This window comes from Terribacillus saccharophilus (assembly GCF_000725365.1).
Taxonomy (GTDB): Bacteria; Bacillota; Bacilli; order Bacillales; family Amphibacillaceae; genus Terribacillus; species Terribacillus saccharophilus.
Genome location: NZ_CP008876.1, coordinates 588,478 through 646,148, shown reverse-complemented (window position 1 = coordinate 646,148; position 57,671 = coordinate 588,478). Strand labels below are relative to the sequence as shown.

Below are 57,671 nucleotides of genomic sequence, written 5' to 3'. Positions count from 1 at the left end.
TGCAGGCTATGATCCCGAAGATGATCCTAATAGTCCACTCACAGAGTTGAACATTTCCCGAGACTTAATTGATTACACAAATAAACATAACGAACATGACATTTCACTTTGGGGAAATTCAGGTGTCTTCCATATATTCATAGATGGGGAAAACCGAATCACTCCTGAAAATGGTTTTAATGTGAACCCTGTCGGCTCAGGTGGCAATTACATCGCTTTTCCAATGCTGTCCGAAATCGGATTTTCAGTGGATAAGAAACAGCAGGCAAGATTCACTAATTTGAACGTAACGAACTATCGCAAACCATCCAATACACTATTCGAAGAAAATACAGAAGCAAAGAATTATAAAGGCATATTCGCCAAATCAAAAGGCGTAACTGTTAAATCTGGTGCTTACAACGTAACTGGTGGCAACAAAGGCGTCTTTGCTGTTGCAGACCCGAGTGATCATTCTACACCACTGCTAAGAACTGAGTTCAAAACAGATAAACAGAAAATCCAAGATGCCAGACTATATGCAACAGCTCGTGGAATATATGAACTCTATCTGAACGGAGAACGCGTCGGGGAAGATTACTTCAATCCAGGTCTGACACAATACAACCAGACACAAATGTACCAAACTTACGATGTAACAGATCAGCTTAAGTCCGGCAAAGCCAATGCCTTCGGAGCCATGTTAGGAGAGGGATGGTGGAGCGGCGCGAGCACCTTCACGACTGAAAACTGGAACTATTTCGGCGATCGTAATTCCCTTTTGGCAAAGCTCGTCATCACCTATGAAGATGGTACGACCGATACTATCACTACGAATCCTGACTGGGAGTACACGACAGACGGTCCGCTCGTATACGGCAGCTTCTTCCAAGGTGAAGTTTATGATGCAAATAAGGAAATGAAGAATTGGAGTAAAGCTAACTTCAAGCCTAAGGATTGGAAACAGGCTGTGGAAGTACCTTTAGATGACACGACAACCGCAGGAAATCTGGATTATAGTGATATGCAGATTACAGGACAAGTCGGGGAAAACGCTCAGATTGTCGAGACATTGACAGCAAAAAGCATGGAAGAAGTCCGACCAGGTGTATATGTGTATGATATGGGCCAGAATATGGTCGGTGTACCGCAAATCAAGTTGAAGAAACAGAAAGCTGATGAAGAGATTACCCTGCGTTATGCCGAAATGCTTTATCCAGACAGCGAAGACTCTGGTGAGAATACCGGTATGCTCATGCTGGAAAATCTACGGGCAGCATTGGTTCAAGATACGTATGTAACGAAAAAGGGTAACCAGACTATCCAGCCTCGTTTCACTTTCCATGGTTATCGCTATATTGAGATTACCGGTGTAGAAAAAGCTCCTGCACTCAAAGATGTGAAAGGATTGGTGATCAGCTCTATTCACGATATTGACTCGAGCTACGAGACTTCCAATACAACTGTGAATAAGCTATGGGAAAACATTACTTGGAGTATGCGGGGTAACTTCCTCTCCATCCCGACAGACACACCGGCCCGTAATGAACGAATGGGATGGAATGGCGATATTTCCGTCTTCTCGGAAACTGCAACATATATGGATAATGTGAATCAGTTCCTGCGTAGGCACAATTTGGCTAACCGTGATTTGCAGCGTGCTGACGGGCGTTATTCCGATGTAACACCAATTGGACCTGGCTTTGGCGGCATCCTGTGGGGAAGCGCCGGACTAACTGTGCCATGGCAGGCTTACCAGCAATATGGAGATAAAACTGTTCTTCAAGAACATTACGCTAGCATGAAACAATATGTTGACTACCTCGATACAAAAGTGAATTCTACAACAGGATTAATCAACGAAGGTCCTTTAGGAGACTGGCTAAGCCCTGAAAACAGTAAGACTGAAAATGTTTTCCTGTGGGCAGCGTATCATGTGTATGATTTGGAACTCATGGCAAAGACAGCAGAGATTCTTGGTAATGATGACGATGCCGCACATTACTGGGAGCGTTATGAAGAACGCAAACAATTCTTCAACGAAAAGTTCATCGATCCGGAAACGAAAAAGACATTGAAATCTGACGGCACTGTTTCTGATAGTCAAGCTTCCTATAGCGTACCTTTGGCTCTCAACGTATTAAACGAAACCAATGCAGCAGCTGCTGCTGATCATCTAGTAGCTGCAGTTCAGAGAAAGAATACGGATGACTTAGGGAAGGAGCGTCCAGAGTATTCCCTAATGACAGGATTCATTGGAACAGCCGCAATCAGCCAAGCACTTTCTGACCATGGTCACGATGACATCGCTTATCGCCTGTTGCAGCAGACCTCCTATCCATCCTGGCTGTATTCGGTGGAAAACGGTGCAACGACAATTTGGGAACGACTTAACTCTTATACAGAAGAAGACGGGTTTGGCGGCAATAACAGCATGAATTCGTTCAACCACTATTCGTTTGGTGCCGTTGGAGCATGGATGTACAAAGAATCATTAGGAATCAAACGCGACCCAGATCACCCTGGCTTCAAGCACTTCCTGCTCGAGCCAACTCCGGATCCGGATCAGGTGATGACATGGGCCAAGGGACATGTCGATTCCATGTATGGTCGTATCGAAAGCAGCTGGAAAGTTGAAGATAAAGCCTTCAGCTACGATGCTGTCATTCCGGCGAATACATCAGCAACCATCACAATTCCGGCGAAAGATACGAAATCAGTTCGAATTAACGAAAAACCGATTCATAAGGCAGCTGGTGTAACCTTCAAGGAACATAAAAACGGAGAAGTTTCCTTCGAAGCAGAGTCAGGCAGCTATACATTTGAATCAGTTCTGCCATAACTGACGGAAGGCTCCCGATTGGGAGCCTTCTTTATATGTGCTATCGTTTTAGCTTTATAAATATGGATTGAAATGCTCTCCTAGTCATTAGTCCTCGCCCTTTCGCATCAGCTTAAGCATACGGAAACTAAAGGACACTGTCATTGCGATACTGCAGATAGCAATGATGAACAGTACGAAGCAAATAATAGCAGCTACCCTATTATCTATAATATTGTTTATCAAGTAAGTGATGATAGTCAGAATAGTTGTTACCAAAGCCATTTTTGGGATAAATGAAGTAGCTCGCCTTAGTTTATCCTGCTTCGTATCCACATCCGTATAGATTGGCGGTACATCTGTGGAAGCCTCAAATATATACATTCCATAAGAACTGCATACACGTGTCCAGCCAGCATGCTCGAACATTTCCAAATACTCTTGTTCCTCTGCTTCATCCAGGCTGCGGTAATCGATCATGTATTGTACCTGCTTCGGTTCTCCGCGGACAAGTCGGTAGCCCATGAAAGCAAAATCCTGTAAATGCCAGCCCTTGGCTGCCTGTTTGGCAAGTTTCCGCATATCCTCTTTTTCCGAAAAAGCCAGTCCGCCTGAAGATATATACTTTCTTTGTCTCATTGTCCCTTCCTCCCCTTCGTCTGCAATACAATTGTCGCAAGATCCACCATTCTGCTCCGTCTCTCGACTTCTTCTTTTAACTTTGCAATACCAGCAGCAGTCGTAACATAGGTTTTCCGCCGCGGCTCGCTGTCAGGTTCAGCTTCTATTAAGCCGGCATCCAGTAATTTCTTAATGATGGTATAAAGTGTCGCAGGACCTATTTTAAATGTCCCTTCTGTTTCTTCTTCTACATATTGCATAATGGCATACCCATGTCTCGCTTCTACTAATGCAACTAGAATATAGAAAACCGGATCTGTCAGTTCATCCAATGATTTTCCTTTAGGCATATTCGTTCTCCTTTATATCCGTTTATGATATATCACTTATGGATATAGTATTATAAATGTAAACCAGTGGCAACAGGTATAAAAAAAATTATAAAAAAAAGCAGAGCATATGAGCTCTGCTTTTCTATTTATCTTGATTTAGATGTAAATAGCTTCGGAATATCCGATACAAACCTTAATGGCATGCCATTGACAGGGTGTTTGAAGTTCAGCTTGCGTGCATGGAGGCAAAGGCGTTTGATGGAACGATCCTCAGCTCCGTACTTTTTGTCTCCTGCAATCGGATGCCCGATGTCTTGCATGTGGACACGAATCTGGTTTTTTCGTCCGGTTTCCAAGCTGATTTCCATCAACGTAAAGTCCTTGTTTCCTTGAAGGACCTGGTAGTGCGTCACTGCCTTCAATCCGTCATTCTCGTACTTACTGGAATACATCTTATGTGTACTTGTTTCCTTCAGCCAAGAAGTAATAGTTCCTTCTGACTTGGAGACGTCGCCTTCAACGAGCGCAACATAAGCTCTTTCCTTCGTTGTTTGCCATGATTCCTGCATTATCTTTTTAATTTTCTCTGATCTAGCGAACACCATCACACCGGATGTATCGCGATCAAGCCGGTGGACGACAAATATCTTATTATCACTATGCTGCGCTTTTACATAATCAGATAGCTGTCGGTAAGCTGTATTCTCTTTTTCATTATTGGAAGCGATTGATAATAGTCCAGAAGCCTTCTCGATAACAATGAGGGTATCATCTTCATACATAATCGTGATGCCCTGCAGCGGTGCTGCTTCTGTTATGATATCTGTTCGGATTGTCACTTCTTGTCCTGGCAGCAGTTTGTCATTAAATTGCGTGGAAACACGCCCATTAATAGAAACCTGACCGCGTGCCAAGATAGACTTTACTGAGTTACGGCTTTTGCCTACAACTTTCAAAAGGAAAGACAATAGTTCTTCTTCTTCTGTTACGTTATATACTTTCGGCTTCGCAGGCTGGAACCCACGAGAGCGCGGACGTTTATTTTTCATAGTTAAATCCTTTCTATGCCATTCGTTATGGCGTCATTGGTGCATCCTTTCATCTTAATTGTTCTCGATTGGAAATACAAGCACTGCTCTTGAAGATAAAGGAATTTTATACAGTTTCCTATACATTTTGCCCAAAAAAATATAAGATTAACAGTATTGAACAGCAGGAGTGAAGGACAATGAACATTGACGGATTGGAGTCGTTTCTTTCAGTTGTCTCCAATAAAAGTATATCCAAAGCATCAAAAGCATTACATATTACACAGCCTACATTGAGTACACGAATACGAAAACTGGAGGAAGAACTCGACTTCGTCTTGTTGAAGCGAAGTTGGGACGGAATCGAACTGACTGAAGAAGGTTATTTTTTCCTTCCCTATGCGATTGAGCTTCTCGGGGAACTGCAGGATGCATCGTTTGCACTTACTGGTGTTAACAAAATCAGCTATCAGCTGCTGAGCAGTATTACAGCAGGAAAAGATGAATTGCGGATTGGAATCAACATTTGGCTTGCACCGGTATTCAACCACATTATCATCCCCTACATGCAGGAACACTTCCCGCACATTCCATTTAAATTCATTACAAGACCGACGAATGTCTTGAAGAAGCTTTTGGAATATGACAGCATCCAGTTTTCCATCCATTATGAAAACAGAGCAAAGACTCCGTTTCTATGCGAGCCGCTGCTCCAGGACGAATTGGTCTTCCTCTGCCATAAGGACGATGCAACGATATTAGACGGCAAGCTTGCAAATTCAAATAAGCTTGATAAGAAATTAATCGTTTTCGAGCATGCTGCATTGACGAATAATCTGGATAAAATCAGCTCTCTTTTAGGATTAGTGCAGGCCAAAGACTATCAAATGGTAGATGACGTACAGAACATGCTTGCTTTTGTAGAAAGCGGTCATGGATTTACAGTACTGCCACGATCAATTCTGTATCATATAAGTGAGCAGAGAATGACCAATATTGTTACCCTGCCAATAGACGACCTGAATTACACAGCTTCCGTATCACTTGAATACCGGGAAAACAGCCAATTTCAGGAGCCTATCAGCGGATTGACAAAGAAATTGAAACAGTTCGTCCAAGGCATGTATAAGGAAAAAGAGCTAAGCGAATGATTCGCTTAGCTCTTCTCTTTTAATAACAGTATTGCGGCCGGAACGTTTCGCTTCGTAAAGAGCTTCATCCGCTTGACCAATGAAATATGATAACTGCATACCATCTGATATAGCAGCACTATATATACCTATACTTACAGTCACTCTATCTGCTACTGGTGAAAATGCGTGGTCAATCCGAAGTTCCTGCACTGCCAAGCGAATCGCTTCAGCCAGTTCGTCCAATTTCTCAGACGGCTGATCAAAAACAGCAAGCACGAATTCTTCTCCTCCATACCTGGCCCATCCAGCTGTCGGAATCATTGTGGTCTGATAGATACTTTGCGCCACAAGACGCAGCACCTCATCTCCTCGCAAATGCCCATAATGATCGTTATAGCTTTTAAAGGCATCCACATCCAGCAATAATAGAGAAAGTCTCCTCTTTGATTCAGCAGTAATTGCAGAATTGATATAATCCTGGAACCCCCGTCTATTTGGTACACCAGTCAGCTCATCCAGCATCGCTTGTTTCTTCAGCTGCTCGTTCATTACTTCATTCTGGGCAATTTGTGCTTCCAATTCCCCATTCATCTCAGTCAGTAAAAGCTTATTGTAAAAGTTTACTGCGAACCCCTTGTACAGCAACTGTGATGCCAGCCAGCAAAAGAAGATGAATACTGTAAGATTCGTATAATGACCAGACAGCATGCTAGCTGACTGCTGGTAAAATGGCAAGCCGACATAAAGAAAAATAACGTTCGGAAGAGCAAACAAGAGATAATGCTTTCCATTTGCCAGAAACAATGTCGATACACACATATAATTAACCACGAATGCCATGACGTGGCCGTAATGCAGCTGGTCCAGCAGTGTAACCATTGTCCCCCAAGCCAGGAACAGAAATACAAAGAAATGCACCATAAACATTCTGTATCCGGTAGGTATTTTCTTTTTTCCCATTATGTATATACAAAGTAAGTAGATAGCTGCTGCACTGAACAGTCCAAGATACAGCCCTACATATAAATCAATTCCTCCCGGAAGCTGCCTCACAATCAAAATAGCTTCAAAGATCAATATGATAATAGCGAACAGCTTCGTCCTTTTCCAATTCTCCTCTAAGACAACTTTCTTAAGCTTCTGCTTGTTTTCCTTAGGGACAGACGGCAGTGTAAAGGCATGTAATATACCCATCCTTCTCCTCGTTTCTCCATTGAATGAGCTTATTATACAGAAAATAAGACTTTTAGCCTAGCAGATTTTTCTCTTTAATTGATTAGTATGTTGACAATTTTCTGAATTTAGTTTAGTTTTTATTAATATTCTTACATAGAAAATGGAGGAGGATGTACATGTGGAGTGAGATCAGTAGCAACCCAGTCATGATCACCCTTTTATTGATTGCTGTGTTAGGTTTAGGAGAACTCATCTCCATCTGGACAAAAGCACGCATTCCAATGCTGCTGGCAGCTTTGCTGATATACGTTGGACTTCTTTGGGCAGGAATCATACCAAATGGACTAATGTCTGATTCAGTCATTACGGCTTTCGGATCCCTAATTGTTGCTCCATTCATTGTCCACCTTGGTACACTTGTTCCTTTCTCCTTGATAAAAGGACAGCTGAAACCTATCCTGATCGCTTTGATTGGTTCCCTTACTGCAGTAGCACTAGTATTAGCAATTGTTCCGATATTCTTTGATTATGAGACTGCAGTAGCTGGTGCTGGTCCGGTCGTCGGCGGAATTGTAGCATATCTTGTTACGAGTGAAAAACTGACCGAGTTAGGATTATCCAGCCTTGTTATCATCCCAGCGCTAGTATTGAGCATTCATAAACTATTCGGCATCCCCCTTGCTTCCTTCTTCTTAAAAAGGCATGCCCTTGTTGTGAAACAGCAAGTACAAGCCCGCCTGCACAGCGGTGCAGCTTTGGAAAAAGAGGAAGTTACAGAAGAACGGCCGAATAAAGTAGTCAAAGCCCAGAACGAACGCAAATTACTTTTGCCGGAAAAATATCAGACTTCCCTTATTTTCATTCTTCAGCTTTATTTGGGCAGCGGTATCGCTGTTATCCTTGATGCTGTCACCGGCGTCAACTACACCATCTTCTGTTTGATCATCGGGGTAATTGGTGCCTATATCGGCTTCTATCCTGCCAAGACAATGGAAAAAGCAAATGCAACCGGAATTGCTATGATTGCTGTCATTTTCATCGTTATTTCTTCAATGGATGATGTAACACCAGCTGCTTTGGCCAGCTATATTCCAGAAATTCTATTGATTTGTTTGCTTGGTACAGCAGGTGTAACACTAGGAGGATTGCTCGCTTCCAAGTTGCTTGGTGTCGGTAAGTATCTTGGTATGCCTGTTGCATTGACGGCACTTTTCGGTTTCCCTGCAGATTACATCCTCTGTGAGGAAATAAGCCGCGAGGTGGGAGAAACGGAAGAAGAACGCGAAGCTATCATGAATGAAATTGTAACGCCAATGCTTATGGGCGGTTTCACAACTGTAACGACTTGCTCGATCTTGATCGCCACAGTTCTGATTGGAACATTGAATTAAGAAATAAAGGAGAATTATATGAATACATCTGCATTAAAAGATTATATACAAACAAATAAACAAGACTTCTTGGACCAGCTATTCACCTTGCTGCGTCAGCGAAGCATCAGTACGCAGAATGACGGAATAGAGGAATGTGCTGAACTATTGAAAGGGATGATGGAGGAACTCGGAATCCATACAAAAATCATCCCAACAGCCGGACATCCTGTCGTCTATGGAGAATTGATTCAGAATCCGGAAGCTTTCACTTTGCTTATCTATGGGCACTATGATGTACAGCCTCCTGAGCCTTATGATGCGTGGGAATCTCCCCCATTCGAACCCCAAATCCGCAACGGCAAAATCTATGCTCGCGGTGTAGGCGATAACAAAGGACAGCTAATGGCGCAGTTGTTCGGGGTCAAAAGCTACTTAAATACAGTCGGTGAGCTGCCGATCAACATCAAATTCGTTTTTGAAGGCGAAGAAGAAAAAGGCAGTACTAATCTTGCAGCTTTTGTGGAGGAGCATAAAGATCTGCTGCAGGCGGACCTTGTCTACACTTCTGATGGTCCGTCCCATAACAGCTCTTCTCCACTTGTGCTGCTAGGGGTACGCGGGATGCTGTCCATTCAATTCGACGCGAAAGGTGCAGATCGGGATAACCATTCAGGCAACACCGGGAATATCGTTCCTAACCCTGCCTGGAAACTGATCGAGCTGATGCATACAATGCGAGATGCTGATGGCCATGTCAAAATTGAGGGTTTTTATGATGCTATCCAACCTTTCACTGCTTACGAGGAACAACTGCTCACCAAGCTTCCTTTTGACAAAAAGTCATTAGGTGAAAAAATTGGCTACCCTGCTTTATCCATGGATGGTCCATCCTACTACCAGAAGATGACTGGCGAGCCTACTTTCAATATTTTCGGGATGGAAAGCGGCTATACAGGAGAAGGAACGAAAACAATCATTCCTTCCACAGCCCAGCTAAAAATGGACATCCGACTCGTCGTCGACCAAGATCCAAACGATATCTTTGAAAAGATTCAAAAACATGTACAAACTTATGCACCTGATGTAAAGGTTACATACTTGGGCAGCATGCAGCCGTCTCGCACAAAAGCGGAGCTGCCTATTGTTCAAAAGGTCATCAGCGCCGTCGAGAATGCCTACCAAACAGACCCGCTTATCCAGCCGAGTATGGGCGGCTCCCTTCCGGATTATGTGTGGACGGGGATTTTAGGCTTACCATCTATCATCGTTCCTTATGCGAACTTTGATCAGCACAACCATTCGCCGAACGAGAACCTGGATGTGGATTATTTCCTGAACGGAATCAATTGTACAGCTCATGTAATCCATACATTAGGCGCTTCTAAATAACAAGCAAATAAATGAAGCCATGCCTGATAAAGGCATGGCTTTTAAAATATTTACAACCATATGTGAGAATTCCCTGCCTTGTCTAATAAGAATTAACCTTTCTCCTGCATTAAAATGAAAGCGCTTTAAAAAATAAAGGAGAGGAATGATCACATTGAAAAAATGTCTGCTTCTGCTGCTCGTCTTGCTTCTGACATTCGCTGTTCCCTTCTCTGCCGATGCCAAGAAACTGCCTAAGAGACAAATGGAATATTTGGAACGTGGCGCTGTTGCTGTCCAGACTGAGGATGGTATTTTCTTAAGCTGGAGATTCCTAGGGAACGATACGAAAAAAACTTCCTTTCATGTTTATCGTGATGGTAAGAAAATCACTCGGAAACCTGTGAAACATAGCACCAATTTCTTGGACAAAGATGGTAACGCAAATAGTGTCTATCGTGTAGAAGCAATCGGGAAAGGTGTTGATCAGGATAAAATTAAAGTATGGCGTGACAATCAGCTAAACATCCCTCTCCAAAAGCCAGCTGATGGTACAACACCGGATGGGAAGACCTATACTTATAATGCTAATGATGCCAGTGTCGGTGATCTGGATGGTGACGGAGAATGGGAAATCATTTTGAAATGGGATCCATCCAATGCACAGGATAATTCCCGCTCTGGCTATACAGGCAATGTTTTAATTGATGCTTATGAAATGGATGGAACTCATAAATGGCGAATTGACCTTGGTCATAATATCCGTGCAGGGGCCCATTACACACAAATGCTCGTTTATGATTTTGATGGTAACGGAAAATCAGAGCTTGTCGTCAAAACGGCTGACGGAACAAAAGACTCAAAAGGAAAAGTTATCGGCGATCCTGACGCAGATCATCGCAATGCATCAGGTTATATACTCGAAGGCCCAGAATATTTGACTGTATTTGAAGGCAACACAGGTAAGATCAAGCAAACAGTCGATTATGAACCAGCCCGGGGTGATATTTGCGATTGGGGTGACTGTTACGGGAACCGAGGTGACCGCTTCCTTGCCGGAGTCGCCTATCTGGATGGCAAAACACCGAGTATCATTGAAGCTAGAGGTTATTATGAAAAAACAGTAATTGCCGCATATACCTATAAAGACGGAAAACTGAAAAAGCAATGGATGTTCAATAGTGAAACTCCTGGAAACGAAGCTTATGCACAGCAGGGTAATCACAACTTGAGTATCGGTGACGTGGACGAAGACGGAAAAGACGAAATCATTTATGGTGCTATGGCATTGGACGATGATGGAACTGGTCTTTATTCGACAGGTCTTGGGCACGGAGATGCGATGCACCTTAGTGATTTGGACCCAAGTCGTCCAGGGCTTGAAGTATTCCAAGTTCATGAACCTTATCCGAATGAAGCTGGTATCGAATTCCGCGATGCCCGTACAGGCGAACTAATCTGGGGAATTCCAACAAACATAGATGTAGGACGCGGACTTGCATCTGATATTGATCCTCGCTATCCAGGAGCCGAGATGTGGGCAATTGACGGCGCTTGGAACAGCCCGACAGGCGGCCTTTACGCAGCATCTGGTGAGCAGATATCAACGAATATCCCTCCTGCCAATTTTGCTATCTGGTGGGACGGCGACCTGACACGTGAAATTCTTGATCATACTTTCGATGAAAGCATCCAGACTGGCACAGGCTTAATCGGAAAATGGAACCCAGAAACAGAAAAGTTGGATACATTACTTGATGCAAAAGGAACTTACTCCAACAATGGAACAAAAGGGAATCCTGCGCTTCAGGCTGATTTAATCGGCGACTGGCGTGAGGAAGCTATCTGGCGCACAGAGGACAGCAGTGCTCTCGTTCTTTATACAACAACAGACATAACGGAAGCAAAACTTCCTACCTTGATGCATGACCCTGTTTATCGATTGGGCGTTGCTTGGCAGAATGTTGCTTATAACCAGCCGCCCCACACAAGTTATTTCTTGGGAAATGATATGAAAAAGCCAGAAATGCCAAGAATTGAAGTAAAGAAAGCTAAATGATTACTGTTTTCAGAGTACAGGAAAATCTCCTGTACTCTTTCATTTGTCTTGCTAATAAGAACGCACTCTAGGCAACAGCATAAGATAAGATATAACTGCATCTAAGGAGAAGAATAAATGTACTATAAAAATCAGCATTATCACTGGCACCCAAGTCCAAACGATTGGCGTAACTATCAGTGGCAGCAACACAACGTTAATCAACAGCCAATACATGATCACGGAAATTCACCCTATGTTGTTGATATCGAACAAGCTACGGAGCATAATCGTTTCTTCCGGACAGCTATCTGGACAGGAAAACATCTACAAGTGACTTTAATGAGTATCCGTCCAGGAGAAGATATTGGATTGGAGAGGCACCCGAATGTTGATCAATTTCTTCGCATTGAATCCGGGCGAGGACTAGTCCAAATGGGTCCTAGAAAAGACAACTTATATTATCAGCAATATGTTCAAGACGATTTTGCCATCTTCGTCCCTGCCGGAACATGGCACAACATTATAAATACCGGTCAAAACCCTTTGAAGTTATACACAATTTATGCACCGCCTGAGCATCCATTTGGCACAGTTCATCGAACCAAACAAGATGCCATGGCTGCAGAGTAGAATAAATAAGACCCACAGCATACTAGCTGTGGGTCCTTATTTATTAGCTATATGGATATTGTCTGCGATCGTGCTGGATGCTAATCCATTTTGTCGTTGTGAATGCATCAAGACTCCACTCGCCATTCAGTCGACCAAGACCGGAGTTCTTAACGCCGCCAAATGCGACTGTAGGTTCATCATTGATCGTACCATCGTTGATATGAATCATACCAGTATCCATTTGTTTCGCAAGCTCAGCACCGCGCTCCACGTCTCTTGTGTGGATAGCACCGCTTAAGCCATAATCACTGTTATTTGCATAAGCCAACACTTCTTCATCACTTTTCACTTTCAGAATACTAACAACGGGTGCAAACAGTTCTTCGTTTGCAAGTGTCATATCTGGTGTCACATCACCAAATACTACTGGTTCAACAATGTTGCCTTCCACTTTACCTTTGATTAAAGGTGTTGCACCTTCTTCGATACCTTTTTCAATCAACGCTACAGTTGTTTTTACTTGCTGTTCGTTGATAAGAGGTCCGATGATTGTGCTTGGATCTTTCGGGTCACCGCAAGTAAGCGTGGAAACCTTCGCCAAATATTTTTCAACGAATTCATCATATACATCTTCATGTACGATAAGACGGTTAGCAGACATACAGATCTGACCTTGGTGAGTGAAACGGCTGAATACAGCTGCACTGACTGCAAGTTCCATATCCGCATCCTCTAAAACTACCAATGCACTATTACCGCCAAGCTCCAGATGTGCTTCTTTCAAATTCTTACCGGCTACCATTCCGATATGTTTACCGACTTTAGTAGATCCTGTGAAGGAAACGGCACGCGGAATTCGGTGCTCTACAAAGTTATCACCAATTTCACTGATTTCAGTCACAATGACATTCAGCAAGCCCTTTGGAAGACCCGCTTCCTCGAATAGCTTCGCAATCATCGTACCGCCAGTAATTGCTGTATGTTCATGCGGTTTCAATACCACACCATTTCCAGCTGCTAAAGCAGTAGCGACAGATTTCATAGATAGGAAGAACGGGAAGTTGAATGGGCTGATAATCCCCACAACTCCAACCGGTACACGATAAACACGGTTTTCCTTGCCATCAATCGGGGACGGCAAAATTTGGCCGTTCATGCGGAATGGGAATGTAGATGCTTCCTTGATGATATTTGTAACAAGACCGATTTCGAACTCAGCTTTCAGTCTTGTACCGCCAATCTCCTCAATGATAGTCTCAACAAATGCTTCGTGGTTTGCTTCAAGGTAAGCAACCGCTTTTTCGAAGACAGCGCGCTGTGCTACCGGGTTTGTTTTCGCCCATTCTTTCTGAACTCGGGCAGATGCTTCATACGCTTCATTCAAATCATCCAAGTTGGCAGCTTGATAAGTAGCGATAAGCTCACCGTTATATGGATTGCGGTTCTCCATTTTCACGCTGCTCTGTCCTTCACGCCATTCTCCGTTAATATACTGACTGTTTACGTGTTTGAAATTCTCCATGTCGGTCACCTCTATTAGTCTTTGATTGAGATATTCTCTTTTGCTAGATTTGCTAAAGTTTGTACATTAGCATTAATTTCTTCCATCGTTGCTGTCAGCTCTTCAATAGCAGCTGATTGAGTATCTGATTCTGCATTCGCTTCTTGAATGGAATTGCTCAACTTGCTGATAACAGTTTTAATTTTCTCGGTAATCTGATGAATCTCACTAACCTGATCCTTGGATCCAGTTGCCATCTTACGGATTTCATCTGCAACCACACTGAATCCGCGCCCTTGTTCTCCAGCTCGCGCAGCTTCAATAGCAGCATTTAGACCAAGCAAGTTGCTCTGATCCGCAATACCTTTGACGACGTTGGATACTTCTTCGATCGTATCTACGCTTTCCGTTACCTCTGAAGCTTTTTTGGATATGTAATTCATGCCTTCAGCCAAACCCGAGATAGATTGCGCCATATCCTGGATAGTAGCAGTTACGTCGCCAATAACATCTGAAAGATTAGTAGCAATAGAAGACAATTGATTCGCACTTTCAATGCTCAAACCGACTCCGACTCCGCCTACTACATTACCTGCTTCATCGTGAAGCGGGATGGCCCGAGCGATAATACTGACACCAAAAAGCTCCTCCGGTACGACTGCATATTGATTTTTGTTTTGGCGGATAGCTGCAGTTACGATATCCCCGTCCATTAATGGATCTCCAGGTGTAACATTCAATGAAAAGGTCTTAGCTGGGAAATTGATAACTAACTTCTCTGTGTTGTAGATACCAATTGTGACATCTTCATTGATTAGATCCTGCAAGAACGGCCCTATCTTCACAAAGGCGTCCAACATCGGATGCAATGCTTGTTCCGTCTGCTCATGTACTTGCATACTCATCACATCAAGCCCCTATTCGTAAAATTTCACTCTATTACTATATATCGGTAAACTTCCAGATTTGTAAAGTAATTTGGTAAAAATGGAATATAATTAGATGACATTTTCAAGGTATTATTCACTACGTAAGGCGACAAGATAGAGAGATATTTGGAGTTTTATAGACTTTATGACCTATCTCATTAGGAGAGGTGATTAGCTTAGAAATCTGCGTTCATATGGGCAGACAGCAAACAATGAATGTAGGAGCTTTGCGGATAAAGGTTTATTGGCTTTTGCCTTATGGGAATTATTTGTGGACTCATTTGATCTGTATCAGACGAGATTGTATCTTGTGTGTCATTATTTATAAAGTTATTCAGCAAAGTTTCCAGCCAAGATTCTTCAGCTACTGGCATCTCAACTGGTTTTGCATTTTGGAAATCTTCTGTCGTATATGTTCCGTTAGTCTCTTGATAGACTTGATCTGAACTGCAAATAAAAATGTCTGTACTTTTGTTTTTTATAGATACGGATGAGTTGGGGTCTGGTGAGGCTTTAACCGTATGACAAGATAGGAAGATACAACAGCATATAAGAGCTATCGTAATAGAAGATGACTTGCTCTTCATTTTTAATAACACCCCTTTTCACTGGATAACATTAGCATAGCAGAACAGCTGGCGAACACAGCGTAAATTTCAGTTTAAAAAAAGCCAGCTGATTGAGTTTCCCCCATCAGCCAGCTTCTTTATCTTCTCATCATTCCTCTTTTACGAGCTCTTATGATACGCCAATATCCAATCTGGAAAAGTACTATCCCAATGACGATAATTGCTATACCAGTAATTATTGCAATCATATCATCAACTCGCCAGAACAATATTAACAGAATACCGACGATTTCTACCAATACCCCAGCTATAAGCAGCCATTTGTTCATCTATTTACCCTCTCCTTTACATGAGGTCCCGAGGGTTAATGATAGCAAGAGTTTGATGATCCTGCCACTTTCCATTGATTTTGACATTCTGCTTGGCGATACCTTCCTTATGGAACCCTGCCTTTAATAACACTTTGATTGAACCGATATTATGCGGCATGACACCTGCCTCTAACCGATGAAAATTCAATTCATCAAAAGCAAAACCCACTACCTGACGTACCACCTCAGTCATATATCCTTTTCCGTTCTGTTCCTTATCAAGAAAATACCCGATCCAACTGCTCTGAAGATTATAGCGCACAACTTCCGACAGCATGATAATACCGATAATATCTCCATCTAAAAGAATCACATAATAATATCCTGTATCTTCAGCAGCTGAAGCAATAGCTCTATCAATACGCTCCCGTTGGCCATCTAATGTATAAAAGTGTTCATCCCGCTTACCCGTATAAAGCTGAAAGAACTCCTTGTTTCGCAGTTCCAGCGATAAAAGATCCGCTGCATCTTGCTCTTTGATTAATCTTACTTTAATCACTACTGCTTCTCCCTTCTCAATACCAAATCCCAGTTCTCCCCTACTTCGCGGAATCCTAATGTCCGATAAAGTGAGCTTGCTCGATAATTTTGTTTAGTCACGACCAAGTAAAGTTTTTTGTAGCCTTGTCGAACTAATGCCTGCTCACTAGACTGTATTAAAGCAGTGGCAACGCCCTTTCCCTGCCATTCCGGAGCTGTGACTACATAAGCAAGCAAAGGAACAGAACGGAAGAGCGTTACCATCGTTACACCCCTTACGCTTCCAGAAGTTTTAGAGTAATACGAGCAAGAAGACAGAAATTGCCCGTACCTTCCATCAATCACAGCCTGTATTTCATCAAGATAAGCATTTGCGCTGTTGTATTCCGCATCTATCGTCTCCTTAAAGCCCTCGTGAAACAGAGTAGCTATTGTTGATGTGCTTCGTACATCAAAAGGATGCAGACCAGTCAGCAACTTTTCCGTAAACACGATGTCTTTGCACATAATCACCCGCCGCATATCTTTAAACCCGCTTTTTTATGTAATGTGATATGCATTCTCTTACCTCCATCTGAGATAAACGTAATTAACTAAGATTAAAGCTCTTGCAGGCTATCATGATTTTGATTGTTTCAAGATTGCTACAGTCTTAAGTCCCATCAAGAAAGCCCATATACTGTATACGATCAGAACTCCGCCTTCCAACCATTTTATATGACTTAAATCTATGCTAGTCATAAACACAATAAAGGTGAGCAATATAATAACATCAATATAGTCGTATCGTTTCATACTTGTTACCTCCTCTTACTAATACTCATTTTTCCGCCCAAAGCGAAGTACGTATGCAGTCAGCGAAAGTACAATAGCCGCACAGATGAGCAGATCTGGTATCCACAGTATATATCCATCCAAATTGGGCCGAATTCCGATCAAATAGATGCATGCAAACACCCAAAATCCTAGTTCCTTCAACACTTGGATCGTCCGCAACTTGCAACTCCTCCTAAAAGATTGTACCTGCTACTACGGAAATAATATGGAAATAGTTTCAATAATTACTCTATTCCGATAAGCTATTCCGTTTGTGCACCATATGAGATACTAATAGAGCAAGAAAGGAGATATTCCATGTACGCTTATTTCAATTTTGCTGACGCAAATGGACAAACACAGCATCGGCGTTTCACAGATCAGCAGACACTGCTTACTGCATACACAATAGATGATGTCATCCCCTGCCTGGAGCAGGTGCAAGCATATACAGAACAAGGATTTTACGCTGCCGGCTACCTTTCCTATGAAGCTGCTGGTGCATTCGATCCAAGCTATGTCACTGCAGCAGGATCAAAGCTGCCTCTATTGCAATTCGCTATTTACAAGACCTTTCGTGAAGAACAGCCAAAATCAATTGATACAGCACCGCACAAGCTGAACTGGCAGCCAGCAATTTCAAAAACAGCATATAATCAAGCTATCCAGACTATTAAAGAGGAGATTGCTGCTGGCAATACATATCAGACGAATTATACGATGCGTCTTCGCACAGCCTTTACTGGTGATCCTGCTGCTCTTTTCCGCCAAATGCAGCGAGCACAGCATGCCGATTATACTGCCTATTTGGCTTGGGAAGATACTGCAATTCTATCCGCTTCTCCTGAATTATTTTTCCGCTGGGATGGAAAACGTATCATTACAAAACCGATGAAAGGGACAATCAAGCGTGGACTTACATACACACAGGACCTTGAACAGAGGGAAACACTAGCCGCCTCTGTCAAAGACCGTGCCGAGAATGTCATGATTGTCGATCTGCTGCGCAACGACATCAGCAGAATTGCCAAGCTTGGTAGTGTGCATGTTCCGGCTTTATATACAATTGAAAAGTACCCTACCGTTTACCAGATGACTTCAACTGTCGAAGCTGAAACAGTCCCAGGCATAACGATCACCGATATCATGCGTGCTCTCTTTCCATGCGGATCGATTACAGGCGCTCCTAAAGCGAGCACAATGAAAGTAATTACGAACCTCGAACCCGAACCGCGCGAGGTGTACTGTGGTGCCATCGGCTTTATCGAACCAGGCGGCGAAGCTGTCTTCAATGTGCCAATCCGTACAGCAATTGTCGACAAGGTCGAAAAGCGGGCAACCTACAGCGTTGGCGGAGGTATCACTTGGGATTCCACTTCTAAGGGTGAGTATGGGGAAGCAATCGCCAAATCCTCTGTACTGCAGGAGCAGCTTCCAGATTTCAAGCTTCTGGAAACGATCGCATATTTAAATGGTGAATTTATACTAGAATACAAACATATTCGTCGATTGTTGCAGTCAGCAGATTATTTCAGCATTCCTATTAAAGAAGCAGCTGTCCGCAAGCTTCTTCATCAGCACCAAAAGGAGCATCCCGGTCAATCACATCGGATACGTCTTCTTGCTGATCAAAGCGGAGTGCTTAAGCTGCTTTATGGTGAATTAGCAGCATCGATAGTAACCAAGCAGAAATTCGCTTTAGCTGCCACACCAATCGACAGAACTAATCGATATTATTATCACAAGACTACTTATCGTAAAGTATATGAAGATTATAAAATAGAGAAGCCTGACTTGTTCGATACGCTGCTTTGGAATGAAGCTGGCGAGCTGACCGAATTTACAATTGGCAATCTTGTCATCGAACAGGATGACAAACTGCTTACGCCTCCTGTTGCCAGCGGTCTACTACCAGGTACATTGCGAGAGGAATTAATGGAAAAAGGTACGATTCAAGAAGCTGTCTTGACGAAAGCTGATCTCCAAGCTGCTTCTAGCATCTGGCTGATCAATAGCGTTCGAGGCTGGGTAGAAATGGAGCCCGTCCATTAAGGACGGGCTGTCTTTCTCGCCTTCAAAATAATAAAGGATGGCCGGCGCAGTTCATGCTCTATCCGCGGCAGCTGAGCAATTGCCGCTTCATTTGGCATTGGCTCCGATACCTCTTCTAGACTAAATCCATTCCGTATAAGTCCGTTGCATAGTGCAGCAATCGACCGATGGTAGTATACTACTCCATTTACATACCATTTTACTTCACGCCTGCCTAGCTCCTGGTAGTTGTCCACCGCGAAATGAATCCGGTTCCCTTCTTCATCCAAAATCCACTTGTTTCCTTCTTTTCTGGCAGTTACAATTGGATGTTCGGTAGAGAATAAGAGGATACCGTCTTCCTTCAGAGCAGCATGGATAGACTGGATGACCGCATCGTAATCTGCAACATAATGCATTACAAGTGAACTGACAGCAATGTCATAGCTCTCTTTTTTCAGCACTGCATCCTCTAATGCTGTTTGAATATATTCGATTGAGGGATGATTATTTCTGGTTCTTGCTTCCTGTAACATTTTGCTGGATGGATCTAATGCAGTTACACTCGCTGCTCCCTGCTCTGCACAATACATAGCCAAGTCTCCCATGCCACAGCCGATATCTAATACATGTTTGCCGTTTAAGTCGGGCAGCATTCGTTTTATCTCTGGCTGCTCCAACAGTTCATTGTAATTCACGGGATCTTCCCGCAGAGCTTTGTAATTCTCAAAAAATGCTTCATTGTCATAAATATTTTGCTTCATAATTACGCCTCCTAATTTATAATCGAATACAATTCTATTTTGGCATCAAATAAAAAAAAGACTAGACTTATTATTCTGATTTTTGTATCATTTAGATTGAGGCATATCTTCTTTAAAAGAGTAAAAAAAAAGATCACCATAGTGACCTTATCAAGATTTCTCTTTCAGCTTATCCCGTTCTTTTTTCATCTGTTTCTTCAGCTGCTTGAACAGCTTTTCCCGTTCTTTCTTCACTGCTTTTTTCACTGCACGTGAGACAAGCTTCTCCAGTTCCTCCGCAGTTACATTCAATTTCTCTGTTTCTGACTTTTTCTCATTAGTCTTGGTATGCCCGGTCAGCTGCTGGATTGCATCCGCAAAGGTCATCTTTTCTCCAAGTAATTTCTTTAATTCTTCAAATGTAGCGATATCCAGTTCTGTATATATTCGCTGTCCTTTTTCATTCCGCTGAAAAGGATAATGAGCACTTTCCAATGCTATCGCCCATCTTCGAAGCGTCGAGGTTGTCACATCCAATGAAGCTGCCAAATCTTTTGCCGTATACTGCATTTCTTGCTCAGACAAATCCATCTCCCCTTGCTATATGTATAACTGGAAACACTTTCCTAAAGTATACTATAGGAAAGTAAGAATCCAAAGCACATATAGGCTGATCACAATTTAATTTAATAATCCGAAGTATTGCCGGACTGCCCAAGCTTGGTGCTGATGAAATAAGCCGTTCGCTGTTTCTTCTGGGCTTAGCCAAATTAATTCATGATTTTCTTCCACTGGCTCTGTAATTTTAACTCCTAATGAACAGCTGTAGAAACTCCCTATATTTTGTAGGTAGTGCCTAGCGTCTCTGGACTGGAAGTATTGTGTTGCTTGACATAGAAATGTTGGCTTGTTTATCGTATAGCCGGTTTCCTCCAGGACCTCTCTTGCCAGACATTCCACTTCGCTCTCGCCGTTCTCTATTCCTCCTCCAGGTAACATTAGCAAGTGATCGTTTCTTAAACGGATTACACCTATTGTTCTAGATGGGCCGTGCAACATTCCGTATACAGCCCGTCTCTCCATATAGTGTTTTCCTAGTACCTTATTTCCGAACGTACGCATATGCATCCCCCTTTGCTTTTATAAACGAAAGTATACAGTAAAAAAAGAAAAGCCCATAAAGGGCTTTTCTTATGATTTGGATATACGAATTGTTTTTATTTCATATGGAGTAAAGGATAATTCTATACTGCCTTCCTGAGGGCTTTGATCTATGTTTCTTTCCCTCAAATCACATTCCTCCCAGAAGCTATACTCGAACTCAGGTTGTATCGTCACCTGCTGTGTACCACCAGCATATTCATGCAAGCGAATGATGATATCTTCATTATCCTCTGCTTTCTTAATGGCATCCAGCTGCACATTCGGGTTATCGATAGAAAATAGTCTTTCTCCGTCTTTGTCATTTCCTCCGCAGTATACTTGGAAAGGCTGATTCAGCTTCCATGCTTCCTGCACAGTATTTGCCTTTACCCATCCCTCCTCATGAGGGTAAAGGGAATAAGAGAATATATGACGACCTTGATCTTGTTCAATATCCGGTGCGATTGCGGATTTGATCAAGGACAAACGAATTGTATGATCTTTGATGTCATGTCCGTACTTGCAATCGTTAAGCAGACTGACGCCATAATTTTGTTCCGAGAAATCGACCCATTGATGGGCGACAGATTCAAACCTGGCTATATCCCAAGATGTATTCCAATGTGTCGGTCGTTTGACGTTGCCGTATTGGATATCATATGTTGCTTCTGTTGCCCGAATACGGACTGGAAAGGCTGTTTTCAATAATTGCTGACGCTCATGCCAATCTACTTCTGTTTTGAAATCTATTACTTTCCGATTACGATAGAAAATAATGTCTTGATGAATAGTTGAACTGCCATACTGCCAACACGCTTCTATTACAAGCTGCAGTGGACCGGCTTCTTTCAAAGTAAAATCGAGCAGGTTCGTAACTTCTTTCTTTTTCTCCTGATAAAATAGATCAATATCCCATGCATCATAATCTAGCGGCTTATCCTCAAACACCTGAAACACATTTCCGTTCTCCGACTCAGCTAGTACATGACGTTTTGCTTTCCTATCATATAGCGACTGAAGCTGACCGTATTCGTTAAAACTGGCTTCATAAAATGGTGTTACGAGCTCCCGATTCTTCAGCTCGAACCACTCATCTTTTTGCTCTGAAACTTTTTTGTCAGTCTTTAAATGAACCTGTTTACGTCCCGTTCCTGGTACAGCCGGCACTTCTACCAGCCAGCCGTCTTTATGTTTTTGTGCCACCAAAGAATTGCCGCTTTCATCCTCCCATACACCTTCATCCTTTGTCTCTATTTTAACAATACCATCCATTTCCCAGGATGAAGAATTAACAATACTCCACGTTTGCTTCTTATCTGAGACCAAATCAGCTGTGGCATCTTTCTGCAGGACTTGAAGCTTTGCATATCCTTCTTCGTATTCCGCCTTACTATCTTCATATACTTCCCGAATCGAAGATCCCGGAATGATATCGTGGAATTGATTACGCAATACTGTCCGCCATACCTCTTCTAATGTTGAAGATGGATACCTCAAAAAGTCATCTGCCTGAATCGCTTTCCATACATGCAGGAATTCCGTTTCCCGCAGCTCGAGTTCCATCCTGCGGTTCATTTTTTTATTGTAAGCTTGACTAGTATACGTACCGCGGTGATATTCCAAATAAAGCTCTCCATCCCAAATTGGCATGAACTCTGATGTATTTTGGGTCTGTTCATGCAGCGATTCAAAGTAACTTTTAACATCACCTGTCTTGACGTTAGGCAGTCCTGGCATACGATCCAGTCTTCTGCGCATTTCGAGCATGGTTCTGTTTACGCCTCCTCCGCCATCTCCATAGCCATAGGAAAGAAGCAGTTCCTTCGTAAGTGCTTTATTTTTGTAGTTATCCCATGTACCCGTGACGGTATCTGGCAGGATTTGACCGTTATAAGTAGCGAACCATGTATTTTCGCGAGGTGATGAATCTGGTGTCGTGATGAATTGCGTCAGCACCTCACTTCCATCTAATCCTCTCCATGTAAATGTGTCATTTGGCATTCGATTGAATTGGTTCCAGCTGATCTTGGACGTTAGGAAGGTATTGATTCCTGCCTTGCTGAGGATCTGAGGCAATGCCCAAGAATAGCCGAACACATCCGGCAGCCAGAGGTAGTTCACATCTTTTCCGAATTCCTCTTGAATGAACTTAGCGCCCTGTAAAATCTGACGCACCAATGATTCACCCGAAGGCAAGTTACAATCGGCTTCCAGCCACATCGCACCGTCCACTTCCCACTGACCATCAGCAATTCTTTCTTTTATCTGGGCGTACAGCTCCGGGAAGTCTTGTTTTACATAGCTATAGAGCTGCGGCTGTGTTTGCAGAAACTTATAGTCGGGATATTTTTCCATCAGACGCAGAACAGTGGAAAAGGAGCGACCAGCTTTTTCCCTCGTATGTTTCAAGCGCCACAGCCACGCTACATCAATATGGGTGTGACCGATACAGCGAATTGTGATTGGAGAATCGCTGTCCAGATTATCCAATTCTTTTTGAAGATAGTCGTTTGCCTCATAAATAGACTGATAGAATGTATCGTTTCCAGGTGAGCTCCAATCAATTAACCTGACAGTCTGATCTAACAGCGATAATAACTGGACTCGCTCCGCAGCATTCTCATCTAGTACGCGTATCGTTTCCAAAATGGCGAAACCCGTATAATATAAATCATCAGCTTGTTCATCGAAAAGGGCTACTTCAGCCCGCTTTATTTGATGCTCCTGGTCTACTCTTGTACCGCCGCCTTCCAAGCCAGACCAAAGACGAAATGCCAAAAGAATAGAATCTCCATGCCAGTCATCCTCAAAGAAAAGTTCCTGGTGATTGGAATCTACTGCTTGATGCATCACATTATTTACATAGCATTGTGACTCAAAGCCTGAATTGCCTCCGCCGCCAGTCTTGCCAAAATCAAATACTCCTACAACCTGCTTTCCTGCCCACTCTTTAGGAAGAGAGATTTCCTTGGCCAGCCAAAGATAACGATCTCGGCCTTTCCAATGCTCCCCAACATGCAGTTTTTCATTAAATTCACTCAGACCTGGAACTTCAGGTGCCACCTTCTTCTCCTGATCTTCCAACGCTAGAAAATGCTGCAGATCATGCCGATCACGATAACGGTATTTCTCCAATTCTTCTATTCTTCTTTCCAGCTGAAGTTCTTTCAAACTCAACATACTTACACTCCTTTAGCCTTTGGATGCCCCGCCGAGGCTGAAGCCCTTAGACATGTATTTTTGAGCAAAGATATAAAGAATGATAGACGGCATCGTGTACAGCATGGAGAACGCTGCTAATTTGCCGTACTCGATAATGCCGTAGTTTCCGAAAAACTGGTACAGTGTTACGGACGCTGGAAGCTTCTCCTGTGTCTGCAGCAAAATATAAGGAACAAAGAAATTTCCCCAGCTGCCTGTAAATGTGAAGATGGCAATCGTAAAGATTCCTGGCAGCATTAATGGTCCAACTACTTTACGCATACTCGTCAGTACTGAAGCACCATCCACCCATGCCGATTCCTCCAGTTCAATTGGCACCGCATCCATAAAATTCTTCATCATCCAGATTGCATAAGGAAGTCCAGATGCTGCTAGGAAAATCGTCGTGAATATGATGGAATCCTGGATGTTCAGAAAGAGGAACAACTGATAGACAGGAACCATAACTGCCGTGATCGGCAAAGACGTCATGAACAAGATAGTAAGCAGGAATGAACGCTTGTAACGCAGCCTATATCGAGAAAGCGGGTAAGCGGCCAATCCAGCAACAATCACGACAATCGTTGCCTGCCCAAGTGATATGAATAAACCGATAGCAAAGGACCGTATATTACTAGGATCTGAAAGAATAGCCGTAAAGTTATCCAGCGTCCATTTCTCCGGAAGTTTGATTGCTTGAGTTGCCTGCTGATCGAAGGAAGCGAATACGAGCCACAAAAAAGGCAGTAAGAAGCAGATAGCTAAGAAAATCAGCGCCAGATAGTGGATTACTAATTCTTTTTTCGATACCTTCATTCTGCATCCCTCCTCCTTATAGTTTTACTTTCATAAAACGCATGTACAGCAAACTGGCAACCGTACCGATAACGAGCAGAACTAACGAGATGGCTGTTCCATATCCGAATTGGTAGTTAACGAAAGCTTGATTGTACATGAATATCGGAAGAATCTGCGTGGCATTACCTGGTCCTCCGCCTGTCATCGTATAAATCAACGTGAAGACGCCAAGCGTCTGCAGCGTGACGAGCATCATATTAGTGACTATCGAGCCCTTAACAATTGGAAGTGTTACGCGGAAAAATATCTGCCACCGGGACGCCCCATCTATCACGGCAGCTTCTTGTACCGATTTTGGCACATCATCCAATGTCGCCTGAAACACCATCATTGAAAAAGCAGTGCCATGCCAAATGTTTGCGATAATGACACTTACCATCGGGAACGTGAACAACCAGGTGATTGGTTCAAAGCCAATACCTTGCAAAATGCTATTAAACGTACCTGCATCGCTCAAGAAAGCCACCCAGCAAAAAGCTACGACAATCTCCGGCGTCACCCAGCCGGCAATTACGATTACACCTATGAATCGGCGAAAACCGCGAGCCTTTTCCTTCATTAACAATGCAAGGATCAATCCTAATACAACCTGTCCGACTACGGCAGAGAAAAGCAAGAAAATAAGTGTCCGGAACACGCTAATTCGAAATTCTGGATCTTGAAACATATTGGTGAAGTTTTGGAATCCAATAAATTGAATGTTGGCTGCATCGGTCCCTGTAAGTGACAAATTCGTAAAAGCAAAGCCGAAAGTCAGTAACATCGGAGTTATGAAAAATAATAAAAGAAGAATCCAAGATGGAGACAGAAAAAGTATCGCTTTTCTATGCATACATATTCGTCACCTTTCTCCCGCCCAATCAAAGGGAGCTGGGTATTCCAGCACCCTTGATGGGATGGTTTTCTATTCAGCCACCTTCGTGTTTTCTTTGCCTACCACTCGTTCTACTCCAGCTTTATATTGCTGCACCGCATCTTCAGGAGTCAGTTTGCCAGTTGCGATAGCTTCAACTACTGTCTGCAGCTGTGTGGATACTGCTGGATACTTATCATTTGCTGGTCTGAATTGTGCATTTTCCAAGTATGCTTGTGATTCTTTGGCAAATGGACGGTTCACATACTCTTCTACTTCGACAGCATCTGTCCGAGTGTTCAAGTTACCATCTGTCATTGAGCGATTGATGCTGTTGTCCTTTTCCATTAAGAATTGAATGAACTCCCATGCTTCTTCCTTCATATCTGCTTTGGATGGAATTGCCCAAGCCCAGCCTCCACTCATCGTAATTGCCCCTGGCTCTTGGCCATTTTGTGTCGGCATTGGTGCAAACCCTATTTTCTCCTCGACATTTTCGATCGGAGCTGCTCCGTTCTCGGCCCAGTTCCGGGCATTCCAGCTGCCATCCAGTGCTATTGCCAGCTTCTTTTGCGGGAATAATTGTTGGAAAGCCACGTTTCCGGATTGTCCGCTCATGACGACAGAGAAATCAGGACCAACTTTTTCTACGTCGTACACCTGTGAAATAAAGCGGAACGAATCCAGTAAACCAGGACTGTCCACAACCCATTTTTTATCAGTATCGTCATAGAGTGTATCGCCGGTTCCATATAACAGCATCTCCAGTGTCTGCATGGAAACTGCCTCGCCATTGGCTTTTCCGACTTGCATGAAAAGCGGTGTCACTCCGTCTGTCTTTTCTTTAATCGTTATTGCTGCACTAAGTACCTCTTCCCAATTTTTCGGTTCCCATGGTACAGGAAGACCCGCTTCGGCGAATAGTTCCTTGCTGTACCAAAGTCCGCGTGAGTCGGAAGTAGACGGCACTCCATACACCTTGCCATCTTCGGCTGTCACACCGGATTTCAAGTTTTCAATGATGTTATCCCATTCCTCCCAATCTGCAATACGATCATCCAAAGGATCAAGGTAGCCAGCATTCGCATCGGAATTAAGCATGAATGTATCCTCAGATACAACATCCGGTGCCGTTTCGGCTGACTTCATCTGCAGTGCAACTTTAGAGAAATAGTCTCCCTCACTCGCTGTAATTGGCGTTATCTTCACATCGATATCTGGATGTTCCTTTTCGAATTCCTCTATGACCCCAGACTCAAAAAAATTCATAAGTGAATCTACTGAACCAGGAGATCGATATACGACAGTAAGTTCTTTCTTACCATCTTCTGATTCTGTATTGCTGGAGCACGCTGCCATCGTGACTAGAATGAGAATAAGCATGAACAAACATACACCTTTAGCACTCTTCCACATCTACAACTCCTCCTCTTGATTCTGCCTTAATCATAAAATGAAAGCGCATACATATTGTTCCAAAAGAAAAGTCAGGACTCGACCTGACACCTATAACGGATTATATGCCTTGCTTCACTTCTTATTCACATGAAAGCAAGTCTCAAATTCAAAATTTTCGAAATTAAATTGTTACGTTGACACTTGTAACACTGACAACTATCATTGTAAGAATATATAACAAGAGAACTTCCAAAAAATTTAATATGTTCTCAGAAAGGAATTTATCATGACGCAGAAACAACCTCTTTTTATTCAAGCGCTGCTTCCGCTAATCGCACTCGCAGTCGCTGCGTTTTTCTCCCTGTTCTACTGGAACGCGGGAATGCTCATGCCGTTGATGATCAGCTTGATTGTCACTTCGGTACTAGGCGTATTACTTGGACACAAATGGAGTGATCTCGAGTCCTATATGGGCAAAGGAATCCAAAGGGCGTTGCCTGCTGTCTATATTCTGATCATCGTCGGTATTATTATCGGGTCTTGGATAAGCAGCGGGGTAATTCCAACGCTTATCTATTATGGTCTTGATCTTATTCATCCTTCTATTTTCATCCCGAGTGTAGCACTTGCTACTGGTGTTCTTTCTATGGCACTTGGCAGCTCGTTCGCTTCGATCGGAACAGTCGGATTAGCTTTCATTGCAGTCGGAGACAGCATGGGCTTTCCATTAGCTTTAGTAGCAGGGGCAATTATTTCCGGAGCCTACCTTGGAGATAAATTCTCGCCTTTATCAGAAACAACTAACGTTGCCGCCTCTATGGCAGGTGTTGATCTATTCAGCCACATCCGACATATGTTATGGGATACCATACCGGCTTTCTTACTGTCAGTAGTGATTTATTGGATCGTTGGTTTGAACTATGCAGGTGAAGTAAAAAGTATGGAGGAAATTCGTACAATTAATACGCATTTGGCAGATACATTTGTCATCCATCCATTGCTTTTACTTGTACCGCTTTTGACTGTAGTTGCTTTGATTAAGAAATATCCTACTTTACCTTCTTTGGTACTTATAAGTCTTATAGGAGCTATTCTTGCTTATATCGTTCAAGGTGCATCCGTATCTGATATCATTGGCGCCATGACGAATGGCTTCAGCGGTGATACTGGCTTGGAAAGTTTGAATAACTTACTTCATCGCGGCGGTATCACATCCATGATGGGCACAATCGGGCTCGTATTGGTTGCTACTGCACTTGGCGGTATGCTGGAGGATATTGGAGTACTCAAGACAATCACAGAGACATTCATCAATCGCGTGAAAAGTACTGGTTCCTTAATAGGAAGTACCGTACTTTCTGCTTTAGTGGTTGGTTTTGCTACTGGCGCACAGATTCTGGCAGTCATCCTGCCAATCCGTACCTTTAAGCAAGCCTTTGAGGATCGCAACTTGGCAGCGAAGAATCTTTCACGCTGTGTGGAAGCCGCTGGTGCCGTTGGTATCAACATGGTACCTTGGAGTGTTCCGGCATTCTTTGCTGCAGGTGTTCTAGGTGTGAGTCCTTATGATTACATTCCGTACGCTTTCTTTATTTTCTTAGTACCGCTCATCAACGTGATTTACGGATACACAGGACTGTCAATCACAAAAAAAGATGATACGAAAGAAGGCGTCAAGCATGCAGGCTAATAACATCAAGCTGCGATTTCTAGGCAGTGCACAAGATGCTGGCGTTCCACAGGCAAACTGTTATTGCGCCAATTGCCGCCGTGCTCATGCAGATCATACATTCCGTCATTATGCTGCGAGCTTGGCAATCATCACAGATGATTCAACATGGCATATGATTGATGCGACACCAGATTTCCGGGAACAGCTGTACAGCATGCAAAACGCTTATCCAAAAGCGGGCATCATGAACAGTATTATTTTGACTCATGCACATGCAGGTCACTATCCTGGTCTTCTTTTCTTAGGAAAAGAAGGTATGTCTACATCTGAATTACCTGTTTATGCAAGCGAAAGAATGTCACAGCTGTTAGCTAAAGATGCACCATGGAGCCAGCTGGTAGGTTTAAAGAATATCGTTACTAAAACCATTTATGCAGATAAGGCGCAAGAGCTTGGAGATCATGTCCGTTTTACCCCCGTAGAAGTGCCACATCGGAACGAGTACTCCGAAACGTTTGGCTTCCTTATCGAGGGACCGAGTAAAAAAGCACTGTACATTCCGGATATTGATTCATGGGAAGAATGGAATCACGATATCGAAGAAATAGCAAAAACGGTTGATTTCGTTATTGTGGATGCAACATTCTACAGCAAGCAGGAAGTTGCCGGAGTCGGCCGGGATATAAGCCAAATCCCCCATCCGCCGATTATTGAAACAATGGACAGGCTCCAGAATGTTGTTGATACAGTAGGAACAAAAGTCTATCTGACGCATCTCAATCATTCGAATCCGGTCCTGGATCCAGATAGCGAGGAATACCAAAGCGTAAGAACGCGTGGATTCTTTCTTGCTGAAGAAGGATTAGAATTAGAACTATGACAAAAAAGCTGTCAGCCATAATTGGCTGACAGCTTTTTTACTTATATAACAAACTAAGCCGAGAAGGTCTGTAAGTGATAGTAAGGTCATGAAGTTCTTGCTGTATTGCGACAGACAATAGCTTGCCTTCGTTGTTGAAATTTTCTTCAATCGTTTCTGCATCAGGTTTAAGCTTGTCACGTTCCCAGTCCAGCCATTTTCCATAGTCTTCTGTCCAGCGCTCTACTCTCAGTCTTAAAGCCGCTGACACTGGAAAATCATCCAGATCCAGATTCATATTACAATCAGCACACCAGATTGGATCAGCAAAATCTGCCTCAAAAAGGATATGCTTAGTTTTGTTACAGCTGCATTCCATTTAGACAGCCTCACTTGCAGTTTGCACCAAGTGATCAAGCAATCTGTAAAGCACATCCACATTTTCTGCTGGAAGAACAGCCGCTTTCATTACTTCCTCACTTTGGACGAACGCACTATCATCTAAATAATCCTTATCATGAACTATCAGTTTTTCCATACTTTCTCTAGTCGTTTCAAAATGGAATTGCAATCCAATAACGTTATCTCTGTAAATAAACCCCTGATTCTCGCATACTTCATTTCCGAAAAGACGTGTGGCACCGTGAGGTAGAGAGAATTGCTCTCCATGCCAATGGAAGACGGTCATTTTATCAGGAATGAATGGAAAGTGATTTGTAGCAGTCTGGATTGGATACCAGCCAACTTCTTTTTGTTCACCCTGGAAAACAGTCGCTCCTAAAGCTTTTGCAATTTGCTGAGCGCCGAGACAGATTCCGAACACTGGCTTTTGCTGTTCTATTAATTGACGAATAAGAGTACGTTCTTCTTCAATCCAGCGATCTGTGTCATTGGCACTCATCGGTCCGCCAAGAATGATGAGCAAAGTAATATCTTTTGCCTCTGGAAGAATGGCGTTTTCGTAGAGATGGTGAACTCGAAAGCTATGATTGCGTTCTTCTCCCCACTCCTTTATAGCAGCAAGATCTTCAAACGGAACATGCTGCAAAACATCTATCATCATACCTAACATCCTCTCTTACAAGCTCAACTCATAATGATAGAACTGCTCATCCCGCTCGTATCCTTTTCTTTCATAAAGACGTTGTGCCTTCTCATTGTCAGGAGCTGTACTAAGTGCGATACTCCCTGCACCAGTTTCCCTTGCAAAAGCCTCCGCTGCGTCGAGCAATTTCTCTCCAACGCCTTGTTTTCTGGCAGCTTCCGTTACATAGAGGTCATTCAAAATCCAAGCACGCTTCATACCAATTGAAGAAAAAGTGGGGTAAAGCTGGGTGAAACCGACACACTTACCCTCATCCTTCACGAGAAAAATGACGGAATCCTCTTTTCTTAGCCTTTCTGTTATGTACGCCTCTGCTCCGCTCAAATCATGAGCTTGGTTGTAAAATTGCCGATACTGGTCAAATAAAATTGCTGCTTCTTTTACGTCTTGTATGGATGCTTTGATAATATCCATTTGTTCACCTCTCCTTTGGTAAAGTAAATACTTTTAAGTTCTTATCTATCATTCAATCCCTTTCCATCTAGGATTTGCTGCATATATTTTTCAATCCTTGCCTCTCGAGTTTTGGATTGTTTAGCTTGAGAAAAATAAAATATATATGCTCTTTGCCGCCCTGGAGTTAATGCTTCAAAGGCAGTTTTCAAAGCAGGTGTTTCTTCAAATTTATTATGAAGTTCTTCGGGAATTATGTATTCTGTGTGCTCTTTTAAATCCACTTTTAACCCGGCGTTTTCAATTTCAATAGCTTCTTGGATATAGGCTTTTATGGTAGTTTTCATTTCAGCTATTTCTTTAACATTTTTAAACCGGAGTTGACGTGCTGCCTGTACATTCTCAGTTTGCTGGATTAGTATCTGATTGGTATCTTTTAATAGAGCACCTTTGTGAAACAGCAGCGCACAATAATCTTTGAATCCATGTATTAAAACGATGTTTTTCCCCTCAAGCGTGTAACAAGGATGCTTCCACTTGAAATCTTCGGTTAACTCACAATCAAGAATAATATTTCTCAGGCTTATAAATTCATCTTTCCACTGCTTAGCTTTACTTAAAAATTCATCCACCTTATGATTTTTTTCAGTATTTGTCATGCAGTAACTCACCTCTCCAAATTTCAATCAAGATACTCTATAGATAATTATGCTCAAATTTCTCTGTAACTGCACTAACTATCTTCGGAACAAATGATGTAAAAGTCTGCCCCTATCCTCGAAAAACTGCTTCATTATGCTGTAATGCTGTGTCTCTTCTAGCTGTACTTCATCTATACCTTCTGCATCCAACTGGAGAATCTTTGCATCTGGATAAGCCATCAGCAGCGGAGCATGCGTCGAAATAATGAATTGTGAGCCCTCCTCCACCAGTTCATCGATTCTAGCAAGCATCGATAGCTGGCGGATTGGGGACAAAGCTGCCTCCGGTTCATCAAGTATGTATAATCCATTTCCGGAGAATCGCTCCATGAAAGCTGCAAAAAATGCTTCCCCATGGGACTGCTCATGAAGGGATTTTCCACCGTAGGAATCAATGATTTTTCGTCCGAACCCCACGCGATCCATTTCCTCAATATTAGTAGCCACATTATAGAAAGTCTCTGCGCGGAAAAAGTACCCATCACGGGGCCGGTTTCCTCCCCGGACGATGCGGATATATTCATGCAAACAGGAATGTGATTCATAGCTTGAGAAAGAAAAATTCCTTGAACCGCCCTCGGGGTTGAAACCAAGTGCTACTGCAATAGCTTCGAGTAAAGTCGATTTGCCCATACCGTTCTCCCCGATAATATACGTTACATTTGGATGGAAAGAAAGTTTAGCTAAGTTTTGAATGACTGGCAGTGAAAATGGGAAGTGATTAGGAAGCACTGAAGAATCATCCTTCAAGCTCATTTGTCTCACATATTGATTTGTTGAAGTTAATTTCACATTATCATTCCTATCTTCATGTATATCATTTCAACAAAGGGAAAGGAGAATATATCATGCAAGATTATATTCTGTTAGCTGTACTGCTTGTCTTATTTTTAGCGGTCGTACTCTTTACCCGCTACTTAAACAAACCTGTCAAAATTCTATTTACCATCTATTATCTAATACTCGGAGCTCTGTTCGTAGTCGTCAAGGAGCGCATTGATAACACCTATGAAGGAGCAGCGACAACACCTAACATCAATTGGATTGTAAATAATGAATGGATTGCAGATATCCGTCATTTACTGTTTGTACCGATGATTGGTTTACTAATATATCTGCTGTATAAAGGTTATACAGACCCAAAAGGACCCTGGAAACGTTCCAATATCCTAGGAGTCACCATTCCGCTAGCCGCCCTGATGGCAGCTCTTTATTTTCTGTTCTCTTACATGTATGGCTATCATTCTTGAACATATTCGTGCTCGAGTATGCTATAAAGCAGAGAATCACGCCAGCCTGATTTCATACGCATATGTTCACGGAGAAGTCCTTCCTTTTGCATACCGATTTTCTTTAATACGGAGGCAGAAGCCAAGTTATTCGGATCACAGGTAGCACAGATACGATGTAAACCCAATGTCCGGAAACCGATAGATAAGACGTTTTTGGCAGCTTCTGTAGCAAAGCCTTTGTTCCAGAAATCGGGATATAAGATATACCCGATTTCCCCTTCTCGGTTCTGCGTGCTTTTAATACTCAGCTCTGCAGAACCGATCATATTCCCCTCAAACATGATTGCATATACAAATCTCATCTGTGGCTCTTGCTGTGCATCCTGCAATACTTCCTCAACAAACTGTTTCGACTCAGCCTCTGTATTTGGACCCCAAGGCTGATAACGGCAAACCTTCTCCAGTGAAGCATATGCATGGACAGCTTTCCAGTCTTCTTCTACAAGTTCACGTAACTGTATTCTCATAAGCATCCCCTCTCCATTCCATTAACCAGCAGTCCCGATAGCTTCCTTCATGCCACTCATGCTTGGGCAATATCTTCACTTTTTGAAAACCGCATTTCTCATAACAGCGGATTGCGCGTACATTCCAAGCTTGCGGATCCATCACTATCGCTTCTGCTTCTTTCTCCTTCTTCAGAAACTGAATCATCGTTTGGACGAGCAATGTTCCGATGCCCTTATTCCAGTAATCTGTTTCTCCGATAAACTGATCCATTCCATAGATTTGCTGCTTACTTTCATAACCGAATTCTTTCTTCTCATCCTTTTCCAACTCATAATATTGCACATAACCGATAGGCTTATTTATATAGGAGAAGATACATTTTTGGGCTGCGTCGGATGCAAAGAAGACTTCTCTTATTTTATTTTTATCAAATGGGTTATCTCGACCTTCATAAAAGGTAAGTACTTCAGGGTCTGATATCCATTTAACAAGAAGTGCGATATCAGTACATTTAAGCGACCGAACATGTGGTTTTTGCTTTGTCACGATTCAACAGTCTCCCGTATCGTTTTTAAGAGATTATTGAAGTTGTCTGGTTCCTCCAGAAACGGACTGTGCGCACTTTCTGAAAAAGTATGAAATTGCTTAACTGGTGCTTTAAGTGATGTATAAAAGTTGTAAGCCTGCTGATAAGTAGTTTGATAATCATATTTTCCATGAAGGAAGTACACCGGCACCTTCAACTCAGGAACAGTACGAGTTAGATTGGTTGTACTTATCTCTTTTGCTAGCTTTTGATACGATAGTCCGCTACCTGCGAATACGTTGAATTTATCTTTCCATCTATATTCTGGACAGCGCATTACTTCCCGGATCAGGCGGCTGTTACTGTATCCATCTCGCGTAAAACCGACAGCATACTTTCTTGTATATTTAAATCGAACTGCCCCGTAAGCACGGTTTTGATAGTAATCTTCATCAAATTTTCTTCGAGCTAATTCCCGTTTTGCCTTTTCATCTGAACGACGAACCGCTTCCGAGACGAGGAAGTCATAGGCTTCTTTTTCCGATTCAAACTGAATACCAATTTGCCCGACACCTATATAGGCATAAAGATGTTCTGGCACTTTTTGCGCAGCCAAGGTACCTAAAATTGTGCCCCAAGAATGCCCAAGTACATATATCTTCTCCTGGTCATATGTCTTCCTTAAGAAAGCAATCAATTCTAACGTATCAGCAAGCAGCTGTTCCAAAGTAAGCGAATCTCCACCCTTTGCTGCTTTGTAGGAGGAACCGGTACCGCGCTGATCCCAGTAGCAAACGGTAAATTCTTGTTCCAGCTCTACTCTGTTCGCGCTAATTAGCGGATAAGCAGGAAATCCAGGACCTCCGTGCAGAAATAACAAGATAGGAGCAAATTTATCCTTATTATGCTTAATAATGACACCCTGCTGCGCGCCATTGAGATCCACCAACTGTAAAGCCATTTATTTCACTTCCAATCAGAAAGGATAGAAACTATGGATTTTCATCATACAAAGAATAAATGGAGTTATACCCAAAGAAATGCAAACGTCACATGGATTAGAACTTATACCTCCCTCATCGGGAATCATTCTATTAAACAAGCTTTCGATATCGGCTGCGGCGGTGGTATTTACACGAAAGCACTTGCGGAAATGGGCATACCATTTGTGACAGGAGTAGATTCATCAGAAGTCATGTTAGAAGCAGCGACTGAGAATTGTCGAGGTCGGAAAGGTATTCGGTTCCATAGAGGTGACGCTCTAGTAACTGGGTTAGCATCAGCTAGCTGCGATCTTATCCTGGAACGAGCCCTGATTCATCACTTACCGGAGCTGTAGCCTTGTTTCTATGAAGCACATCGCTTACTGCGCCCTGGCGGAGTATTGCTCATTCAGGACCGTACACCGGAAGATTGCCTGCTGCCTGGAAGCCCTGAGCATATCAGAGGCTATTTCTTCTCATGTTTTCCAAGACTTGCAGAGATGGAAACTAACCGGAGACATACCTCAGCTCAAGTTATAAAAGAATTAGAAGGTTGTGGCTTCAACAGCATAGAAAAACATACATTATGGGAAGTCCGCCAAATACACAAAACGAAAGAGAAACTGCTGGCAGATCTGCGTGCCAGACTGGGGAGAAGCATCCTGCATGCTTTGGAGGATGACGAACTAGAGAAGTTGGTTCAGTATATAGACGATTGTATCACAGAGGAAAGGGATATTGTGGAAAGTGATAGATGGACAATTTGGAAGGCTGTAAAATAAAAGAAGCTAAGCATTGTACGCTTAGCTTCTTCCTGCTTACATAACTTTAGACAAACCAATCGTCTTCTCAATGATAACTAGCGCAATAACTGACAATGCAATAAAGATTACAGCAATAGCATTGACGCTCGGATCAAAGGTCTGGTCGATATAGCCGAATGTCCGAACCGGAATAGTGATCGTTTCCGGTGTACTGACAAACAGACTCACTGAGATCTCACCGAATGATGTAACTGCTGCAAAAACAGCACCAGCTATGATTCCTGGCTTAATCAACGGCAATGTAACGCGATAAAACGTTTGCCAAGGAGTCGAACCAAGGTTCATTGATGCAAGCTCCAGTCTGCTGTCCAAGTTGGTGATGCTGACAGAAACAGTCCGCACAACATACGGGAAGCAAATCACGATGTGACCGATGATAAGACCTAATGTAGAACCGAATAATCCTAAAGAAGAAAACAAATACAATAGTGCAACACCTAGTACCACTTGCGGAATCATCAAAGGCGACATGATGAAGGACTGAATCAGCCCTTTACCCGGGAAGGATAATCTTGCTAATGCATAAGATGACATCGTTCCAAGAAGCACAGTGAGCGGTGTCACGATGATCATAACGAGTGTGCTGGACCAAAGTGATTGCATCCATTGTTCACTTTGAAATACTTCTGTGAACCACCGTACCGAGAAATCGGTTGGCGGAAACTGCGGATAATCCGTCGGACTGAAGGCTGACAAAATAATTACTAGTACTGGGATCGTCAGGAATAGATAAACAGCAATGCCGGCAATCCAGATAAGACTATCCAGCCATCTTGTACCTTTATTACCCATTCACACGCACCTCCCATTTTTTCAGGATGTAACCAAGGACTGCAATCACAAGAAACACAAGCACCATGAGCGTAAAGGCCATCGCAGCTGCTAGTGGCAGATTATAGACCTGCATAATCTGCTGATAGATAGATAACGGTAGCAATGGCTGCATCCTTCCGCCCACTAATAGCGGTGTGATATAACTTCCGGCCGCAAGCGAAAAGACGATCATCGCACCGCTGATCATTCCTGGAATCGTAAGCGGTAAGGTAACGCGAAAGAAGGTCGAAATCCGGTTTGAGCCAAGAATCATGGAAGCCGAACGCAGATTGCCTTTAATATCCGACATTGCCGTCGCAATCGGCAGCACTGCGAATGGCAGCATAACTTGTACGTAAGCAATAATGACTGCATTCATATTCCAGAGCATATCCAGCGGTTCATCGATGATAGACGTCTTCATGAGTACATCATTGACGAGTCCGTTTTGTGCCAGCAAGATGATCCATGCGAATGTCCGGATAACCACACTCGTCAGCAGCGGCGACACAAGCAGGATATAGAAAAATGCCCGCCAGCGCTTTGGAGATCGGACAAGCAAATAGGCAGCCGGATAAGCAAGGACCAAGCAAATCACCGTAGTAATGACTGCCACAAATAATGTCTGCCAAATTGTTTTCAAATAAACTGGTGTTGTCAGTACCTCGATATAATGACTAAACGTATACCCATCGATAACCTCGAAGAAATTATCTACTTGCTGAAAACTCAGGATTAGCAATTGAATTAGCGGAAGCAGCAAAAAGATACCAAGAAAAATCAAAGTGGGAGCTAATAAGACGCCATAAAACTTCTTTTGTCTAGTTGCTTTCATGATCCAAGACCTCTAAGTAAATAATATCTTCTTTGTTCCATGAAAGTATTAGCTCCTGACCTGATGCCGGCAAAACCGGAAACATCGGATCCGGTGCATGCACAGCCAGTTCAATGCCGCCTGCTTCTGTTCTGATTCGGATAGCATTTCCTATATAGCTGCTTTCTTTTACTACTGCTTTGACACGGTTGGCAGTGTCTTCTCCAGAGACATGCTGCTCCACGAAAATCCGCTCAGGCCGAAGCATGAAACGAACGCGTTTCGGCTGCTTTCCACTTTCATGGTGCTCAGCCTCCAGCTTGAATCCAGCTGTAGTTTCATAAACAGTACCTTCGCTAAGCACTGCATCAAACATGTTCACCTGACCAATAAATTCAGCCACAAAGCGGTTAGCAGGACGTCGGTATACTTCAAGCGGTTCGCCTACTTGCTGCAGAACGCCATCGCCAAGGATACCAATCCGGTCAGACAGGCTGAGTGCCTCCTCTTGATCATGTGTTACTAGAACAGTCGTGATACCGACACTTTTTTGAATCCGGCGCAGCTCGAATTGCATTTCTTTTCGCAGCTTGGCATCCAAATTACTTAGTGGCTCATCCAAAAGCAGCACGTTAGGTTCAATAGCAAGCGCACGAGCAATCGCCACACGCTGCTGCTGCCCGCCGCTCAACTGATGCGGCATGCGCGTTGCATAGGATTCCAACTGGACAAGCGCAAGCGATTCGTCTACTTTCTGCTTGATGAGCTGCTTGGACATTTTCTTGTTTTTAAGACCATATGCTACATTATCTCGAACAGACAAGTGTGGGAAAAGAGCATAGTTCTGGAAAACCATTCCCAAGTTCCGCTTATACGGCGGTATATTCGTTACATCCTGATCTCCTATATAAACGACACCAGTCGTTTGGCCAAGAAATCCCGCAATGATATTTAAAAGCGTCGATTTTCCGCAGCCACTTGGACCAAGCAAGGAAAAGAATTCCCCTTGTTTGATTTCCAATTCTACTTCCTTCAATGCCAAGTGATTGCCATAATCAAGGCTTATTCCTTCGAGTTTTATTCCACTCATGTTATTCCCCCAACTCTCGTGACCATCTATTCGTCCATTCGGATACTTTGCCTGTTGATACTTCATAATCGACCCACTTCAAAGAAGCAAATTGATCTTCCCCAACTTTGACTTTATCCTTAATTGCGTCACTGTATTGTGTATTTTCATTTGCCATACCATAATAAGATTTCTCTGAGAACATACTGTGCACTTCGGGACTGCTCAAGTAATCAAGCAGCTTGTAGGCATTGTCTTCATGCGGCGCATTTTTCATCATAGCCCAGCTTGCAACAGCTGCCACAGCACCGTCTTTCGGATACACAAAATCGATATCCATTCCAGCATCCTGCAGCGCGAAAATCCGTCCATCCCAGAATGGAATGATGCTGATTTCTCCTCTGTCCAGCAGTGTCTGAATCGTTCCAGGATTATCTGGATAGGCGACTGCATTCTTGTTTATTTTCTTTAATTCCTCAAACGTCTTATCAATATCCTCTGGATTGCCTTCTTCTCCTCCAAGTGCCTGCGTAACACCTGAGAAGAACTGCAAACCTGCCGAATACGAAGGAGACGACAGCCCAAGCTGTCCTTGGTATTCTTCATCCGCTAAATCTAACCAGTTCTCCGGTACGTTCTCTACTGCATTCGGAGCATAGGCAATACCAAGCTGCCCCATACTGAAAGCTGCTGCATAATCCTTGCCGTCTTTTTCGAACCTTTGCTGAACAGAGTTATACAGTTCCGCTACATGCGGTGCCTTCTCCTCATCAATCGGTTCCAGCAGATCAGCAGACATAGCACGGTGAATTGTATCAGGCTGCAGGATCAACAGATCATACGGCACATTGGAGCCATCTGCTGCACGCATTTTCATATACCATTCGGCATCTGTTCCAGCAATGACATTAACTTTGATGCCTGTCTCTTTTTCGAAGCTATCAATTGCTTCACCGATATTTGCTTCCCAATCACCACCGTATACACCGATTGTGACAGATTTTTCTTCCTCGCCGCTGCTGCATGAAACCAATACAAGCAATAAAATGAGTGCTACGCTTGCAGCAGCGTATTTACCTAACCGTTTCATTCGCTTCCTCCCCCGTAATTTGGCGTAAGACATCCAAAACGTCCTGTTTCGTCAGCGACTTCTTTTGTACCTCGAAATGACGATGAACTTGCCGTTTCATATCATTGCGCAGGTTAGCCGGATAACTGCGCAGCGCTACAGCCAATGCTGCACTCGCTTCCGCTGTCCAAACACTTTCGTAGTCAGAACGGAAAGCCCCGAAATCCCAAGCCTCATTTTTAGTTGCTTCCATTTTCGAACGCGCTTCGTTCGTTGCCTTTTCGTCTACAGCACTATCTCCAAGGATAACTCCATAGGCTTTTGCTGCTTGCTCTGCAGAAAGCAAACCATCCTTCACTTCTGCCACCACTTTATCGACTGGACGAAGATAGCCTGGTCCAAATCCGCCTCCGCCTGGCGATGTGATAGAGATGATGTCTCCTTTTGCAGGACGCAGTACATCAATCTTCGGCAATTTCTCTGCTTCGTCCTCTGGGTTTCGAACAACATAGCCTTGCTGTCCAGCTTGTCCGCCAGCTAATCCCCAAGGCTGGAAACGGAATCTTTCCATTCCTCTAGCAGTTACCATCGAATCTGACTCCAGAATACGGAAAGCTAGTGTAATTGCATGACCGCCACGATACTGCCCGGCTCCACCTGTATTCTTTTCATATTCATAGCGTTCGACGAGCACAGGGATATGCTGTTCCAGACTTTCAATTGGTGTATTTTTAAGGAAGCCTGAAGAGTGATCGATTCCGTCGATACCATCCTGCTCCTGCTGGGCTCCGCCTCCGCCGCCCATCGGTTCAACAACAGCCATATTCCTTGTCCCGTCATGCTGTGGCACAGATAACACGACAATTGCTGACTGCCCTGCTCCTGCTGCTGGAACAAGCTCAGGTAAAGCCTGGCCAATTGCACCAAGCACCACATTGTACATCCTCATCGTAATCGAGTGACGGATACCAACTGCTGCGGGATAAGCAGGATTCACTAGCGTACCCTTCGGAGCAATGACAGAAAATGGTCTCGTAATGCCCCCATTATTCGGAATATGCGGATCAGATGTAATAATGAAATTGATCAGTCCTTGATAAAGAAAACTATGCTTCTGCCCGTTTGTTACCAAGTTGAAAGCTGTCTGTGTCTGCGGGTCACTGTCTGAGAAATCAAGGGTGATTTCTCCGTCTTTCACACGCAGTGTAACCGCAAGACGAATCGGCACTTCTGATACCATGTCGTCATCCAAGTAATCGGCAAAAGAATACTCTCCATCAGGAATCTGACGCAGAACTTCCCGTGATCGTGATTCTGCTTGCTCCAGCAGATCGGCGATACCATTTTGTACGGCATTCACTCCAAACTTGCCAATCATACGATGCAAACGGCTTTCAGCTGTATTCACGCTTGCAACCATTGCATTGATATCTCCTTCATTCAAATCCGCTACTCGGCTGTTTAAACGAAGAAATGCCAGTACATCTTTGTTCGGCTTTCCTTTGCGATACAGCTTCACAGGCGGGATACGCAATCCCTCCTGATGCACATCTGTCGCAGTTGGAGAAATACTAGCTGGCACAAGACCGCCAACATCACTAACATGAACGAATGCCCATGCATAGCTCACCAATTTTCCATCATGGAAAATCGGCTTGAACACATGCACATCCGGCAGATGGGTGGCAAGACCATCCGTTGTATACGGATCATTTGTGATGATAATATCGCCTTCCTCGATTTCTTCCCCTACTGATTCAATCGCCTTACGCAGACTCAGTCCAAGGAAAATCGTTACACCGACGGATTTCGGATACATATAAAATTCGCCTTCCGGAGTCGCAAGTGCTGTCGCAAAATCGGCGGATTCTTTTACAAACGTTGTGAAGCTTGTCCGCTCGATGACATGCCCCATTCCAGTGGCAATCGCATTGAAATAACTGCGCATAATCTCTAATTGTGCGGGATTCGAACGCATTAGTTCATCTCCTTTCTTACCAATAACAAGTTGCCTGCTTCGTCTGTTTTGGCTTTCCAGCTCGGCAGAACGACAGTCGTTGTATCTTGTTGCTCGATGATAGCTGGTCCTTGTATTTCCATACCTGGCTGGAGTGATGTTCTATCAACAATAGCTGCACTGTAAGTCTGTCCATTGATCCGAACGGAACGCTCGCCTGGTTCCAGGGAATTCTCGTTCATCACAGTGGCTGCATGACTATTCGCAGCAGTTTCTCCAACAATGCGCACTTTGAAATTCATCAGTTCTATGCTAGCGTTTGGATCGCTATGTCCGTAAAGCCGCTCGTGCTGTGCATGGAAAATTTCCGCGAGCTTTAAACTTGGATCTGCTTCCAGCCAATCTAGCTGGAATGGTACTTCCAGTTCAAATGCCTGTCCTTTATAACGCGCATCAATTGTATGGTGCAGCTGAGTTGATTGAAGGAAAGCATCTACTTGCTGACGGTTCAGCCAGTCTGTTGCTTCCTGTTCCATCGCAGTAAAGATCGTAGACCATTCCGCTTTGTCCATTTCTTTCAGCAGTACCTGTCTGGATGTGATCGCATCATAAACAAAGTCTGCAGCCAAGGATCCTTGTGCACAAAGATTACCTGGATTTGCAGGTATGATCACTTGCTTGGCCTGAATTTCCTCTGCGACCATATTGGCAAGTACTGGTCCAGCTCCGCCGAAGGCCATCAAGCTGAAGTCGTTCGGATCAATTCCGTGCTGCTCTAAGACATTGCTCAACTCTGTGAACATATTTGCTACAGCAACTTGAATCGACTGGTCAGCTGCTTCCAGTACATTGCTTTCTAAATGGTCAGCAATTTTCTGGAAAGCTGCGGCTGATCGATCTTGATTGAGGCCAACGTTTCCTCCAGCAAATGAAGCACTATTCAAATAACCACTCAAAAGAAATGCATCTGTAAGCGCCGGTTCCTCTCCACGGCCGTAGCATGCAGGTCCTGGATCAGATCCCGCTGACAGCGGCCCAACTTTCAAAATGCCGCCTTTATCAATCCATGCAAGTGAACCACCGCCTGCCCCAATCGAATAAATAGCCACAGACGGAAGGATTGTTGGCAGTCCACCCAATTCGTTCGTTTGAGTGTAGAGAATTTCGCCGCCTTCAATTAGTGAAATATCTGCACTTGTTCCGCCTACGTCAAAGGTGATGACATTATCAATCCCTGATGCGTCTGCTGCTTGAACTGCTCCCATAACTCCAGCAGCAGGTCCTGAAAACAGGGTCTTAACTGGCTGGTCAGCAGCTGCATGAATTTCCATTAATCCGCCATTGGATTGAGTGATGAACGGCTTCGCTTGAATACCTTCCTGCTCAAGCCGTTCTACCAGCGTTTCAAAATAACGCTTCACGTTTGGCTGTATATAGACGTTCATTGCGGCAATGACTGTGCGCTCATATTCCCGCATCTCAGTCCAAATAGATGATGAAGCCTCGACATATAAATGCGGTGCACGTTCCTTAATTCGTTCCACCACCTGCAATTCATGTGCTGGATTACGATAACTATGTAAGAAAGAAACAACAAGACCTTCTAACCCTTCCTCGACAGCTTGATCAATTGCCTGATCTACATCGTTCATATCCAGAGACGTGAACACTTCCCCGTCGCCTTGCATCCGTTCTTTAATAGGATAAACATGCTGCCGTTCAATTAGGCTTTCTGGTAATCTCGAATGAAGATCATATGGTACTGGCAGACGCAGACGCTGGATTGAAAGAATATCTCGGAAACCCTCTGTTACGAATAAGCCAATTCTTGCACCATTTCGCTGCAGCAGCGTATTCAGTCCGATTGTCATCCCATGCACGAAATAAGATATTTTAGTCAAATCAATGCCCTTTTCCTTGAGCAGCTGCAATCCATTGGAAATCCCGCTCGCCGGATCTTTAGGCACAGTAGGCGTCTTTACATTCCAAATGCCTGATCCATCTATTTCCTTTAAAGTAAGATCGGTAAAAGTTCCCCCAATATCGATCCCCAACTCATAATTTATATCACCCAACACACATCTCTCCTAAATAATAGCAATTTCTTATAACCTATAATTCTGATGATATTCATAGGAATTATAACGTTTGCTAATTATTTTGACAAATTAATAGCTTGAGTATTTAAAAAAAGATATTTTTGTATAAGAAAAGAGCCACTCCATAAAGGTTCGGCTCATAAAATTAGTCTCTTCTTATTCATTTTGCCAGTTGTAATATGTATCCTCATCATCTACATCAATCTTAATTCTATTTATCTCAATAATATCTTCATCCAGCCAATTCACTTTTGGTACTTCGCTATCTGAATGTATCTCCCAATATATTGTTTCACTTTTAAGTTGGTTTTGGTCTGTACTTTGAGATGTAATACTTACGGCTTGTCCTATAGGGGTAGTGGCGTTGCCATTCTCATCTATTAGTCTAATCTCCGCAACATAGCGTTTACCAGGTGATTCAACAGTGCTAACTACTGTTCCCTTTCCATTTAATTCATTTAGATTTACATCTATGAAATTGTATAATGTTATGCCAGCGGCTATTAATATTGCCACACTCGATAAAACAATAGTTAATATCCATTTCATTGGCTTATTCATGCTTATTCCTCCAAGTTATTCCTAGTTAAAGCTGTACCAGAATACATTGCAGGTATGTCTTCAGTGTGTTTAATGTGAGATGCATATAAAAAACCTCGGAAGGAGTACTCTCCAACCAAGGTCTTCTAATTTTACAGCTCTTCTCCATTCGAACTAATTACATTCTTATACCACTCAAACGAATCCTTTTTAGATCGTTTCATGCTACCATTTCCTTCATTATCACGATCCACGTGGATCATGCCATAGCGTTTCTTCATTTCACCAGTTGTGAAGGAAACGATATCGATGATGCCCCATGGCGTATAGCCTAGCAGGTCGACACCATCGTAGTTCACAGCTTTCATAAGTTCTTCCACATGGGAGCGCAGATAATCGATGCGCTGCGGGTCGTGGATAGATCCGTCCTCTTCCACTGTATCAATCGCGCCGAAGCCGTTCTCAACGATGAACAATGGAATCTGGTAACGGTCGTAGAAGCGGTTCAATGTGTAGCGTAAACCAGTCGGATCGATCGACCAGCCCCAGTCACTTGCCTTGATATAAGGATTTTCCACACTCTGAGCCAATCCGCCATTTGTGTTATTTGTATTCTGTTCCACTTCTTTCTCACTATTAACAGTTGTACTCATGTAATAACTGAAGCCAAGGTAATCAACCGTACCATTACGAAGAATTTCTTCATCGCCATCTTCGAATACGATGTTATAGCCTTCCCGTTCGAATTCCTTCAGCACATAGCTTGGGTAGTAGCCGCGAACATGTACATCCGGGAAGAAGTAACGCTCACGCATCAGCTCCTCTGCCAGCATCACATCGTTTGGATTGGATGAGTAAGGATAGATCGGCACGTGTGATACCATGGCGCCAATTTGGAATTCTGGATTGATTTCCTTTCCTTTGCTGACAGCTAGTGCACTGGCAAGCAGCTCGTGGTGACCAGCTTGGTACATCACTTCGCGTGCATTTTCGCCTTCTTTCACTGTGACACCAGAGTTCGTCCAAAGGAATAGTGGATTATCGGTATCCATTTTGTTATTGATTTCGTTGAAAGTCATCCAGTACTTAACCTTATCTTTGTAACGGTTAAAGCAGACTTCAGCGAATCGGACAAAGTGATGGGCAACCTCTCTGCTGCGGAATCCGCCGAACTCACGTGCCAAATGCAATGGCATTTCGAAATGGGATAACGTAATGACTGGTTCAATGCCATGTTTTAATAGTTCATCAAAAAGATCGTCGTAAAACTTCAGGCCAGCTTCGTTCGGCTCCGCTTCGTCACCCTTCGGAAAGATACGTGTCCAGCCGATTGATGTACGCAAGCACTTCAGACCCATCTCTGCAAATAGTGCAACGTCCTCTTTGTAGCGGTTATAGAAATCTATCGCCTCATGGTTTGGATAGAATTTATCCGCTTCCACCGTTTCTGTAAGTTCCCGCGGCACACCATGTGCACCAGCAGTCAATACATCAATTACGCTTGGGCCTTTGCCATCCTGGTTCCAGCCACCCTCGAATTGGTGGGCGGCAAGAGCGCCGCCCCATAAGAAGTCCTTCGGTAATGTAGTCATATCTATCTCCTCCTATTTTACAACCGTCAGCAAGTCATTGCCTTGTGTCGTTGTCTCTGTGTCGTCAATGATGATTTCTTTATAATTAGCTGGATTAGTTACAATGATAGGTGTAATTGTCTGCACACCTGCAGCTTCAATTGCTTCACTGTCAAACTCGCTCAAGACATCCCCTTGTTTCACGCGGTCTCCTTCTTTTACATGCAGTGTGAATGGCTCGCCATTCAGTTTCACAGTATCAAGGCCTACATGAATCAAAACTTCAGCACCAGACATAGAGCGTAAACCGATCGCATGCTTAGTCGGTGCGAGCATCACAATGGTTCCGTCAAATGGCGCATGAACTTTGTTTTCACTAGGTTCAATAGCCAGGCCTTTGCCCATGGCTCCAGAAGCGAACACCTCGTCCGGTACTTCTTCCAATGCAAGCAATCTACCGTTTAGTGGTGCATAAACTACTTCTTCATTGTTTGCTGCTGCAGAAGCTTCTGCTTTCGCTTCTCCCTTACCTGCTGCAGTGCTGTCAGCTTGTTCTGCAGCATCTTCTCCGAAACCGAAAATTTGGATTAAAATGATTGGCAGTACAATAGCGATTGCAACCCCAATCACAATGCCCCATATACTCATTGGGTACTCTGAATTGATACCATTTACAATAGTTAATGGTCCTGGAAGTCCCGCATAAGCAAAGTAGAATGGATTGAAGAAACTTGCGACAATCGCTCCTACTGCACCAGAGATACAGCCGATAATAAATGGTTTCTTAAATCGCAGCGTTACACCATAAATTGCTGGTTCCGTGATACCGAAGATCCCGGTGATACCTGCAGAAGTACCAATCCTTTTCACTTCTTTACTTTTTGCTTTTAATATAACGCCGATAACAGCTCCGACTTGTGCAATAACGGCAATCGTTTGGTAAGCCTGGAATGAATCACGACCGTATAGATCATAGTTCGCCAACGCAAGCGGCGTAATACCCCAGTGTACGCCGAAGATTACGATAACCTGCCAAAAGGCACCGATGATTGCTCCTGCAAGCCATGGTGCATATTCAGCTAAGAAGTTGTATCCGTTCGCAATTCCGTTTGCACCTAATGTCGTGATTGGTCCTATTACAACTAATGTCAGCGGAACCATCACTAAAATACTTATTAATGGCACAATAATTGGACGAACCACTTCATGGATCCGTTTGTTCAAGAAGCGTTCCAAGTAAGAAAGAATCCATACTAGAAATAGTGGCGGCAGAACAGATGACGTATAAGTTGTCTCTGTAAGCGGCAGGCCAAGGAAGCTCATGCTATTTCCTTCTCCAATGCTCGCTGCCATTGTTGCCCAGTCAGGGCTTACAAGTGCCGCAGTAGCCGCAACAGCAATATACATGTTCGACTTGAAATGTCTAGAAGCTGTTATGGCAATGAAAATTGGCAAGAAAGTAAAAGGCGCCCAAGATATAAAGCTTATTACCTGATACGTACTTGTATCTGCAAAGCTTGGGAATGGCAAGTTGATTAGAATAAGTGCACCTTGCAAAATACCTGCAGCAGCCAATATATAGATGAATGGCGCAAATACAGCAGACATTGTTGCAATAATACGATTCAAGATCGAGCCTTTAGGCTTATCATCTTCGTCATCGGCTGTATCTAAGTTTACGAGTTTAGCAAACTCATCATATACTTCACCGACATGCTGACCGATAACGACTTGGAACTGACCATTGTTTTCTACCACAGTAATAACACCTGGAAGACTATTAACCTCTTGTTTAGCAGAAGGCTTGGATCGTTTAAGTACCAAGCGCAATCGCGTCGCACATCTGGTAGCGTTTACAATATTTTCTTCACCACCGACAGCCTCCAATATATCTCCAGCAAGTTTTGGATAATCCCTTACTTTTTCAGCCACTTGAAACACCTCTTTTTCTTTAGTATACGCTTACATTATAATTATACCGGTACAATTTATCAAGTGTTAACTAATAAAATTAATAGAGCATTTTAAAAGAGTAGGGTTTTCGTTATAGACTTAGTGTGCTAAAATCGCTCTATCTAAACAAATAAGGACTGTAGCTATGCTTAAATATCAGCAGATTGCCAATGAAATCCAACAGGACATCGAGATGAATGATCTCCCGCAAGGCACCAAGCTGCCTGTGCTGGAAACTTTGATGTCCCAATATAAAACAAGCAAAAGCACCGTCATCAAGGCTCTCAGCTTGCTTGAACGAAAAGGACTCGTCTATCAAGTACGCGGCAGCGGCATCTTCGTTCGCCGCCGCAACCGGAAAGGCTACATCAGCTTTTCGAACCAAGGCTTCAGTGACGAGCTGAGCGGATTCGACATTTCAGCGAAAGTGCTCGAGCTCGATATCCGAAAACCATCAGCAGAAGTAGCCTTCAACCTGAAAATAGATCCAGAAGACGATGTCTATTACGTCAAACGAATCCGTTATATCAACGGACAAACACTTTGTCTCGAAGAATCCTATTACAACAAAGCAATCGTCACCTATCTGAATAACGAAATTGCTACCGGGTCTATCTTTGACTACATCAGCAATGGACTAGGCGCGAAAATCGGCTTCTCTGATTTGTACGTGCACATCCAGAAGCTGAATCAAGATGAAGCACAGCATCTCGGACTTCTTGCAGGTGATCCAAAACTATTCGTGGAAACAATCTTCTATTTGAACAATGGTGTGCCGTTTGATTTTTCGCGTATATCGTATAATTACGAGCAGTCCCAGTTCTTCTTCCAGTCGACGGGGTATTCATTGTAAATAAAAAACTAGTTACTAATAAGTAACTAGTTTTTTTCGTGTTTTAAATATTCGGTTTAACCATCTCTTCCGGCTTCACCATCTCATCAAACTGCTCTTCTGTGAGCAGTTCAAGCTGAACAGCAGCCTCTTTCAGTGTCAGGCCTTCCTTATGCGCAAGCTTCGCAATCTTCGCCGCATTTTCATATCCGATGTGTGGATTCAATGCGGTTACCAGCATTAACGAATTCATTAAATTATCTTGGATTGTTTGCTCATCCGGCTCAATGCCTACTGCACAGTTATCATGGAAGGATACCATGCTGTCGCTTAGTAGCTGCACAGATTGCAGGAAGTTATAGATGATAACTGGTTTGAATACGTTCAGTTCAAAATTACCCTGACTTGCCGCAAATCCAATTGTTGCGTCATTCCCCATAACTTGGGCTGCAACCATAGTCAATGCTTCACATTGAGTCGGGTTAACTTTCCCAGGCATAATAGAACTGCCCGGCTCATTTGCAGGGATGATAATCTCGCCGATGCCACAGCGAGGACCACTTGCCAGCCAGCGTACATCATTCGCAATTTTCATTAAGTCAGCAGCAAGCGCTTTTAATGCACCATGAGCATATGTCATTTCATCATGGCTTGTTAAAGCATGAAATTTATTTGATGAACTGATGAATTCTTGCTCTGTAAACTGAGTGATTTCTTTCGCTACAGTCTCACCAAACTGCGGATGCGCATTGATTCCTGTACCAACTGCTGTACCGCCAATTGCCAAGGCACGCAGTTTCTCAGTTGATTCTGCGACCATTTCCTTGGAACGATCCAGCATATGCACCCAGCCACTAATCTCCTGTCCAAGTGTTAACGGCGTAGCATCCTGAAGATGTGTACGACCAATTTTCACGATGTTATGGAATGTTTCCGCTTTTTTATTTAGCGTGTCACGCAGCTGTTCTACCGCCGGAAGCAGCTGTTCATAAACAGCTAGTACACCTGCAACATGCATCGCCGTCGGGAATGTATCATTTGAGCTCTGACTGCGGTTAACATCATCATTCGGATGTACTACTGCATCTGAACCTTTTTCTTTCAGCAATGCAGTAGCAAGGTTTGCAACCACTTCATTCATATTCATATTACTTTGCGTACCGCTTCCTGTCTGCCATACAACAAGCGGGAAATTATCATCATACTTACCTGTAAGAATGTCATCACAGACCGTTACAATAGCGTCGGCTTTTTCTTTGTCCAGATTTCCAAGGCGCTGATTGGCAATAGCCGTACTGCGCTTTAATATAGCGAAAGCTTTCACTACACGCTCTGGCATTCTTTCTGATCCTATTTTAAAGTTCTCTTTACTTCGCTGTGTTTGTGCACCCCAGAATTTATCCGCTGGCACCTTTACTTCTCCAAAGGTATCTTTCTCGATTCTGTATTCCATGGTAATCCTCCTCAGATTTCCTATCTTTGTACCACTATAAAAATCGTAACACTCCATCTCTATAATGTATAATGCATAATAAATATGTTTTTAATTACTCTATGTAATACATCATAAACGGAGGCTTACAGCATGGAATGGGAACAACTCGAATACTTCCAAACACTTGCACGTGAACAGCATGTTACAAGAGCCGCTCAGATTCTATCCATCACGCAACCTGCTCTCTCCCGCTCAATTGCTCGATTGGAAAGCCAAATAGGTACACCGCTTTTTGATCGCCAAGGCAGAACAATTAAACTGAATAAGTACGGAGAACTATTATTAAAACGAGTCGATCTCATATTAAAAGAATTCCAGGAAGGAAAAGACGAAATCCAGTCTTTGCTCGATCCCGATAAAGGAGAAATCTCACTTGGATTTTTACACACACTCGGCACAACAATCGTGCCTAATATAATTGCTGCATTTAAAGAAGAATACCCGCACGTCCGTTTTCATTTGAAGCAAAACCATTCCAATTGGCTGCTCGAAAACCTGCAGTCTGGAAACCTGGATCTTTGTCTGCTTGCATCATTCCCCGGGGAATCCAGAATGGCCTGGACTCCACTATGGCAGGAGGAGCTTTTCTTGTTCTTCCCAAAAGACCATCCGTTGGCCAATCGAGAATCTATCACTTTAGAAGAAATTGCAGACGAGCCCTTTATCCTAATGGAGGAAGGTTACGCGTTACGCGTAACAATTGATAGTATCTTCGATCAGGTCGGTATTGTTCCTAAGATTATGTTTGAAGGCGAAGAAGTGACGACGATAGCCGGTTTCGTCGGAGCCGGAATGGGCATTTCCATCCTTCCTGATGTTAAAAGCTTGGATCGAACGAAAATAGCTAAGGTTCGTATAAGCTCACCAAAGTGTGAACGGACCATCGGTATCGCTAGTATGGAAGGAAAGTTTTTATCACCTATTGCCGAGAAGTTTCAGCAATATATTGTAGATCATTTTCATCGAACAGATTTTTAAATTAAAAAGAAGAAGCATGTGCAAAATCGCACGCTTCTTCTCTCAATCAATTAATGTAGCTTTCCTTCCCGAATAACAGGACCTTTCATCAGAAGCTGTCATACGAGAGAACTTGTATGGAACTTCTGAACATACTTCCTATTTTCGTGCACTTCCTCCATCTCTCCATTCGTAATATCGGAAATTATATTCCTCCAAAAAGCTTGAGCTGGTTGATTCTTTTCAATTTGAGAGATATTCCAGTATCCGTCAAAAGCTTCGAAAAGCTTTCTAGCAGCAACTTTTCCAAATCCTTTCCCTTGATAACCAGCTTGGATAAAGAATTCATGTATCGTATTTATCTCCTTACAGCTTTCTATAAGTGCAAACCCGATGATTCAGCATCCAGACAGATAAAGTAAGCGTGATGTGTTTTCTCTTCCCAGTACACACTTAACTCAAAGGGTTTATACGTGCAGTCTTTTTCTAGTTTAATCTCCGGAATGTATTTACTAAATTCATAAATTAAGGTTATGAAGCAATGTTTCCTCATTCTTCTTTACTCTCCTTATATGAACCATGTCTAATCCTCACTATTCTAGAATACTTACATAATTTAACTAATTATAACAAAGAAGCACCTCTCTTTTTCCAAAATAAAAACTGCATCTTATCTAAGATGCAGTTTTACATTATGCCGTTTGGTTTATCTTTAGTTTCTTCTCTTCTTTGCGTTTCTTCCTATATTCAGCTGATGCTGTAAAGACAACATCAGTATGAGAATTAAGCGCTGTTTCCGCTGAATCCTGCACAACACCGATGATGAAGCCCACACCTACTACTTGCATAGCTACATCAGCAGGAATTCCGAACAGACTACATGTCAGCGGAAGCAACAGTAATGATCCGCCCGCAACGCCGGAAGCACCACATGCACTAATAGCTGCAAGGACACTAAGGATAATGGCAGTTAAAATATCCACTTGGATATTAAGCGTGTGAACTGCAGCAAGAGTCAAAACCGAAATTGTCACTGCTGCACCCGCCATATTGATTGTTGCACCTAGCGGAATGGAGACAGAATACGTATCTTTATCCAAGCCAAGTTTTTCACTTAGTTTCATATTTACCGGGATATTGGCAGCAGAACTCCTTGTGAAGAATGCTGTAATCCCACTTTCCTTCAAGCACATAAGCACAAGCGGGTAAGGATTCTGCCTAGTTTGCAAAAATACGATGAGCGGATTGACAACAAGAGCTACAAAGAACATACAACCAAGTAATATTGCAAGCAGCTTTCCGTAGCTTAGCAGGGAAGACAATCCATTTTCCGAAATGGATTGGAATATAAGGCCCATGATACCTAATGGTGCAAGCTTGATCACCCAAGTAACTACTTTTGACACAGCGTCAGACAGGTTGGTAATGACCGTCTTCGTTGCATCGGATGCACTGCGAAGCGCTAAACCGAATAATATCGCCCAAGCCAGTATACCGATATAATTTGCATTCACAATGGCGTTAACCGGATTATCTACAATACTTAGCAATAAGGATTGCAGCACTTCGGTAATCCCGCCAGGAGCGGCAACATCATCTGGGCTGTTCGCCAGTGATAATTCTGTTGGGAAAAGGAAGCTCGCTACTACCCCTACTACTGCAGCAGCAAATGTACCGACAAGATACAAGACGATGATCGACTTCATATTTGTCTGCTTACCTTTTTTATGCTGTGCGATAGCTGCTGTAACTAAGAAGAGCACCAATACTGGCGCAATTGCCTTTAAAGCACCAACAAACAAAGTACCTAGAATTGTAACAGGCTTTGCAGCATCCGGAATCGTTAAAGCTAGAATGATACCAATAATAAGACCAATAATAATTTGCTGCACTAAGCTTAATCGATTCCACAGTTTCAAAGCATTTCTCATGTAAATCCCCTCACTATCTTATGCTGTACTAAGGGAGAAGTTTGTTTCGTCCACCCTAAAAGGACAACTGTCTTTATAATAAGAACAATTATAGTGTTATTTTTGAGGGATTACAAGATTAAATGTTAGATTATCATTTATTTACAGTTGGAGTTAGGTCTACTTAACTTTTAGCACTGCCCATATACAAATGCCAGCCACTATAACTCGGGGCAATACCGGATGTTTCGCCGCCTTCACAAACATACTTCGTTTTCGCTTCCATCCGAGATTCGTGCCCCGTTCATGCAATCCGTAACCGGCATGATACAAGTTACTTTCCTCTGGTAAATTTGATAGTCTTTTCTTATCGTACTGCGTCCGAGGTAGAACAAGCTCCACTACCTTATCTGTAAATCCCGGAAAATTAGTGCCAAATAATCGCATAGCCTTTGCCTGTGAACCAACATAGATATCTCTTTTCTCATTCACAGAAGCATAAAGAATTGCTTCTGCTACTACTTCTGGAGGATAGATCATTCCTTTATGAACTGGCTGATGCTTAAGATAGCTTCTGGCATGCTCGCTATAAGGAGTATCAATTCTTGCTGGATGGATTAAAGTAATTGAAACAGGTGCCTTTTCTTTTTCAAGCTCCATTCGCAAGCTCTCCGTCCATCCATGTACAGCGAACTTAGAGGCTGCATAAGTAGACAGATACGGTGTACCCACATCTCCAGACATACTGCCGACATTAATTAAGGCCCCAGGATATTCACGGTTACAGAAATGATGTACCGCCAGCCTTGAGCCATAAACGATACCCCAAAAGTTCGTAGAAAAGAGTTGTTTCATATCTTGACTACTTACATCCATGGCGTTTCCGTAAATTCCTACACCCGCATTATTCACCCACGTATCAAAGCGACCGAACACTTCTATCGCTGTTTCTGCAATTTTATTTACATCTTCTTCGATGCCGACATCCGCCCGTACATAAACAGCTTCGTGACCATTCTGCTGTAATTCTTCCGTTATCTCCTGCAGCGCCGATTCATTTCTTGCAGCCAGTACCAATTTTGCACCTTTTTTTGCTGCCATTCTGGCTGTTACTAGTCCGATTCCACTGGATGCCCCGGTAATGACGATGACTTGATCTTTTAATTTCTTCATTTTTTTTGAATTATGTACTTCTAGTTTTGCTTGGCTCATTACTCTCCAGCCTCCTTAAACTTCATCTAAAATTTAGTATGAAGCTGTTCCGCAGGAAAGATACCAGTATCAGTAACCAATTACGCATTTCAACTTAGTCATCAAGTTATCATGAGGTAGGATCGTCATTATTCAGTGCACTATCTAAGAAACCCCTCTTAGCCATTCCATCCAAATAGCACCTTAAAACGAACCATAACGGTGTATTTAGATGGATGATACAGCTTAATCCATCTAATGCTGTTATACAGCAGCAAACACCAATTTATACAGTTTTAATAGAATTTACTGTATTTTCTGTATGAGTTAACATAATACTTGTGCTTATAAAGAGAAGGGGGAAGATTTTTTGATCAAGAAGAGAATAATCGGTATCATATCAGTCTTGTCTTTTGTTTTTGTTTTAACAGGCTGCGGCAGCTCTGAAAGTAATAGCGAAGCTGCGAATTTAGGCGACGAATTAGATTATACAATTACAGGTATTGAACCAGGAGCCGGTGCAATGGGGCTTGCTGAAGATACGATAGCTGGTTATGAGAACTTAAATGACTGGGAACTTTTTGAGAGCTCCACTGCGGGCATGTTAACCGAGTTAGGTGCGGCCATTGATAATGAAGAGCCCATTGTAATAGTTGGCTGGAATCCGCACTGGATGTTTGCTTCATACGATTTAAAATACTTAGAAGATCCAAAGGGTACTATGGGAAGAGATGAAGGTATACATACAATAGTCCGAACAGGTTTAGAAGAAGATTTTCCTGAAGCCTATGAAGTTCTTGATCGTTTTAACTGGGAGATAGAAGACATGGAAGCTGTGATGAATGACGCACAAGATATGGAATTTGCGGAAGCTGCAACTAAATGGATTGACACAAACCAAGATAAAGTGAAGGAATGGACGGAAGGCGTAGATATGGTACAGGGAAAAGAGTTTGAATTAGTCGCTACTCCTTGGGATTCAGAACTAGCTTCCGGTGAAGTTATAAAGCAAGTATTAGAACAGCAAGGGTTTGAGGTAACCGTCACCCCTGTCGATCCAGCTGTTTTATTCCAATCAATTGCCCAAGGAGAAGGTGATGCTTCAGTTGCTCCTTGGCTACCAGTAACGCATGGGCCATTCTTTGAACAGTATAAGGATGATATCATTGATTTAGGTACAAATTTGACAGGTGCAAAAAATGGTATTGTTGTACCATCCTACATGGACATTGATTCAATTGAAGACTTACCAGCAAAATAACGAAAAAAGGCAGATCACTCGCTCTATGTGATCTGCCTTTTTATTAGCTTAATTTAGAGTTAGTACAGCAACGCATTCTACGTGCACTGTATGCGGAAATAAATCAACCGGCTGAACTTCCTTCAATGTATAACCGAATTCATTTAGTTCCTTAATATCGACTGCAAATGTTTCTGGATTACAGGATACATAAACGATCCGCTTAGGTTTAGATCGGCCGATCTTTCTCATTACTTTTCCGCCGGCTCCAGATCGTGGAGGATCCAACAGCAGCAAGTCCGGCGTGCCAAATTTATCTAAGACCTGATCCATTCCAAATCTAGCATTATCGGCGAGGAAATAGGTATTGGAAATACCGTTGTCGGCTGCATTACGTTTTGCAGATTCAATAGAACTTTCTACAATCTCAATGCCGGCAAGTTTTTCAACTTTGCTGGCAAAAGGAAGTGAAAAGGTTCCTACTCCACAAAACAGTTCAAGCATTGTTTCTGTTTTTTTCGGCTGTGCCATTTCAAGAGCAGTGTCAATCAGCTTCTGCGCCTGTACTGGATTGACCTGGAAAAAGGTATCAAACCAAAGACGATAACGATAGCCTCCGATTTCATCATAAATGAAATCACGTCCGGCCAATAGATGCATGTCCTCCGCTTGGATACTATCGGCCCAGTCTGTATTTACAAGCCACAATAGACTTTTCACCTTCGGGTAATTTTGTTCAATCCGTTTCTTGAGCTGCTCAACAGCCTGAGCCAAAGCTGCTTCTGGTGCTTGTGTCGCAAACACTGCCAGCATAATTTCCCCTGTAACAAATGACTGCCTTACCATCAAATGCCGAAGCAGACCCTCGTGCGTATCTTTGTTATAACCACTTAATGCTTGCTCTTTAACCCAGCTTGCAACTTCCATAGCAACTTCTTTCATGTCTTCTTCCATAATCAAACATGTCTCAAGCGGGATAATCTTACGGAAATTCCCCTGTTCATGTAATCCCATTGAACCATCTGGTGCAAAAGCAAAATCCATCTTATTACGATAATGCCAAGGATTCTCCATACCAATAGTTTCTTTCACAAGCTCCGGATCAAAACCTTGTTCTAACAGAGCATCTTTAACATGCGATGTTTTATGTTTTAACTGTCCTTCATATTGCCAGTGCTGCCATGCGCACCCGCCACATAAATCAAAATGAGGACATGGTGCAGCAACCCTTTCAGGATGTGCCTCCAAGACTTCCTCCAAAGCGGCTATGGATCTTTTCGCATGAGGCCAAGCGACTGTGGCCTGCACTTTTTCGCCTGGTAACGTCTTCGGGACAGTCAGTTTCACTTTTCGCAGCTTGTCCTGTCCTTTATCCACCCATACAACTGCCTGGCCAGCCCCTTTACTATCAAGCTGGATTATTTCTGTGTCCATGATTTTTGGATCGAGGATTACTCTCGTTGTTTTCTTCATTATTTTTCCTCCCTTCTTATGAGGAATCTATTAATCTATTCAATTAAATGAAAGGTAATTTTCTGAAATGATTCCTATACTTTTTTAACACGTTTTGCCGCAGGATGCCAGATAAAGTTTTTTACTCAAAGCATATCTTAATACTTACAAATAAAAAAAGACCCGACTCCTTAAGGAATCGGGCTATATTCGATTGGCGTACCAGGCCCTATCGGCAATCCAGTCCACATCCAAATCAGCATCATCAATACCCATCCGATTGTAAAGACGATGGAGTACGGAAGCATTGTTGAGATCAGCGTTCCAATTCCGGCCTTTTTATCATACTTCTGGGCGAAGGCAATGACGATTGCAAAGTAAGGCATCAGCGGGGAGATAATATTAGCGGTTGAGTCAGCTATTCTGTATACGAGCTGTGTGAACTCAGGTGAGTATCCGGACAGCATCATCATCGGAATAAACACAGGCGCCATGATAGCCCATTTAGCAGAGGCACTTCCGATAAA

55 protein-coding genes and 1 pseudogene (2 of these 56 only partly in view) are annotated in these 57,671 nt (G+C 43.1%); 15 read left to right on the top strand and 41 right to left on the bottom strand.

The features are described 5' to 3' along the window. A protein-coding gene (locus tag GZ22_RS03360) for a family 78 glycoside hydrolase catalytic domain (protein WP_051748003.1) crosses the window boundary here: on the top strand, positions 1 to 2,821 show its 3' portion. Its footprint begins 716 nt before the window's first position; 2,821 of the gene's 3,537 nt are visible here — the last part of the coding sequence; its start codon lies beyond the left edge, outside the window; the stop codon is at positions 2,819 to 2,821. Between the two features lie 87 nt (positions 2,822 to 2,908). Here the strand turns inward: GZ22_RS03360 and GZ22_RS03355 are convergent, their stop codons facing one another. The 3 genes from GZ22_RS03355 to GZ22_RS03345 form a co-directional block, all read right to left on the bottom strand. Then, entirely contained in the window at positions 2,909 to 3,439 is a 531-nt protein-coding gene (locus GZ22_RS03355; protein ID WP_038558638.1) for a DUF2812 domain-containing protein, read from the bottom strand. After that, positions 3,436 to 3,771 (bottom strand): PadR family transcriptional regulator, encoded by a 336-nt coding sequence (locus GZ22_RS03350; protein ID WP_038558635.1) that lies wholly within the window; start codon positions 3,769 to 3,771, stop codon positions 3,436 to 3,438. Before GZ22_RS03350 ends, GZ22_RS03355 begins: the two co-directional genes overlap by 4 nt. Before the next feature lie 128 nt (positions 3,772 to 3,899). Next, positions 3,900 to 4,802 carry an RluA family pseudouridine synthase gene (locus GZ22_RS03345; RefSeq protein WP_038558633.1) on the bottom strand — a complete coding sequence of 301 codons (903 nt, stop codon included), beginning with the start codon at positions 4,800 to 4,802 and terminating at the stop codon, positions 3,900 to 3,902. A 179-nt stretch (positions 4,803 to 4,981) separates the two neighbouring features. Between GZ22_RS03345 and GZ22_RS03340 the strand changes: the two genes are divergently transcribed. Continuing rightward, positions 4,982 to 5,932, top strand: a complete 951-nt coding sequence (locus tag GZ22_RS03340) for a LysR family transcriptional regulator (RefSeq protein ID WP_038558630.1) — start codon at positions 4,982 to 4,984, stop codon at positions 5,930 to 5,932. On the opposite strand, the gene GZ22_RS17950 is transcribed toward GZ22_RS03340, so the two are convergent. After that, positions 5,921 to 7,108, bottom strand: a complete 1,188-nt coding sequence (locus tag GZ22_RS17950; RefSeq protein ID WP_051748002.1) for a GGDEF domain-containing protein — start codon at positions 7,106 to 7,108, stop codon at positions 5,921 to 5,923. The genes GZ22_RS03340 and GZ22_RS17950 overlap by 12 nt on opposite strands. 158 nt (positions 7,109 to 7,266) lie before the next feature. Here GZ22_RS17950 and GZ22_RS03330 point away from each other — a divergent pair, with 158 nt between their 5' ends. The 4 genes from GZ22_RS03330 to GZ22_RS03315 all read left to right on the top strand — a co-directional run bounded on the left by GZ22_RS03330 (position 7,267) and on the right by GZ22_RS03315 (position 12,502). Next, the gene (locus GZ22_RS03330; protein WP_051748001.1) at positions 7,267 to 8,481 is read left to right on the top strand and encodes a hypothetical protein; all 1,215 of its coding nucleotides are present in this window, start codon (positions 7,267 to 7,269) and stop codon (positions 8,479 to 8,481) included. A gap of 18 nt (positions 8,482 to 8,499) precedes the next feature. After that, complete coding sequence (locus tag GZ22_RS03325) at positions 8,500 to 9,852, top strand: M20/M25/M40 family metallo-hydrolase (RefSeq protein WP_038558629.1); 1,353 nt, start codon at positions 8,500 to 8,502, stop codon at positions 9,850 to 9,852. 145 nt (positions 9,853 to 9,997) lie between these two features. Beyond that, positions 9,998 to 11,890 carry a rhamnogalacturonan lyase gene (locus tag GZ22_RS03320; protein ID WP_164072012.1) on the top strand — a complete coding sequence of 631 codons (1,893 nt, stop codon included), beginning with the start codon at positions 9,998 to 10,000 and terminating at the stop codon, positions 11,888 to 11,890. A 117-nt stretch (positions 11,891 to 12,007) separates the two neighbouring features. Then, the gene (locus GZ22_RS03315; RefSeq protein ID WP_038558627.1) at positions 12,008 to 12,502 is read left to right on the top strand and encodes a cupin domain-containing protein; all 495 of its coding nucleotides are present in this window, start codon (positions 12,008 to 12,010) and stop codon (positions 12,500 to 12,502) included. A 43-nt stretch (positions 12,503 to 12,545) separates the two neighbouring features. Here GZ22_RS03315 and GZ22_RS03310 read toward each other — a convergent pair whose 3' ends face one another. The 7 genes and pseudogenes from GZ22_RS03310 to GZ22_RS03280 all read right to left on the bottom strand — a co-directional run bounded on the left by GZ22_RS03310 (position 12,546) and on the right by GZ22_RS03280 (position 17,330). Further along, positions 12,546 to 14,006, bottom strand: a complete 1,461-nt coding sequence (locus tag GZ22_RS03310; RefSeq protein ID WP_038558625.1) for an aldehyde dehydrogenase family protein — start codon at positions 14,004 to 14,006, stop codon at positions 12,546 to 12,548. A gap of 14 nt (positions 14,007 to 14,020) precedes the next feature. After that, the gene (locus tag GZ22_RS03305; protein WP_123921883.1) at positions 14,021 to 14,890 is read right to left on the bottom strand and encodes a methyl-accepting chemotaxis protein; all 870 of its coding nucleotides are present in this window, start codon (positions 14,888 to 14,890) and stop codon (positions 14,021 to 14,023) included. A 730-nt stretch (positions 14,891 to 15,620) separates the two neighbouring features. Beyond that, on the bottom strand, positions 15,621 to 15,812 hold the full coding sequence (locus GZ22_RS03295) for a hypothetical protein (RefSeq protein WP_038558621.1): 192 nt from the start codon (positions 15,810 to 15,812) through the stop codon (positions 15,621 to 15,623). 37 nt (positions 15,813 to 15,849) lie between these two features. Further along, positions 15,850 to 16,353 (bottom strand): annotated as a pseudogene (locus GZ22_RS03290) (GNAT family N-acetyltransferase); the annotation flags it as partial. Continuing rightward, positions 16,353 to 16,841 (bottom strand): GNAT family N-acetyltransferase, encoded by a 489-nt coding sequence (locus tag GZ22_RS17945; protein WP_051747999.1) that lies wholly within the window; start codon positions 16,839 to 16,841, stop codon positions 16,353 to 16,355. The pseudogene GZ22_RS03290 and the gene GZ22_RS17945, both read right to left, overlap by 1 nt. A 111-nt stretch (positions 16,842 to 16,952) precedes the next feature. Then, entirely contained in the window at positions 16,953 to 17,129 is a 177-nt protein-coding gene (locus tag GZ22_RS18520; RefSeq protein ID WP_164072010.1) for a hypothetical protein, read from the bottom strand. Between the two features lie 18 nt (positions 17,130 to 17,147). Next, the gene (locus tag GZ22_RS03280; protein WP_038558618.1) at positions 17,148 to 17,330 is read right to left on the bottom strand and encodes a hypothetical protein; all 183 of its coding nucleotides are present in this window, start codon (positions 17,328 to 17,330) and stop codon (positions 17,148 to 17,150) included. A 138-nt stretch (positions 17,331 to 17,468) separates the two neighbouring features. On the opposite strand from GZ22_RS03280, the gene pabB reads away from it, so the two are divergent. Then, positions 17,469 to 19,202, top strand: coding sequence for an aminodeoxychorismate synthase component I (gene pabB / locus GZ22_RS03275; RefSeq protein ID WP_038558617.1), 1,734 nt, complete (start codon positions 17,469 to 17,471; stop codon positions 19,200 to 19,202). On the opposite strand, the gene GZ22_RS03270 is transcribed toward pabB, so the two are convergent. The 7 genes from GZ22_RS03270 to GZ22_RS03240 form a co-directional block, all read right to left on the bottom strand. Beyond that, a complete protein-coding gene (locus GZ22_RS03270) occupies positions 19,199 to 19,945 on the bottom strand; it encodes a class I SAM-dependent methyltransferase (protein WP_038558615.1) in 747 nt (248 codons plus the stop codon). The genes pabB and GZ22_RS03270 overlap by 4 nt on opposite strands. A 150-nt stretch (positions 19,946 to 20,095) precedes the next feature. Then, positions 20,096 to 20,509, bottom strand: coding sequence for a MerR family transcriptional regulator (locus GZ22_RS03265; protein WP_051747998.1), 414 nt, complete (start codon positions 20,507 to 20,509; stop codon positions 20,096 to 20,098). A gap of 96 nt (positions 20,510 to 20,605) precedes the next feature. Continuing rightward, positions 20,606 to 21,046, bottom strand: a complete 441-nt coding sequence (locus GZ22_RS03260; protein WP_038558614.1) for an NUDIX domain-containing protein — start codon at positions 21,044 to 21,046, stop codon at positions 20,606 to 20,608. 69 nt (positions 21,047 to 21,115) lie between these two features. Beyond that, positions 21,116 to 24,244 (bottom strand): alpha-mannosidase, encoded by a 3,129-nt coding sequence (locus GZ22_RS03255; protein ID WP_084160799.1) that lies wholly within the window; start codon positions 24,242 to 24,244, stop codon positions 21,116 to 21,118. Between the two features lie 15 nt (positions 24,245 to 24,259). Then, a complete protein-coding gene (locus GZ22_RS03250; RefSeq protein WP_038558611.1) occupies positions 24,260 to 25,084 on the bottom strand; it encodes a carbohydrate ABC transporter permease in 825 nt (274 codons plus the stop codon). A 16-nt stretch (positions 25,085 to 25,100) separates the two neighbouring features. Beyond that, positions 25,101 to 25,958, bottom strand: coding sequence for a carbohydrate ABC transporter permease (locus tag GZ22_RS03245; protein WP_051747997.1), 858 nt, complete (start codon positions 25,956 to 25,958; stop codon positions 25,101 to 25,103). A 72-nt stretch (positions 25,959 to 26,030) separates the two neighbouring features. Next, complete coding sequence (locus GZ22_RS03240; protein ID WP_038558608.1) at positions 26,031 to 27,395, bottom strand: extracellular solute-binding protein; 1,365 nt, start codon at positions 27,393 to 27,395, stop codon at positions 26,031 to 26,033. 268 nt (positions 27,396 to 27,663) lie between these two features. On the opposite strand from GZ22_RS03240, the gene nhaC reads away from it, so the two are divergent. Continuing rightward, entirely contained in the window at positions 27,664 to 29,067 is a 1,404-nt protein-coding gene (gene nhaC, locus GZ22_RS03235; RefSeq protein ID WP_038558606.1) for a Na+/H+ antiporter NhaC, read from the top strand. Continuing rightward, a complete protein-coding gene (locus tag GZ22_RS03230; RefSeq protein WP_038558605.1) occupies positions 29,057 to 29,929 on the top strand; it encodes an MBL fold metallo-hydrolase in 873 nt (290 codons plus the stop codon). Before nhaC ends, GZ22_RS03230 begins: the two co-directional genes overlap by 11 nt. A 37-nt stretch (positions 29,930 to 29,966) precedes the next feature. Here GZ22_RS03230 and GZ22_RS03225 read toward each other — a convergent pair whose 3' ends face one another. From GZ22_RS03225 to GZ22_RS03205, 5 genes are all read right to left on the bottom strand, one after another. After that, positions 29,967 to 30,287 (bottom strand): hypothetical protein, encoded by a 321-nt coding sequence (locus GZ22_RS03225; RefSeq protein ID WP_038558603.1) that lies wholly within the window; start codon positions 30,285 to 30,287, stop codon positions 29,967 to 29,969. After that, a complete protein-coding gene (locus GZ22_RS03220) occupies positions 30,288 to 30,971 on the bottom strand; it encodes a type 1 glutamine amidotransferase (RefSeq protein ID WP_038558601.1) in 684 nt (227 codons plus the stop codon). It abuts the gene before it with no gap. Between the two features lie 15 nt (positions 30,972 to 30,986). Then, positions 30,987 to 31,427 carry a GNAT family N-acetyltransferase gene (locus tag GZ22_RS03215; protein ID WP_038558600.1) on the bottom strand — a complete coding sequence of 147 codons (441 nt, stop codon included), beginning with the start codon at positions 31,425 to 31,427 and terminating at the stop codon, positions 30,987 to 30,989. A gap of 41 nt (positions 31,428 to 31,468) precedes the next feature. Continuing rightward, positions 31,469 to 32,065: a YdeI/OmpD-associated family protein gene (locus GZ22_RS03210; RefSeq protein WP_038558598.1), complete on the bottom strand. Its 597-nt coding sequence runs from the start codon at positions 32,063 to 32,065 to the stop codon at positions 31,469 to 31,471. A gap of 78 nt (positions 32,066 to 32,143) precedes the next feature. Continuing rightward, positions 32,144 to 32,899 carry an AAA family ATPase gene (locus tag GZ22_RS03205; RefSeq protein WP_038558597.1) on the bottom strand — a complete coding sequence of 252 codons (756 nt, stop codon included), beginning with the start codon at positions 32,897 to 32,899 and terminating at the stop codon, positions 32,144 to 32,146. A gap of 56 nt (positions 32,900 to 32,955) precedes the next feature. Between GZ22_RS03205 and GZ22_RS03200 the strand changes: the two genes are divergently transcribed. After that, positions 32,956 to 33,357: a hypothetical protein gene (locus tag GZ22_RS03200; RefSeq protein WP_038558595.1), complete on the top strand. Its 402-nt coding sequence runs from the start codon at positions 32,956 to 32,958 to the stop codon at positions 33,355 to 33,357. On the opposite strand, the gene GZ22_RS03195 is transcribed toward GZ22_RS03200, so the two are convergent. The 3 genes from GZ22_RS03195 to GZ22_RS03185 are packed head-to-tail and all read right to left on the bottom strand — an operon-like array spanning position 33,348 to position 35,336. Continuing rightward, positions 33,348 to 33,866 carry a GNAT family N-acetyltransferase gene (locus tag GZ22_RS03195; RefSeq protein ID WP_342666730.1) on the bottom strand — a complete coding sequence of 173 codons (519 nt, stop codon included), beginning with the start codon at positions 33,864 to 33,866 and terminating at the stop codon, positions 33,348 to 33,350. The two genes, GZ22_RS03200 and GZ22_RS03195, sit on opposite strands and share 10 nt — an antisense overlap. Beyond that, the gene (locus GZ22_RS03190) at positions 33,847 to 34,395 is read right to left on the bottom strand and encodes a GNAT family N-acetyltransferase (protein ID WP_245609698.1); all 549 of its coding nucleotides are present in this window, start codon (positions 34,393 to 34,395) and stop codon (positions 33,847 to 33,849) included. The genes GZ22_RS03195 and GZ22_RS03190 overlap by 20 nt, the downstream gene beginning before the upstream one ends. Further along, positions 34,392 to 35,336 carry an alpha/beta fold hydrolase gene (locus GZ22_RS03185; RefSeq protein ID WP_038558590.1) on the bottom strand — a complete coding sequence of 315 codons (945 nt, stop codon included), beginning with the start codon at positions 35,334 to 35,336 and terminating at the stop codon, positions 34,392 to 34,394. The genes GZ22_RS03190 and GZ22_RS03185 overlap by 4 nt, the downstream gene beginning before the upstream one ends. Positions 35,337 to 35,369: 33 nt before the next feature. Here GZ22_RS03185 and GZ22_RS19045 point away from each other — a divergent pair, with 33 nt between their 5' ends. Further along, a complete protein-coding gene (locus GZ22_RS19045) occupies positions 35,370 to 35,714 on the top strand; it encodes a class I SAM-dependent methyltransferase (RefSeq protein ID WP_342666729.1) in 345 nt (114 codons plus the stop codon). Positions 35,715 to 35,858: 144 nt separating this feature from the next. Then, positions 35,859 to 36,140, top strand: a complete 282-nt coding sequence (locus tag GZ22_RS19040) for a hypothetical protein (protein ID WP_342666728.1) — start codon at positions 35,859 to 35,861, stop codon at positions 36,138 to 36,140. 36 nt (positions 36,141 to 36,176) lie between these two features. Here GZ22_RS19040 and GZ22_RS03175 read toward each other — a convergent pair whose 3' ends face one another. The 9 genes from GZ22_RS03175 to GZ22_RS03135 all read right to left on the bottom strand — a co-directional run bounded on the left by GZ22_RS03175 (position 36,177) and on the right by GZ22_RS03135 (position 48,046). Beyond that, positions 36,177 to 36,974 carry an ABC transporter permease gene (locus tag GZ22_RS03175; RefSeq protein WP_038558589.1) on the bottom strand — a complete coding sequence of 266 codons (798 nt, stop codon included), beginning with the start codon at positions 36,972 to 36,974 and terminating at the stop codon, positions 36,177 to 36,179. Next, on the bottom strand, positions 36,967 to 37,830 hold the full coding sequence (locus tag GZ22_RS03170) for an ABC transporter permease (protein WP_038558587.1): 864 nt from the start codon (positions 37,828 to 37,830) through the stop codon (positions 36,967 to 36,969). The genes GZ22_RS03175 and GZ22_RS03170 overlap by 8 nt, the downstream gene beginning before the upstream one ends. Then, a complete protein-coding gene (locus GZ22_RS03165; RefSeq protein ID WP_038558586.1) occupies positions 37,817 to 38,899 on the bottom strand; it encodes an ABC transporter ATP-binding protein in 1,083 nt (360 codons plus the stop codon). Before GZ22_RS03165 ends, GZ22_RS03170 begins: the two co-directional genes overlap by 14 nt. A 1-nt stretch (position 38,900) precedes the next feature. Next, complete coding sequence (locus GZ22_RS03160) at positions 38,901 to 39,968, bottom strand: ABC transporter substrate-binding protein (RefSeq protein ID WP_038558585.1); 1,068 nt, start codon at positions 39,966 to 39,968, stop codon at positions 38,901 to 38,903. Then, the gene (locus GZ22_RS03155) at positions 39,952 to 41,925 is read right to left on the bottom strand and encodes a hydantoinase B/oxoprolinase family protein (protein WP_038558583.1); all 1,974 of its coding nucleotides are present in this window, start codon (positions 41,923 to 41,925) and stop codon (positions 39,952 to 39,954) included. The genes GZ22_RS03160 and GZ22_RS03155 overlap by 17 nt, the downstream gene beginning before the upstream one ends. Beyond that, on the bottom strand, positions 41,925 to 43,979 hold the full coding sequence (locus tag GZ22_RS03150) for a hydantoinase/oxoprolinase family protein (protein WP_038558582.1): 2,055 nt from the start codon (positions 43,977 to 43,979) through the stop codon (positions 41,925 to 41,927). The genes GZ22_RS03155 and GZ22_RS03150 overlap by 1 nt, the downstream gene beginning before the upstream one ends. 180 nt (positions 43,980 to 44,159) lie before the next feature. Then, positions 44,160 to 44,564: a DUF5412 family protein gene (locus GZ22_RS03145; RefSeq protein ID WP_038558580.1), complete on the bottom strand. Its 405-nt coding sequence runs from the start codon at positions 44,562 to 44,564 to the stop codon at positions 44,160 to 44,162. 131 nt (positions 44,565 to 44,695) lie between these two features. Then, on the bottom strand, positions 44,696 to 46,135 hold the full coding sequence (gene bglA, locus GZ22_RS03140; RefSeq protein ID WP_038558578.1) for a 6-phospho-beta-glucosidase BglA: 1,440 nt from the start codon (positions 46,133 to 46,135) through the stop codon (positions 44,696 to 44,698). Positions 46,136 to 46,147: 12 nt separating this feature from the next. Beyond that, entirely contained in the window at positions 46,148 to 48,046 is a 1,899-nt protein-coding gene (locus GZ22_RS03135; protein ID WP_038558576.1) for a beta-glucoside-specific PTS transporter subunit IIABC, read from the bottom strand. A gap of 166 nt (positions 48,047 to 48,212) precedes the next feature. Between GZ22_RS03135 and GZ22_RS03130 the strand changes: the two genes are divergently transcribed. Continuing rightward, positions 48,213 to 48,920 (top strand): GntR family transcriptional regulator, encoded by a 708-nt coding sequence (locus GZ22_RS03130; RefSeq protein WP_038558574.1) that lies wholly within the window; start codon positions 48,213 to 48,215, stop codon positions 48,918 to 48,920. 43 nt (positions 48,921 to 48,963) lie between these two features. Here GZ22_RS03130 and fumC read toward each other — a convergent pair whose 3' ends face one another. Continuing rightward, entirely contained in the window at positions 48,964 to 50,352 is a 1,389-nt protein-coding gene (fumC, locus tag GZ22_RS03125; protein WP_038558573.1) for a class II fumarate hydratase, read from the bottom strand. A 132-nt stretch (positions 50,353 to 50,484) separates the two neighbouring features. Here fumC and GZ22_RS03120 point away from each other — a divergent pair, with 132 nt between their 5' ends. Continuing rightward, positions 50,485 to 51,372: a LysR family transcriptional regulator gene (locus tag GZ22_RS03120; protein ID WP_038558571.1), complete on the top strand. Its 888-nt coding sequence runs from the start codon at positions 50,485 to 50,487 to the stop codon at positions 51,370 to 51,372. A 98-nt stretch (positions 51,373 to 51,470) separates the two neighbouring features. Here GZ22_RS03120 and GZ22_RS19085 read toward each other — a convergent pair whose 3' ends face one another. The 3 genes from GZ22_RS19085 to GZ22_RS03110 all read right to left on the bottom strand — a co-directional run bounded on the left by GZ22_RS19085 (position 51,471) and on the right by GZ22_RS03110 (position 54,473). Further along, positions 51,471 to 51,746, bottom strand: a complete 276-nt coding sequence (locus GZ22_RS19085; RefSeq protein ID WP_425427803.1) for a GNAT family N-acetyltransferase — start codon at positions 51,744 to 51,746, stop codon at positions 51,471 to 51,473. A 297-nt stretch (positions 51,747 to 52,043) separates the two neighbouring features. Next, on the bottom strand, positions 52,044 to 53,282 hold the full coding sequence (sstT, locus tag GZ22_RS03115; protein WP_038558570.1) for a serine/threonine transporter SstT: 1,239 nt from the start codon (positions 53,280 to 53,282) through the stop codon (positions 52,044 to 52,046). A 159-nt stretch (positions 53,283 to 53,441) separates the two neighbouring features. Further along, positions 53,442 to 54,473, bottom strand: coding sequence for an SDR family oxidoreductase (locus GZ22_RS03110; protein WP_038558568.1), 1,032 nt, complete (start codon positions 54,471 to 54,473; stop codon positions 53,442 to 53,444). Positions 54,474 to 54,822: 349 nt separating this feature from the next. Here GZ22_RS03110 and GZ22_RS03105 point away from each other — a divergent pair, with 349 nt between their 5' ends. Further along, entirely contained in the window at positions 54,823 to 55,713 is an 891-nt protein-coding gene (locus GZ22_RS03105) for a glycine betaine ABC transporter substrate-binding protein (RefSeq protein WP_051747996.1), read from the top strand. A 48-nt stretch (positions 55,714 to 55,761) separates the two neighbouring features. On the opposite strand, the gene rlmD is transcribed toward GZ22_RS03105, so the two are convergent. Both rlmD and GZ22_RS03095 read right to left on the bottom strand, forming a co-directional pair. Next, positions 55,762 to 57,165: a 23S rRNA (uracil(1939)-C(5))-methyltransferase RlmD gene (gene rlmD, locus GZ22_RS03100; RefSeq protein WP_051747995.1), complete on the bottom strand. Its 1,404-nt coding sequence runs from the start codon at positions 57,163 to 57,165 to the stop codon at positions 55,762 to 55,764. A 170-nt stretch (positions 57,166 to 57,335) separates the two neighbouring features. Then, positions 57,336 to 57,671, bottom strand: partial view of an AbgT family transporter gene (locus GZ22_RS03095; protein ID WP_038558567.1) — the end only. Its footprint extends 1,200 nt past the window's final position; the window shows 336 of its 1,536 coding nt (coding positions 1,201-1,536); its start codon lies beyond the right edge, outside the window; it ends in the stop codon at positions 57,336 to 57,338.

Coding starts and splice junctions, on each gene's coding strand:
- GZ22_RS03355 (WP_038558638.1), bottom strand. CDS start 3,439: ATGAGACAAAGAAAGTATATATCTTCAGGCGGACTGGCTTTTTCGGAA.
- GZ22_RS03350 (WP_038558635.1), bottom strand. CDS start 3,771: ATGCCTAAAGGAAAATCATTGGATGAACTGACAGATCCGGTTTTCTAT.
- GZ22_RS03345 (WP_038558633.1), bottom strand. CDS start 4,802: ATGAAAAATAAACGTCCGCGCTCTCGTGGGTTCCAGCCTGCGAAGCCG.
- GZ22_RS03340 (WP_038558630.1), top strand. CDS start 4,982: ATGAACATTGACGGATTGGAGTCGTTTCTTTCAGTTGTCTCCAATAAA.
- GZ22_RS17950 (WP_051748002.1), bottom strand. CDS start 7,108: ATGGGTATATTACATGCCTTTACACTGCCGTCTGTCCCTAAGGAAAAC.
- GZ22_RS03330 (WP_051748001.1), top strand. CDS start 7,267: ATGTGGAGTGAGATCAGTAGCAACCCAGTCATGATCACCCTTTTATTG.
- GZ22_RS03325 (WP_038558629.1), top strand. CDS start 8,500: ATGAATACATCTGCATTAAAAGATTATATACAAACAAATAAACAAGAC.
- GZ22_RS03320 (WP_164072012.1), top strand. CDS start 9,998: ATGATCACATTGAAAAAATGTCTGCTTCTGCTGCTCGTCTTGCTTCTG.
- GZ22_RS03315 (WP_038558627.1), top strand. CDS start 12,008: ATGTACTATAAAAATCAGCATTATCACTGGCACCCAAGTCCAAACGAT.
- GZ22_RS03310 (WP_038558625.1), bottom strand. CDS start 14,006: ATGGAGAATTTCAAACACGTAAACAGTCAGTATATTAACGGAGAATGG.
- GZ22_RS03305 (WP_123921883.1), bottom strand. CDS start 14,890: ATGAGTATGCAAGTACATGAGCAGACGGAACAAGCATTGCATCCGATG.
- GZ22_RS03295 (WP_038558621.1), bottom strand. CDS start 15,812: ATGAACAAATGGCTGCTTATAGCTGGGGTATTGGTAGAAATCGTCGGT.
- GZ22_RS17945 (WP_051747999.1), bottom strand. CDS start 16,841: ATGTGCAAAGACATCGTGTTTACGGAAAAGTTGCTGACTGGTCTGCAT.
- GZ22_RS18520 (WP_164072010.1), bottom strand. CDS start 17,129: ATGAAACGATACGACTATATTGATGTTATTATATTGCTCACCTTTATT.
- pabB (WP_038558617.1), top strand. CDS start 17,469: ATGTACGCTTATTTCAATTTTGCTGACGCAAATGGACAAACACAGCAT.
- GZ22_RS03270 (WP_038558615.1), bottom strand. CDS start 19,945: ATGAAGCAAAATATTTATGACAATGAAGCATTTTTTGAGAATTACAAA.
- GZ22_RS03260 (WP_038558614.1), bottom strand. CDS start 21,046: ATGCGTACGTTCGGAAATAAGGTACTAGGAAAACACTATATGGAGAGA.
- GZ22_RS03250 (WP_038558611.1), bottom strand. CDS start 25,084: ATGAAGGTATCGAAAAAAGAATTAGTAATCCACTATCTGGCGCTGATT.
- GZ22_RS03245 (WP_051747997.1), bottom strand. CDS start 25,958: ATGCATAGAAAAGCGATACTTTTTCTGTCTCCATCTTGGATTCTTCTT.
- GZ22_RS03240 (WP_038558608.1), bottom strand. CDS start 27,395: ATGTGGAAGAGTGCTAAAGGTGTATGTTTGTTCATGCTTATTCTCATT.
- nhaC (WP_038558606.1), top strand. CDS start 27,664: ATGACGCAGAAACAACCTCTTTTTATTCAAGCGCTGCTTCCGCTAATC.
- GZ22_RS03230 (WP_038558605.1), top strand. CDS start 29,057: ATGCAGGCTAATAACATCAAGCTGCGATTTCTAGGCAGTGCACAAGAT.
- GZ22_RS03225 (WP_038558603.1), bottom strand. CDS start 30,287: ATGGAATGCAGCTGTAACAAAACTAAGCATATCCTTTTTGAGGCAGAT.
- GZ22_RS03220 (WP_038558601.1), bottom strand. CDS start 30,971: ATGATGATAGATGTTTTGCAGCATGTTCCGTTTGAAGATCTTGCTGCT.
- GZ22_RS03215 (WP_038558600.1), bottom strand. CDS start 31,427: ATGGATATTATCAAAGCATCCATACAAGACGTAAAAGAAGCAGCAATT.
- GZ22_RS03210 (WP_038558598.1), bottom strand. CDS start 32,065: ATGACAAATACTGAAAAAAATCATAAGGTGGATGAATTTTTAAGTAAA.
- GZ22_RS03200 (WP_038558595.1), top strand. CDS start 32,956: ATGCAAGATTATATTCTGTTAGCTGTACTGCTTGTCTTATTTTTAGCG.
- GZ22_RS03195 (WP_342666730.1), bottom strand. CDS start 33,866: ATGAGAATACAGTTACGTGAACTTGTAGAAGAAGACTGGAAAGCTGTC.
- GZ22_RS03185 (WP_038558590.1), bottom strand. CDS start 35,336: ATGGCTTTACAGTTGGTGGATCTCAATGGCGCGCAGCAGGGTGTCATT.
- GZ22_RS19045 (WP_342666729.1), top strand. CDS start 35,370: ATGGATTTTCATCATACAAAGAATAAATGGAGTTATACCCAAAGAAAT.
- GZ22_RS19040 (WP_342666728.1), top strand. CDS start 35,859: ATGGAAACTAACCGGAGACATACCTCAGCTCAAGTTATAAAAGAATTA.
- GZ22_RS03175 (WP_038558589.1), bottom strand. CDS start 36,974: ATGGGTAATAAAGGTACAAGATGGCTGGATAGTCTTATCTGGATTGCC.
- GZ22_RS03170 (WP_038558587.1), bottom strand. CDS start 37,830: ATGAAAGCAACTAGACAAAAGAAGTTTTATGGCGTCTTATTAGCTCCC.
- GZ22_RS03165 (WP_038558586.1), bottom strand. CDS start 38,899: ATGAGTGGAATAAAACTCGAAGGAATAAGCCTTGATTATGGCAATCAC.
- GZ22_RS03160 (WP_038558585.1), bottom strand. CDS start 39,968: ATGAAACGGTTAGGTAAATACGCTGCTGCAAGCGTAGCACTCATTTTA.
- GZ22_RS03155 (WP_038558583.1), bottom strand. CDS start 41,925: ATGCGTTCGAATCCCGCACAATTAGAGATTATGCGCAGTTATTTCAAT.
- GZ22_RS03145 (WP_038558580.1), bottom strand. CDS start 44,564: ATGAATAAGCCAATGAAATGGATATTAACTATTGTTTTATCGAGTGTG.
- bglA (WP_038558578.1), bottom strand. CDS start 46,135: ATGACTACATTACCGAAGGACTTCTTATGGGGCGGCGCTCTTGCCGCC.
- GZ22_RS03130 (WP_038558574.1), top strand. CDS start 48,213: ATGCTTAAATATCAGCAGATTGCCAATGAAATCCAACAGGACATCGAG.
- fumC (WP_038558573.1), bottom strand. CDS start 50,352: ATGGAATACAGAATCGAGAAAGATACCTTTGGAGAAGTAAAGGTGCCA.
- GZ22_RS03120 (WP_038558571.1), top strand. CDS start 50,485: ATGGAATGGGAACAACTCGAATACTTCCAAACACTTGCACGTGAACAG.
- sstT (WP_038558570.1), bottom strand. CDS start 53,282: ATGAGAAATGCTTTGAAACTGTGGAATCGATTAAGCTTAGTGCAGCAA.
- GZ22_RS03110 (WP_038558568.1), bottom strand. CDS start 54,473: ATGAGCCAAGCAAAACTAGAAGTACATAATTCAAAAAAAATGAAGAAA.
- rlmD (WP_051747995.1), bottom strand. CDS start 57,165: ATGAAGAAAACAACGAGAGTAATCCTCGATCCAAAAATCATGGACACA.